At 72.6% G+C, this 57671-nt stretch carries 51 protein-coding genes (1 of these 51 running past the window's edge); 27 read left to right on the forward strand and 24 right to left on the reverse strand.

Annotated elements, in window-relative coordinates; translation table 11 throughout:
• Together GA0070558_RS14655 and GA0070558_RS14660 are read right to left on the reverse strand one after the other, a co-directional pair.
• The coding region (locus GA0070558_RS14655) for a glycoside hydrolase family 43 protein (RefSeq protein WP_176734216.1) at nt 1-1059 on the reverse strand (1059 nt) is incomplete at its 3' end.
• A 40-nt stretch (nt 1060-1099) separates the two neighbouring features.
• On the reverse strand, nt 1100-2530 hold the full coding sequence (locus GA0070558_RS14660) for a glycoside hydrolase family 43 protein (RefSeq protein ID WP_218106998.1): 1431 nt from the start codon (nt 2528-2530) through the stop codon (nt 1100-1102).
• Nucleotides 2531-3285: 755 nt separating this feature from the next.
• Here GA0070558_RS14660 and GA0070558_RS14665 point away from each other — a divergent pair.
• The 9 genes from GA0070558_RS14665 to GA0070558_RS14705 all read left to right on the forward strand — a co-directional run bounded on the left by GA0070558_RS14665 (nt 3286) and on the right by GA0070558_RS14705 (nt 13715).
• Nucleotides 3286-5541: an alpha-L-fucosidase gene (locus tag GA0070558_RS14665; protein WP_091279827.1), complete on the forward strand. Its 2256-nt coding sequence runs from the start codon at nt 3286-3288 to the stop codon at nt 5539-5541.
• Nucleotides 5542-5641: 100 nt separating this feature from the next.
• Entirely contained in the window at nt 5642-6712 is a 1071-nt protein-coding gene (locus tag GA0070558_RS14670) for a sugar ABC transporter substrate-binding protein (protein ID WP_077937290.1), read from the forward strand.
• Nucleotides 6709-8250, forward strand: a complete 1542-nt coding sequence (locus GA0070558_RS14675) for a sugar ABC transporter ATP-binding protein (protein WP_091279830.1) — start codon at nt 6709-6711, stop codon at nt 8248-8250. The genes GA0070558_RS14670 and GA0070558_RS14675 overlap by 4 nt, the downstream gene beginning before the upstream one ends.
• Complete coding sequence (locus tag GA0070558_RS14680; protein WP_091279833.1) at nt 8243-9283, forward strand: ABC transporter permease; 1041 nt, start codon at nt 8243-8245, stop codon at nt 9281-9283. The genes GA0070558_RS14675 and GA0070558_RS14680 overlap by 8 nt, the downstream gene beginning before the upstream one ends.
• A gap of 87 nt (nt 9284-9370) precedes the next feature.
• Entirely contained in the window at nt 9371-10696 is a 1326-nt protein-coding gene (locus GA0070558_RS14685; protein WP_091279836.1) for an enolase C-terminal domain-like protein, read from the forward strand.
• Nucleotides 10693-11598 (forward strand): amidohydrolase family protein, encoded by a 906-nt coding sequence (locus GA0070558_RS14690; RefSeq protein WP_091280327.1) that lies wholly within the window; start codon nt 10693-10695, stop codon nt 11596-11598. The genes GA0070558_RS14685 and GA0070558_RS14690 overlap by 4 nt, the downstream gene beginning before the upstream one ends.
• A gap of 19 nt (nt 11599-11617) precedes the next feature.
• A complete protein-coding gene (locus tag GA0070558_RS14695) occupies nt 11618-11935 on the forward strand; it encodes an L-rhamnose mutarotase (RefSeq protein ID WP_256091941.1) in 318 nt (105 codons plus the stop codon).
• Nucleotides 11932-12957, forward strand: coding sequence for a zinc-dependent alcohol dehydrogenase (locus tag GA0070558_RS14700; RefSeq protein ID WP_091279843.1), 1026 nt, complete (start codon nt 11932-11934; stop codon nt 12955-12957). The genes GA0070558_RS14695 and GA0070558_RS14700 overlap by 4 nt, the downstream gene beginning before the upstream one ends.
• The gene (locus tag GA0070558_RS14705) at nt 12954-13715 is read left to right on the forward strand and encodes an SDR family oxidoreductase (protein WP_091279846.1); all 762 of its coding nucleotides are present in this window, start codon (nt 12954-12956) and stop codon (nt 13713-13715) included. The genes GA0070558_RS14700 and GA0070558_RS14705 overlap by 4 nt, the downstream gene beginning before the upstream one ends.
• Before the next feature lie 62 nt (nt 13716-13777).
• Here GA0070558_RS14705 and GA0070558_RS14710 read toward each other — a convergent pair whose 3' ends face one another.
• Both GA0070558_RS14710 and GA0070558_RS14715 read right to left on the reverse strand, forming a co-directional pair.
• On the reverse strand, nt 13778-15859 hold the full coding sequence (locus GA0070558_RS14710; protein ID WP_091279849.1) for a family 43 glycosylhydrolase: 2082 nt from the start codon (nt 15857-15859) through the stop codon (nt 13778-13780).
• Between the two features lie 256 nt (nt 15860-16115).
• Complete coding sequence (locus tag GA0070558_RS14715; RefSeq protein WP_091279852.1) at nt 16116-17519, reverse strand: RICIN domain-containing protein; 1404 nt, start codon at nt 17517-17519, stop codon at nt 16116-16118.
• Between the two features lie 457 nt (nt 17520-17976).
• Between GA0070558_RS14715 and GA0070558_RS14720 the strand changes: the two genes are divergently transcribed.
• The 8 genes from GA0070558_RS14720 to GA0070558_RS14750 all read left to right on the forward strand — a co-directional run bounded on the left by GA0070558_RS14720 (nt 17977) and on the right by GA0070558_RS14750 (nt 25352).
• Nucleotides 17977-19368, forward strand: a complete 1392-nt coding sequence (locus GA0070558_RS14720; protein WP_043962953.1) for a glycoside hydrolase family 43 protein — start codon at nt 17977-17979, stop codon at nt 19366-19368.
• A 167-nt stretch (nt 19369-19535) separates the two neighbouring features.
• Nucleotides 19536-19916: a YunG family protein gene (locus tag GA0070558_RS35200; RefSeq protein WP_439709602.1), complete on the forward strand. Its 381-nt coding sequence runs from the start codon at nt 19536-19538 to the stop codon at nt 19914-19916.
• Nucleotides 19917-20216: 300 nt separating this feature from the next.
• Nucleotides 20217-21383 (forward strand): glycosyltransferase, encoded by a 1167-nt coding sequence (locus GA0070558_RS14725; RefSeq protein ID WP_091279855.1) that lies wholly within the window; start codon nt 20217-20219, stop codon nt 21381-21383.
• Complete coding sequence (locus GA0070558_RS14730) at nt 21380-22702, forward strand: aromatic ring-hydroxylating oxygenase subunit alpha (protein WP_256091942.1); 1323 nt, start codon at nt 21380-21382, stop codon at nt 22700-22702. The genes GA0070558_RS14725 and GA0070558_RS14730 overlap by 4 nt, the downstream gene beginning before the upstream one ends.
• On the forward strand, nt 22699-23211 hold the full coding sequence (locus tag GA0070558_RS14735) for an aromatic-ring-hydroxylating dioxygenase subunit beta (RefSeq protein ID WP_077937280.1): 513 nt from the start codon (nt 22699-22701) through the stop codon (nt 23209-23211). Before GA0070558_RS14730 ends, GA0070558_RS14735 begins: the two co-directional genes overlap by 4 nt.
• A gap of 7 nt (nt 23212-23218) precedes the next feature.
• Nucleotides 23219-24427 (forward strand): MFS transporter, encoded by a 1209-nt coding sequence (locus GA0070558_RS14740; RefSeq protein ID WP_091279875.1) that lies wholly within the window; start codon nt 23219-23221, stop codon nt 24425-24427.
• A gap of 3 nt (nt 24428-24430) precedes the next feature.
• Complete coding sequence (locus GA0070558_RS14745) at nt 24431-24823, forward strand: carboxymuconolactone decarboxylase family protein (protein ID WP_077937278.1); 393 nt, start codon at nt 24431-24433, stop codon at nt 24821-24823.
• Nucleotides 24813-25352: a hypothetical protein gene (locus tag GA0070558_RS14750; RefSeq protein WP_091279879.1), complete on the forward strand. Its 540-nt coding sequence runs from the start codon at nt 24813-24815 to the stop codon at nt 25350-25352. Before GA0070558_RS14745 ends, GA0070558_RS14750 begins: the two co-directional genes overlap by 11 nt.
• On the opposite strand, the gene GA0070558_RS14755 is transcribed toward GA0070558_RS14750, so the two are convergent.
• On the reverse strand, nt 25295-25951 hold the full coding sequence (locus GA0070558_RS14755; RefSeq protein WP_077937276.1) for a flavodoxin family protein: 657 nt from the start codon (nt 25949-25951) through the stop codon (nt 25295-25297). The genes GA0070558_RS14750 and GA0070558_RS14755 overlap by 58 nt on opposite strands.
• Before the next feature lie 170 nt (nt 25952-26121).
• Nucleotides 26122-26805 (reverse strand): enolase C-terminal domain-like protein, encoded by a 684-nt coding sequence (locus tag GA0070558_RS14760; RefSeq protein ID WP_218106999.1) that lies wholly within the window; start codon nt 26803-26805, stop codon nt 26122-26124.
• A gap of 120 nt (nt 26806-26925) precedes the next feature.
• On the opposite strand from GA0070558_RS14760, the gene GA0070558_RS14765 reads away from it, so the two are divergent.
• Nucleotides 26926-27651 carry an alpha/beta fold hydrolase gene (locus GA0070558_RS14765; protein ID WP_091279882.1) on the forward strand — a complete coding sequence of 242 codons (726 nt, stop codon included), beginning with the start codon at nt 26926-26928 and terminating at the stop codon, nt 27649-27651.
• Nucleotides 27652-27663: 12 nt separating this feature from the next.
• On the opposite strand, the gene GA0070558_RS14770 is transcribed toward GA0070558_RS14765, so the two are convergent.
• The 4 genes from GA0070558_RS14770 to GA0070558_RS14780 form a co-directional block, all read right to left on the reverse strand.
• A complete protein-coding gene (locus tag GA0070558_RS14770; protein WP_256091943.1) occupies nt 27664-28035 on the reverse strand; it encodes a UBP-type zinc finger domain-containing protein in 372 nt (123 codons plus the stop codon).
• Nucleotides 28036-28189: 154 nt separating this feature from the next.
• Nucleotides 28190-28447 (reverse strand): NAD(P)-binding domain-containing protein, encoded by a 258-nt coding sequence (locus GA0070558_RS34345; RefSeq protein WP_256091944.1) that lies wholly within the window; start codon nt 28445-28447, stop codon nt 28190-28192.
• Complete coding sequence (locus GA0070558_RS14775; RefSeq protein ID WP_256091945.1) at nt 28444-29058, reverse strand: NAD(P)-dependent oxidoreductase; 615 nt, start codon at nt 29056-29058, stop codon at nt 28444-28446. Before GA0070558_RS14775 ends, GA0070558_RS34345 begins: the two co-directional genes overlap by 4 nt.
• 80 nt (nt 29059-29138) lie before the next feature.
• A complete protein-coding gene (locus tag GA0070558_RS14780) occupies nt 29139-32270 on the reverse strand; it encodes an AfsR/SARP family transcriptional regulator (RefSeq protein ID WP_091279886.1) in 3132 nt (1043 codons plus the stop codon).
• A 145-nt stretch (nt 32271-32415) separates the two neighbouring features.
• On the opposite strand from GA0070558_RS14780, the gene GA0070558_RS14785 reads away from it, so the two are divergent.
• The gene (locus GA0070558_RS14785) at nt 32416-33372 is read left to right on the forward strand and encodes a hypothetical protein (RefSeq protein WP_141722215.1); all 957 of its coding nucleotides are present in this window, start codon (nt 32416-32418) and stop codon (nt 33370-33372) included.
• 66 nt (nt 33373-33438) lie between these two features.
• Here GA0070558_RS14785 and GA0070558_RS14790 read toward each other — a convergent pair whose 3' ends face one another.
• On the reverse strand, nt 33439-35595 hold the full coding sequence (locus GA0070558_RS14790; RefSeq protein ID WP_369523380.1) for a nucleotide disphospho-sugar-binding domain-containing protein: 2157 nt from the start codon (nt 35593-35595) through the stop codon (nt 33439-33441).
• A 107-nt stretch (nt 35596-35702) separates the two neighbouring features.
• Here GA0070558_RS14790 and GA0070558_RS14795 point away from each other — a divergent pair, with 107 nt between their 5' ends.
• Nucleotides 35703-36887, forward strand: coding sequence for a cytochrome P450 (locus tag GA0070558_RS14795; protein ID WP_091279897.1), 1185 nt, complete (start codon nt 35703-35705; stop codon nt 36885-36887).
• A 134-nt stretch (nt 36888-37021) separates the two neighbouring features.
• Here the strand turns inward: GA0070558_RS14795 and GA0070558_RS34870 are convergent, their stop codons facing one another.
• Nucleotides 37022-37909, reverse strand: coding sequence for a hypothetical protein (locus GA0070558_RS34870; protein ID WP_141722216.1), 888 nt, complete (start codon nt 37907-37909; stop codon nt 37022-37024).
• A 292-nt stretch (nt 37910-38201) separates the two neighbouring features.
• Here GA0070558_RS34870 and GA0070558_RS14805 point away from each other — a divergent pair, with 292 nt between their 5' ends.
• Together GA0070558_RS14805 and GA0070558_RS14810 are read left to right on the forward strand one after the other, a co-directional pair.
• Nucleotides 38202-38543: a PadR family transcriptional regulator gene (locus GA0070558_RS14805; RefSeq protein ID WP_074475975.1), complete on the forward strand. Its 342-nt coding sequence runs from the start codon at nt 38202-38204 to the stop codon at nt 38541-38543.
• Nucleotides 38540-39493, forward strand: coding sequence for a permease prefix domain 1-containing protein (locus GA0070558_RS14810; protein WP_091279900.1), 954 nt, complete (start codon nt 38540-38542; stop codon nt 39491-39493). The genes GA0070558_RS14805 and GA0070558_RS14810 overlap by 4 nt, the downstream gene beginning before the upstream one ends.
• A gap of 79 nt (nt 39494-39572) precedes the next feature.
• Here the strand turns inward: GA0070558_RS14810 and GA0070558_RS14815 are convergent, their stop codons facing one another.
• The 8 genes from GA0070558_RS14815 to pgsA form a co-directional block, all read right to left on the reverse strand.
• Nucleotides 39573-40196, reverse strand: a complete 624-nt coding sequence (locus tag GA0070558_RS14815; RefSeq protein ID WP_256091946.1) for a ribonuclease FAU-1 family protein — start codon at nt 40194-40196, stop codon at nt 39573-39575.
• Nucleotides 40197-40199: 3 nt separating this feature from the next.
• Entirely contained in the window at nt 40200-40949 is a 750-nt protein-coding gene (locus GA0070558_RS14820) for a YebC/PmpR family DNA-binding transcriptional regulator (RefSeq protein WP_043962919.1), read from the reverse strand.
• 241 nt (nt 40950-41190) lie between these two features.
• Nucleotides 41191-41796: a pyridoxal 5'-phosphate synthase glutaminase subunit PdxT gene (pdxT, locus tag GA0070558_RS14825; RefSeq protein WP_091279904.1), complete on the reverse strand. Its 606-nt coding sequence runs from the start codon at nt 41794-41796 to the stop codon at nt 41191-41193.
• Between the two features lie 81 nt (nt 41797-41877).
• Entirely contained in the window at nt 41878-42795 is a 918-nt protein-coding gene (gene pdxS / locus GA0070558_RS14830; RefSeq protein ID WP_091279907.1) for a pyridoxal 5'-phosphate synthase lyase subunit PdxS, read from the reverse strand.
• A gap of 131 nt (nt 42796-42926) precedes the next feature.
• The gene (locus tag GA0070558_RS14835) at nt 42927-43418 is read right to left on the reverse strand and encodes a hypothetical protein (protein WP_043962915.1); all 492 of its coding nucleotides are present in this window, start codon (nt 43416-43418) and stop codon (nt 42927-42929) included.
• 97 nt (nt 43419-43515) lie between these two features.
• Nucleotides 43516-44676 (reverse strand): glycosyltransferase family 4 protein, encoded by a 1161-nt coding sequence (locus GA0070558_RS14840; protein ID WP_091279910.1) that lies wholly within the window; start codon nt 44674-44676, stop codon nt 43516-43518.
• A gap of 17 nt (nt 44677-44693) precedes the next feature.
• Nucleotides 44694-45644, reverse strand: coding sequence for a phosphatidylinositol mannoside acyltransferase (locus GA0070558_RS14845; RefSeq protein WP_077937243.1), 951 nt, complete (start codon nt 45642-45644; stop codon nt 44694-44696).
• Nucleotides 45641-46273 carry a phosphatidylinositol phosphate synthase gene (gene pgsA / locus GA0070558_RS14850; protein WP_077937242.1) on the reverse strand — a complete coding sequence of 211 codons (633 nt, stop codon included), beginning with the start codon at nt 46271-46273 and terminating at the stop codon, nt 45641-45643. Before pgsA ends, GA0070558_RS14845 begins: the two co-directional genes overlap by 4 nt.
• 250 nt (nt 46274-46523) lie before the next feature.
• On the opposite strand from pgsA, the gene GA0070558_RS14855 reads away from it, so the two are divergent.
• Nucleotides 46524-48647 carry an elongation factor G-like protein EF-G2 gene (locus GA0070558_RS14855; protein ID WP_091279914.1) on the forward strand — a complete coding sequence of 708 codons (2124 nt, stop codon included), beginning with the start codon at nt 46524-46526 and terminating at the stop codon, nt 48645-48647.
• Nucleotides 48648-48654: 7 nt separating this feature from the next.
• Here GA0070558_RS14855 and GA0070558_RS14860 read toward each other — a convergent pair whose 3' ends face one another.
• Nucleotides 48655-49713: an aldo/keto reductase gene (locus tag GA0070558_RS14860; RefSeq protein WP_091279917.1), complete on the reverse strand. Its 1059-nt coding sequence runs from the start codon at nt 49711-49713 to the stop codon at nt 48655-48657.
• A gap of 74 nt (nt 49714-49787) precedes the next feature.
• The gene (locus GA0070558_RS14865) at nt 49788-50300 is read right to left on the reverse strand and encodes an HIT family protein (RefSeq protein ID WP_091279922.1); all 513 of its coding nucleotides are present in this window, start codon (nt 50298-50300) and stop codon (nt 49788-49790) included.
• Nucleotides 50301-50449: 149 nt separating this feature from the next.
• On the opposite strand from GA0070558_RS14865, the gene GA0070558_RS14870 reads away from it, so the two are divergent.
• Nucleotides 50450-51190 (forward strand): D-Ala-D-Ala carboxypeptidase family metallohydrolase, encoded by a 741-nt coding sequence (locus tag GA0070558_RS14870; RefSeq protein WP_256091947.1) that lies wholly within the window; start codon nt 50450-50452, stop codon nt 51188-51190.
• A gap of 113 nt (nt 51191-51303) precedes the next feature.
• On the opposite strand, the gene thrS is transcribed toward GA0070558_RS14870, so the two are convergent.
• Nucleotides 51304-53307 (reverse strand): threonine--tRNA ligase, encoded by a 2004-nt coding sequence (gene thrS, locus GA0070558_RS14875; RefSeq protein ID WP_091279928.1) that lies wholly within the window; start codon nt 53305-53307, stop codon nt 51304-51306.
• A gap of 293 nt (nt 53308-53600) precedes the next feature.
• On the opposite strand from thrS, the gene GA0070558_RS14880 reads away from it, so the two are divergent.
• A complete protein-coding gene (locus GA0070558_RS14880; RefSeq protein WP_091279931.1) occupies nt 53601-54572 on the forward strand; it encodes a YcnI family protein in 972 nt (323 codons plus the stop codon).
• Between the two features lie 52 nt (nt 54573-54624).
• Here GA0070558_RS14880 and GA0070558_RS14885 read toward each other — a convergent pair whose 3' ends face one another.
• Complete coding sequence (locus tag GA0070558_RS14885; protein ID WP_091279934.1) at nt 54625-55542, reverse strand: ADP-ribosylglycohydrolase family protein; 918 nt, start codon at nt 55540-55542, stop codon at nt 54625-54627.
• 72 nt (nt 55543-55614) lie between these two features.
• Between GA0070558_RS14885 and GA0070558_RS14890 the strand changes: the two genes are divergently transcribed.
• Together GA0070558_RS14890 and GA0070558_RS14895 are read left to right on the forward strand one after the other, a co-directional pair.
• Nucleotides 55615-56304, forward strand: a complete 690-nt coding sequence (locus tag GA0070558_RS14890) for a response regulator transcription factor (RefSeq protein WP_043962905.1) — start codon at nt 55615-55617, stop codon at nt 56302-56304.
• 29 nt (nt 56305-56333) lie between these two features.
• Nucleotides 56334-57671, forward strand: partial view of a HAMP domain-containing sensor histidine kinase gene (locus tag GA0070558_RS14895; RefSeq protein ID WP_176734217.1) — the 5' portion only. Its footprint extends 66 nt past the window's final position; 1338 of the gene's 1404 nt are visible here — the first part of the coding sequence; it begins with the start codon at nt 56334-56336; its stop codon lies off the right edge, out of view.

The raw sequence follows: 57671 nt of genomic DNA on the forward strand, positions 1-57671 counted from the left end.
CGTCTCGACGCCGACGGACCAGGCGATGGTCTCGGCCTCCTGCCGCACGTACGGGTTCAGCGTGCCCACCTGCGGGGCCCCCGTCGTGGTCATGTTCATGCTCGGGATCGTGCCGTCACCGTTGTAGGAGAACTTCTCCACCGCCACCGACCTGGTGAAACCACCACCACCCGGCAACGCACCATTGTGATAGAAGAAATACGACCCACCGTTGAAGTCCACGATCCCCGGATGATTGGTGAAACTACTGCCCTGCCGCGGCATCACCGTCCCCCGGTACGTCCACGGCCCCGTCGGACCCGGCGCCGTCGAATACGCGATGAACTCACCACAACACTCCGCCGCGAAGATGTTGTAGTAGACACCGTTGCGCTTGTACACCCACGGCGCCTCCTCATACAACGTCGGACGACTCGCGTTGCCGTTACGCGTGCCGAACCCGGCCGTGGTCAACGGGATCTTCGTCGGGCTCCCCGAGTAGGAGATCATGTCCTGGTTCAACTTCACGTACCACAGGTTCGGGTTACCCCAGTACAGGTACGCCTGCCCGTCGTCGTCGATCATCACGTTCGGATCGATCTCACCATTACCCAGCAACGGACGACCGATCGCGTCACGGAACGGCCCCGTCGGACTGTCGGCCACCCCGACACCGATCACCATCCCGCCACCACGCTGCTTCACCGGCACATACCAGTAGAACTTCCCGTTACGCGCCGCCACATGACCCGCCCACGCATCCGACTCCGCCCACGCGAACGTCGCCAGACTCATCGGCGAACCATGATCAGTCCAGTTCACCATGTCAGCCGACGAGAACACCCGCCAGTCCTTCATCGTGAAGTACGTCGACCCGTCCTCGTCATGCCCGGTGTACAGATACACCCGACCGTTGTGCACCAACGGCGCAGGATCCGCCGTATAGATCGTCTGCACGATCGGGTTGTCCGCGTGGGCCGGGCTCCCCGGCAGCAGCGTCGCGATCAGGAACAGGCTCACGAGCCAGGCGCCGGCGCGTCTGATCCGGGCCCTGGTCGCGGGCGGGCTTGCGACTGTCATCGTCATCTCCTGGTGGTGGTGTGCGGGGCCGGCGACGCGGTCAGTAGCCGACCCGGAAGGTCGCGTTCTCCCGCTCCGTGGCGGTGGTGATCTCATGGATGTAGAGCTGGTTGCTCTGCTGCCGCAGGTACCTGGTGGGGAAGTTGTAGGAGCGGAACGACGACCAGCCCGAGTTGGCCAGGCCGGCGACCCGGTAGAAGGTCGCGTCGGCGCGGAAGATCGCGCTGTTGTCGTTGGCCGCGAGCACCATGCTGTAGTTGGAGTGCCGCAGGTACCGTCCGGGCTGGTTCACCGACTCGAACGACACCCCGGCCGGGTCCGCGAGCCCCGGCACGAGCCGCCACTGCGAATCCTGGTACGGGTCGAACGGCATCGCGTCGACGCGGCCGACGCCGTTGGCGTGGCGGACGTACGACCCGGGGTTGGTCCAGGACTTGATGCGGTTCCACTGGGTGGTGCCGCCGTAACGGTTGAGCAGGTTCGTGCGGTCGGTGGCGCTGATCGGGTGGATCGAGTTGTGCTTGGCGTTGAGCGGGGGCGTGTAGTTGCGCTGGTTGACCGCCGTCCAGGTGCCCGCGACGATGTCGCCCTGCCAGGCGAGGAACACGCTGTTCGGGCAGAACGTGTCGCCCCACAGCCACCACGTCGACGAGGTCAGCGACTTGACCACCGTGGGCGCCTCGATGCAGCCGCCGCCGGTGCCGTTGGTGTAGCGGACGAAGCTGCCCGGGTTGAGCGACGTCGACCGGGCGCCGTACAGGGTGGAGGGCGAGTTGCTCTTGTAGTAGAGGTAGTTCATGCCGTTGACGCCGGTGACGACGTGCGAGTCGATGACACCGCTCGGGCCGCCGTCGAAGAGGACGACGGGCGAGGTGACGTTGGTGAAGTTGCTCGTGTACACGACCATGATCACCGAGTAGGTATAGCCGGCCGGGACGGTCGAGTAGGTGATCGCGTACTGGTTGCGGGACGCGTCCCAGTAGATCGACGGGGCCCAGGTGAACGAGCCCGGGTTCGGCCAGTTGATGTTGAGCAGGCGGTCCGCCGACCAGTTCACCAGGTCGGGCGAGGTCCAGATGTGGATGTTCGGGTTCGGGGCCCAGAAGTTGCCGCCGACCGGGATGTCGGTGGCCGCCAGCACCCAGGTGCCGTCGTTGAGCCGGAACAGGAACGGGTCGCGGATCCCCCGGGTGCCGGCCGTCGGCGTCAGGATCGCCTCGTTGTTGTTGAGCGGCGTCCACTCCAACGCGTCGGAGCTGACCGCCAGGTGCACGCTGTTGACGTTGCCGGCACCGCTGACGGACTCCTTGAAGTACGCCATCACGTAGGCGGAGTCGGCGGCCATCGCGGGCGCGGGGGCGAGGACCACCGCGGCGAGGGCGGCCAGCAGCGTGGTCACCACCGTCAGCACCGCGGCGCGTAGTGACCTCGATCGTCTTCTCGATCGTCGCGCGACAGCCTTGTCGGGCATCAGGCATCTCCTCTCGGGACGGGTTTCCGCGGCTCGACGGGCCAGCGGATTCGACGGGGGCGGCGGGATGGGTGCGACCGGACGGGGGCAACGTGCGGGCCTGTCGGCGTGGTGCCCCCGCGCCGACCCACCGCACCAGCGCCGGAGGGCAGCCCGGCGCACGGAATGTGAACGTTCTCAGCAGGGTTTCGACCCCTCCGGACAGCTCCCTGCAGCGACCGGAGGGGTCGCGCGCCGGCCGGCGTTTCACAACTGTGAGCGATAACATAGCCGCTCGTCAAGATTTAACGGCGCAGATGCCAGGCGGAAACCCCGCCGTCCCCACGGCGCGCCTGCCTGCGCCCCGAGGTCAGGGCCCGGCGGGCAAGCCTCGCCCCCGACGCCGCGATGTTATCGCTAACACACGGCGCGGCAGGCAGCTCGCTTCCCGGGACGCCCGCGCGAGGGGGCTGCGCCACCCCTCGCGAAGTCGGGACGATCGGGGTGAAGATGAGAGCCCTCGATGTTAACGTTCATACGATGTCTCGCAGAGCGAGACCGACGCCCCGCCGCCTCGACACAGGCGCTGCGGGCATTGATCTGATGTCTGCCTGACGCCCGGCCCGCTGCCCATCCAGGCACGCACGGCAAGAGCAGCCCACGCAGCCGTCGATGAGCATTGACGTTACGCATCGGAAACCTTTAACGTCTGACGTCTCGGCCGTGAGACAGGCCGCCACACCACCACCGCCCACTCCGCCTCTGGAGGGAGCTCCATGTCCCGTCCCTCGATCTCCCGACGTTCGCTGCTGGCCGCACTGGGTGTTACCGGCGCCGCCGCCGCCACCGGCGGCCTGATCCGTCCCTTCCCCGCCTCCGCCGCCATCCCCGGCCCCACCAGCTACTCCGAGTCGTGGGCCTCGGTCGGCCAGCACCCGGCCGCGGCCGAGTGGTTCCAGGACGCCAAGTTCGGCATCTACTACCACTGGGGCGTCTTCAGCGTCCCCGCGTTCGCCAACGAGTGGTACCCGCGCAACATGTACAACAACGGCTCCGGCGAGAACAACCACCACAAGAGCGTCTACGGCGACCCGTCGGTGTGGCCGTACCACAACTTCATCAACGGAGCCAACGACAGGTCCGGCCGGTTCGTCCAGTTCGCCCCCAAGCTGAGGTCCGCGGGCGGCAACTTCGACCCGAACGAGTGGGCCCAGCTGTTCGTCGACGCCGGGGCGAAGTTCGCCGGCCCCGTCGCCGAGCACCACGACGGCTTCTCCATGTGGAACAGCCAGGTCAACGAGTGGAACTCCGTCGCCAAGGGACCCCGCCTCAACCTGCTGAAGCTGCACACCGACGCGATCCGGGCCCGCGGCCTCAAGGTCCTCGTCGCCATGCACCACGCGTTCAACTTCACCGGCTTCTACCAGTGGGCGCCGCAGCAGTCCGACGCGAGCCTGCGCAAGCTCTACGGCCAGCTGGGCACGGCCGCCGAGGAGCAGCTCTGGTACGACAAGCTCCGCGAAATCATCGACCAGTCCCAGCCGGACATCATCTGGCAGGACTTCGACCTGGCCCGCATCAGCGAGGCGCAGCGGCTGAAGTTCCTGGCGTACTACTACAACCGGGCCGTCGCGTGGGACAAGGAGGTCATCGCCACCTACAAGGACGGCCTGGAGCGTGGCGGCGCGGTCTTCGACTACGAGCGCGGCGGACCGGCCGCCCTGCGTGACCCCTACTGGCTGACCGACGACAGCATCAGCAGCTCGAGCTGGTGCTACACCACGGGGATCGGCTACTACACGCTCAACCAGATGCTGCACTCGCTGATCGACCGGGTCAGCAAGAACGGCAACATGGTGCTCAACATCGCGCCGATGGCCGACGGCACGATCCCGTCCGGGCAGCAGACGATCCTGCGCGGCATCGGCGACTACCTGCGCCGCTTCGGCGAGTCCGTCTACTCCACCCGGGCCTGGACGACGTACGGCGAGGGCCCCACCCAGATGGGCGGCGGTTCCTTCACCGAGCCGCGCGCGGGCACCCCCCAGGACATCCGGTTCACCCGCAGCAAGGACAACCGCGTGCTGTACGCGACGATCCTCGGCTGGCCGGGCAGCTCCGTCAACATCACCACGCTCTCGTCCAGCCGGATCAACCTCAGCTCGCTGGCCGGCGTGCAGCTGCTCGACACCACCGCCGGCAGCTACGTCAACCTGCCCACCCGCACCCAGGACGCCAACGGGCTGCGGATCACCCTGCCGTCGGCGAGCGCGCCGTTCAGCGCGCCCGCGTACGTGGTGAAGCTGACCTTCAACGGGACGATCCCGACCCCCGGTGGTGGGCCCACCACCTCCGCGCCGGTCGGCGTCTACGCCAACGTCAACTACGACAGCGGCGTCAACCTGTCGGTCGGCAGCTACACGGCCGCGCAGCTGCAGTCCGCCGGCATCGGGCTGCGGGCCATCTCGTCGGTCCGGGTCACCGCCGGCCACCAGCTCGTCGGGTACGCCAACGACAATTTCTCCGGCACCAGCTGGACGTTCACCGCCGACAACGCCGACCTGCGCAACACCGGCAACAACGACGCCATCGCCTCGCTGCGGGTCACCTTCAACCCGGCGACGTACCAGCGGATCGTCAACGTGACCAACGGCCTGGCGCTGGACAGCGGCGGCAACGTCGCCTCCGGCTCGCCGCTGAAGCAGTGGACCTGGGACAGCAACGCCAACCTGCAGTGGCAGATCGTCGACCTGGGCACCGGCTACTACCGGATCGTCAACCGCACCAACGGCATGGTCGTCGACGGCTTCGGCCTCACCAGCAACGGGGCCGCGGCGCAGCAGGCGGCGTGGAACGGCGGCAACAGCCAGCAGTGGCAGATCACCGACCAGGGCAACCGGCGGTACCGGATCGCCAACCGGGCGACCGGGCTGGTGCTCGACGGCGGCGGCCAGGTCGCCTCCGGCTCGCAGGTCAAGCAGTGGACCTGGGACGGCAACACCAACCTGCTCTGGACCATCACCACCGCCTGATCCCCGCAGCGCACCACCCGGCGCGTGTGTCGTCGCGATCCCCACGGGTCGCGGCGGCGCACGCGCCGGACCCACTCCCCCCAGAGATGGAGAAACCATAATGAACCGGAAAAGCGTGTTGGGCACCGGGCTGACGTTGCTGCTCGGCGCGACGGCCGCCCTCACCGCCGGCTGCGGCGACCAGGCGGGCGACGGGGCCGCCTCGGGCGGCGGCAAACCGCTCGTCGGGGTCGACTACCCACGCTCGGACACCGACTTCTGGAACTCGTACATCAAGTACGTGCCGAAGTCCGCCGAGGAGCTGGGCGTCGAAGTGAAGACCACCAACTCGCAGAACGACGTCGCGAACCTCATCTCGAACGCACAGACCTTCATGAGCCAGGGCGTCAAGGGGGTGGTGATGGCCCCGCAGGACACCGCCGCCATCGCGCCGACCCTGGCCCAGCTGGAGAGCCGCAAGATCCCGGTGGTCACCATCGACACCCGGCCCGACACCGGCAAGGTGTTCATGGTGGTGCGCGCCGACAACCGCGCCTACGGCACCAAGGCGTGCCAGTTCCTCGGCACCAAGCTCGGCGGCAAGGGCAAGGTCGTCATGCTCCAGGGCGGCCTGGACTCGATCAACGGCCGGGACCGCACCGAGGCGTTCAACGAGTGCATGGGCAAGGAGTTCCCCGGCATCAAGGTGTTCGGCGAGGCCACCGACTGGAAGGCCGACGTGGCGGCGTCGAAGCTGCAGACCCGCTTCGCGTCGGACCCGGACATCAAGGGCATCTACATGCAGTCCTCGTTCGCGCTGTCGGGCACGCTGCAGATCCTCAAGCAGCGGGGCCTGCAGGTGCCGCCGACCGACCCCAAGCACGTCTTCGTGGTCTCCAACGACGGCATCCCCGAGGAGCTGAAGAACATCGGCGACGGCCTGATCGACGCCACCGTCAGCCAGCCCGCCGACCTGTACGCCAAGTACGGGCTGGAGTACGCCAAGGCGGCGATCGAGGGCAAGACGTTCCAGCCGGGCCCCACCGAGCACGGCAGCACCATCATCCAGGTGCGCGACGGCCTGCTGGAGGACCAGCTCCCCGCGCCGCTGGTGACGCTGGACGGCGCGCCGGTCGCGGGCCAGCCCACCCTGAAGTTCGACGACGCGTCGCTGTGGGGCCGTAACGCATGAGTGCCGCCCCGCACCGCCCCGGCGACGGGCTGGCCGACGACGGCCAGCCCGTCGTCGAGGCCGTGAACATCACCAAGCGCTTCGGGTCCACGCTCGCCCTGTCGGAGGCAGGCATCCTGGTCCGCCGGGGTGAGACGCACGCCCTGGTGGGACGCAACGGCGCCGGCAAGTCGACGCTGGTGAGCATCCTCACCGGGTTGCAGGCCGCCGACGCCGGCGCGGTGGCCTTCGACGGGCGTCCGGCGCCGCCCCTGGGCGACCGCGACGCCTGGCGGCAGCGGGTCGCATGCGTCTACCAGAAGTCGACGATCATCCCCACCCTCACCGTGGCGGAGAACCTGTTCCTCAACCGGCACGCGCGGGGGCGCAGCGGACTGATCCGCTGGTCGAGCCTGCGGCGGGAGGCGGAGCAGCTGCTGGCGACGTGGTCGGTCGACGTCGACGTACGCCAGCCGGCCTCGACGCTCTCGGTCGAGCAGCGGCAGTTCGTGGAGATCGCCCGCGCCCTGTCCTTCGGTGCCCGGTTCATCATCCTCGACGAGCCGACCGCCCAGCTCGACGCCGCGGGCATCAACCGGTTGTTCACCCGGATCCGGGACCTGCGGGCGCACGGGGTGACGTTCCTGTTCATCAGCCACCACCTCCAGGAGATCTACGAACTCTGCGACCGGGTGACGGTCTTCCGCGACGCCCGGCACGTCGTCACCGCGGACGTGGCCGAGTTGAGCAAGCAGGCGCTGGTCGCCGCGATGACCGGCGAGGACGTGACGATGCCGGAGGCGGACCATCGTCCCCTGCCGTCCGACGCGCCGGTGCTGCTGTCGGTGCGCGACCTGGTCACCTCGTCCGGCGCCGAGTTCTCGCTGGAGGCCAGGGCGGGCGAGGTCGTCGGCATCGCCGGTGGCGGCGGCAGCGGCAAGGTCGAGGTCGCCGAGGCGATAGTCGGTCTGGCCCGCCCGGCGGGCGGGACGGTAGCCGTCGGCGGCCGGGCGCTGCGTCCCGGCAGTGTGCCCGACGCGATCGACGCGGGCGTGGGGCTGGTGCCGCAGGACCGGCACCGGGAGGGACTCGTGGCGTCGATGTCCATCGCGGAGAACGTCACGATGACCGTGCCGCACCGCGTCGGGCGCTACGGACTCATCTCGTCGGCCCGGCGCGACGCCCTGGCCCGGGACACGATCGCCGACCTGGCGATCAAGGCGTCCGGGCCGCACGTGCCGGCCTCCGACCTGTCCGGCGGCAACCAGCAGAAGGTCGTCATGGGCCGGGCCCTGGCCAGCGATCCGCGGGTGCTGGTCCTCATCACGCCGACCGCCGGGGTCGACGTGCGGTCCAAGCAGACCCTCCTCGGCGTCGTCGAGGACGTGCGCAGCCGGGGCACCACCGTGCTAGTGGTCTCCGACGAGCTCGACGACCTGCGGATCTGCGACCGCGTGCTGGTGATGTTCCAGGGCCGGGTCGTCGGCGAGATGGCCCACGGCTGGAGCGACAACGATCTGGTAGCCGCCATGGAAGGGGTGGACCTCCACCATGTCTGACACGCTGTCCACCACCAAGAAGCCGTCCCCGGCGCCCCCACCGTCGGCCGCGCCGTCGTCGCGGAGCCTGGCCATCGCCCGGCTGCGTGACCTGGCCCTGGTGCCGGCGATCATCGCGGTCGCGATCGTCGGGTCGATCGTCAATCCGGTCTTCCTCAGCTCCGACAACATCATCAACGTGCTGCAGAGCATGTCGGAGATCGCCATCCTGGTCCTCGCGCAGACCATCGTGCTGATCACCGGCAAGATGGACCTGTCGCTGGAGTCCACGTTCGGCCTGGCGCCCGGCATCGCCGCCTGGCTGATCGTGGACCCCGCGCTCACCCGGGGCCTCGGGCTCGGCGTGCTGCCGGACGGCTGGGCGATCCCGGTGGTCCTGCTCGTCGGCGCCCTCGTCGGCGCGTTCAACGGGCTGCTCATCGTCCGGTTCGGCCTCAACGGCTTCATCGTGACGCTGGGCATGCTGATCATCCTGCGTGGGCTGCTCACCGGCATCTCCGGCGGGCAGACCTTCTTCGCGCTACCCGAGTCGATGACGTACCTGGGCTCCGCGAGCTGGTTCGGGGTGCCGGCCTCGATCTGGGTGTCGCTGCTGCTGTTCGCGGCCGGGGTCGTCGTCCTGGGTCACACCCGTGCCGGCCGGGCGCTCTACGCGATCGGCGGCAACGAGGACGCGGCCCGCGCGGCGGGCATCCGCACCGACCGGGTGCTGTGGATCGCACTCATCGTGGCCAGCGTGCTCGCGGCGCTCGCCGGCCTGCTGATCAGCGGGCGGCTCGCGGCGGTGCCGTCGGCCCAGGGCAGCGGCGCGATCTTCCAGGTCTTCGCGGCGGCGGTGATCGGCGGCGTCAGCCTCAACGGCGGCAGGGGCAGCGTGTTCGGCGCCTTCACCGGCGTCCTGCTGCTGTTTATGATCATCAATGTGTTGACCCTCGCCGGAGTGCCCGCGCAGTGGACCAACTTCCTCAACGGCGCCGTGATCCTGGTGGCCCTGGTGGTCTCCCGCATCACCGGGGGGAAGGCGCAGACGTGAGACGACGGGCCCGCCGGGCGGGCCCGTCGCGAGGCAGACCCACGAGCCGGGCACCCCGGCCGACGTTCTATCCCTTCAGGAGTTCCGGTGACTGAGCGCATCACGTCCGTAGCAACCATCGACGTACGATTCCCCACCTCCCGGCACCGCGACGGGTCGGACGCGATGAACCCGTTCCCGGACTACTCCGCGGCGTACGTGATCCTGCGGACCTCGTCGGGCGCCACGGGCTACGGCCTCGTCTTCACGGTGGGCCGCGGCACCGAGATCCAGGTCGCGGCCGTGCAGTCGCTCGCCCCGATGGTGGTCGGCCAGTCGGTCGACGAGCTGACCGCCGACCCGGGCGCGCTGGCCCGCCGGCTCGTCGGCGACAGCCAGATCCGCTGGCTGGGCCCGGAGAAGGGCGTCGTGCACATGGCCGCCGGCGGCCTGGTCAACGCCGTGTGGGACCTCGCCGCCCGGCGGGCGGGCAAGCCGCTGTGGAAGCTGCTCGCCGACCTCACCCCGGAGCAGCTCGTCGCGCAGGTCGACTTCCGCTACCTGCGCGACGCCCTCACCGAGGACGAGGCGCTCACGCTGCTGCGCGAGGCCGCCGACGGCCGGGCCGAACGCGAGGGCCGGCTGCTCGCCGAGGGCTACCCGGCGTACACCACGACCCCCGGCTGGCTCGGCTACGACGACGAGAAGCTGGCCCGGCTCTGCGCCGAGGCGGTGCGCGACGGGTACGGGCTGATCAAGCTCAAGGTCGGCGGGAACCTGGCCGACGACGTCCGCCGGATGGGCATCGCCCGGGCGGCCGTCGGGCCGGACGTGCGCATCGCGGTCGACGCCAACCAGATCTGGGGCGTGCCGGACGCGATCCGGTGGATGCGCGAGCTGGCCGCGTTCGACCCGTACTGGATCGAGGAGCCGACGTCGCCGGACGACGTGCTCGGGCACGCCGCCGTGCGCAAGGCCCTGGCCCCGGTGAAGGTGGCCACCGGCGAGCACGTGCACAACGCGGTGATGTTCAAGCAGCTCCTGCAGGCCGACGCCGTCGACGTGGTGCAGATCGACGCGTGCCGGGTAGCCGGGGTCAACGAGAACCTGGCGATCCTGCTGCTCGCCGCGAAGTTCGGGGTGCCGGTCTGCCCGCACGCGGGCGGGGTGGGGCTCTGCGAGCTGGTGCAGCACCTGGCCATGTTCGACTTCGTCGCGCTCAGCGGCAGCACCGAAAACCGGTCCATCGAGTACGTCGACCACCTGCACGAGCACTTCGTGGATCCGGTACGCATCAGCGGCGGGCGGTACCTGGCGCCCACCGCACCGGGGATGAGCGCGGAGATCGTCGCGGCGTCCGTGACCGACTTCCGCTACCCGGACGGGCCGCAGTGGACGCGCCGGCCGGCGGCGGCGGGAGCACCGACGTCATGATCATCGACGCGCACCACCACCTGTGGCGGCCGGAGCGCGGCTACACCTGGCTCGACGAGCCCGAACTTGCGGCCATCCGCCGGCCGTTCACCCCGGCGGACCTGACCGCCGAGCTCACCGCGGCCGGCGTGAGCGGCACCGTGCTGGTGGAGGGCGGCCGCTGCCACCCCGACGAGGCCGCCGAGTTCCTCGGCTACGCCGCCGACACCCCGGCGATCCTCGCGGTGGTGGCCTGGCTCGACGTCGCGGCCGGCGACGTGGCCACCACCGTCGAGCGCTACCGCGGGCTGCGGGGCGGTGAATACCTGGCCGGGGTGCGCTCGCAGGTGCAGGGCGAGGCGGACCCCGACTACCTCGACCGGCCCGACGTGCGGCGCGGGCTCGCCGAGATCGCCGCCGCCGGGCTCGTGTTCGACCTGGTGATCCGCGCCGACCAGCTGCCGGCGGCGGCCCGGGCCGCCCGGGCGGTGCCGCAGCTGCGGTTCGTGCTCGACCACCTCGGCAAGCCCCGGATCCACGAGGGCGAGGCGGGCCTGCGCAGCTGGCGTGGGCCGCTGGCCGACCTGGCCGCCTGCCCCAACGTCACCGCCAAGCTGTCCGGCCTGGTCACCGAGGCCGGGCCGGACTGGACGCCGGACGACCTGCGCCCGTTCGTCGAGGTGGCGGTCGAGGAGTTCGGGCCGCAGCGGCTGATGTTCGGCTCCGACTGGCCGGTCTGCCTGCTCCGGTCGGACTACGCCGGCGTGGCCCGGGCGTTGGCGGCGGCGCTGCCCCCGCTGTCGGCCCCGCAACGGCACGAGATCCTCGCCGGCACCGCCGTGCGCGCCTACGACCTGGCGCGGCGGGTCGCGCAGCTCCCCCCGGCGCCGGCCGGGGAGCCACACCCCACCGGAAAGGCATGACGTGCGACGCTACGGCTGGGTGATCCGGCTGCGACCGGACCACCGCGACACCTACCTGCGGCTGCACGCCGCCGTCTGGCCCGGCGTCGAACAGACGCTGCGCGAGGCGAACATCCGCAACTACAGCATCTTCCTCCACCAGGACCTGCTGTTCGGCTACTACGAGTACGTCGGCGAGGACCACGACGCCGACCAGCGCCGCATCGCCGATGACCCGCAGACGCGGGAGTGGTGGAAACTGACCGACCCGTGCCAGGAGTCGCTCGCCGAGCCCGGCTCAGGGCACTGGTGGGCCCCGATGCACGAGGTCTGGCACCTGACCGAGGAGGCGTCGTGAACCGCAGCGCGCAGTACGTCGGCGACAACACCTTCGTCGTCGCCGAGGCCGACCCCGTGCCGCCCGGCCCCGGCCAGGTGCGCATCGACGTCGCGTACACCGGGATCTGCGGCACGGACCTGCACGTCGCGCACGGCGCGATGGACCGGCGGGTCCGGGTGCCCGCGGTGATCGGCCACGAGATGGCCGGCCGCATCGCCGAGGTCGGCGCAGGCGTCGAGGGGTATCGGGTGGGTGAACCGGTGACCGTCATGCCGCTGGACTGGTGCGGCGAGTGTCCCGCCTGCCGCGCGGGCCACACCCACATCTGTCACCGCCTCAACTTCGTCGGCATCGACTCGCCCGGCTCGATGCAGCGCTCCTGGACGGTGCCCGCGCGGCTGCTGGTGCCGCTGCCCGCGGACCTGCCGCTGACCCACGCCGCGCTGGTCGAGCCGACCGCGGTCGCCGTGCACGACGTGCGGCGCTCCCGGCTCACCGCCGGCGAACACGCGGTGGTCATCGGCGCCGGCCCGGTCGGGCTGCTCATCGGCACGGTCGCCAGGGCGATCGGGGCCGAGGTGACGGTGCTCGAACTCGACCCGCACCGCCGCGAGCTCGCCGCCGAGCTCGGGCTGCGCACCCTGGACCCGGCGGCGGTCGACGTCGTGCGGCACGTCCACGAGGCGACCGGCGGGGCCGGCGCCGCCGTGGTGTTCGAGGTGTCCGGCTCCGCCGCCGGGGTCCGCACGGCGACCGACCTGCTCGCCGTGCGCGGCCGGCTGGTGGTCGTGGCGATCCACCCCACCCCGCCGGCGGTGGACCTGCACCGCGTCTTCTGGCGCGAGCTGGAGCTGATCGGCGTGCGGGTGTACGAGCGCGACGACTACGCCGAGGCCGTCCGGCTGGTGCACGGCGGGCAGGTGCCCGCCGAGCGGCTCATCACCCGGATCGTGCCGTTGACCGAGGTGGCCGAGGCGTTCCGGGCGCTCGCCGCCGGTGGCGAGGTGAAGGTCCTCGTGGACTGTGGAGGTGCGGCGTGAACCCGTTCGACCTGAGCGGCCGGCTGGCCGTGGTGACCGGCTGCCGGCGCGGGATCGGCCTGGCGATGGCGGAGGCCCTGGCCGCGGCCGGCGCCGACATCGTCGGCGTCAGCGCGGCGCTGGAGGAGTCCGGCAGCGAGGTCGGCCGGCGGGTGACGGCCCACGGCCGGTCGTTCGAGGCGTACCGGACGGACCTGTCCGACCGCGTGGCCGTCCGCGCGCTCGCCGAGCGGCTCGGGCAGCTGCCCAGACCGGTCGACATCCTGGTCAACAACGCCGGCACGATCCGCCGCGCCCCCGCCGCCGAGCACTCCGAGCAGGACTGGGACCACGTGCTGGAGGTCAACCTGTCCGCCCCGTTCCTGCTCGCCCGGGAGATCGGCCGGGAGATGGTCCGGCGCGGCAGCGGGAAGATCATCTTCACGGCGTCGATGCTGAGTTTCCAGGGCGGCGTGACGGTGCCGGGCTACGCGGCGGCGAAGTCGGCGATCGCCGGCCTGACCCGGGCGCTGGCCAACGAGTGGGCCCCGCACGGGGTCAACGTCAACGCGATCGCGCCGGGCTACATCGGCACCGACAACACCCGGGCGCTGCGCGAGCAGCCGGAGCGCAACCGGGCGATCCTGGAGCGGATCCCGGCCGGTCGGTGGGGTCGGCCCGACGACATCGCCGGGGCCACCGTCTTCCTCGCCTCCGACGCGGCGGCGTACGTCAACGGGGCCGTCATCCCGGTCGACGGGGGCTGGCTCGCGCGCTGAGCCGCCGAGGGCCGCAAGGCCGTGGTGCCGGGCCGGGGGCGTCGCCCCCGGCCCGGCGTCTGTCACGGGGTGGTCAGGTCGAACCGGCGGACGGTGACCGCGCCGCCGAGCGCCTGGGTGGCGTAGTTGAAGATCGCGAACCGGTAGCCCATGAAGAACTGCCAGGCGTTGTTCAACGTCAGCGCGTTGCCCAGCGGGACGAAGTTCACCCCGTCGGTGCTGTAGGAGAAGGACGCCTGCCGCCCGCTGCCGGGCCTGATGTCGGCCTTGGCCCGCAACCAGATCCGGCCGCCGCTGACCGCCGCGCTGGCGATCTCGGTGCCGGTGCTGGTGGTCCGCCAACTGCTGTCCATGGTGAGGCCGTTGGTCATCACCACCCGGGTGGCCCCGTTGTCCCGGCGTACGCCGATCCAGGCCGAGGAGTCGCGGAGCATGGCCAGCCCGGAGCGGTCGCCGTCGCGCATGGTCGAGTAGTCCAGCTCGATGGTGGCCGTGGAGGTGGGCCCCTGGATGCGCCGGGTCGCGGTGTTACGGGCGCTGTAGAGGTCGTTGGTGACCGTGGCCGTCTGCAGGCGCAGGCCGCTGCCGGCCGACCACTTCGTGTTGTCCGGGTTGTGGTTCCACTCCCAGTGCGGGCTCAGCGTCGTGCTGGTGAAGGTGTCCGCGCCGGTCATCGGCGCGACCGGGCGGGCCGGCAGCGGCGACGGGTAGCTGCTGCCCCAGGCGCCGTTGACGGTCTGGATCTGCGGCCAGCCGTCGGCCGTCCAGGTGATCGGCGCGAGCGCCGGCACCCGGCCACCCGGGTACGCGTCGACGAACGCCATGTAGTACCACTGGCCGTTCTGGGTCTGCACCAGGCCGCCCTGGTGCGGCACGCCGCCGCCGGAGATCGGGCCGGGCATGTTCAGCAGCACCTGGCGCGTCTCGTACGGGCCCCAGGGGCTGGTCGAGCGCAGGATGTACTGCCCGTTGGCCGGCTTGGTGACGAAGATGTAGTAGTAGCCGTTGCGCTTGTAGAACCGCGAGCCCTCCAGCGTGCCGATGTTCGACGGCGTGGTGTACACCTGCTGCGTGCGCACCTGGCTCAGGCCGTCCGCCGACAGCTGCGCCACGTGCAGGGTGCTGTTGCCGTACGCGACGTACATCGTGTCGTTGTCGTCGACGAGCAGGCCCGCGTCGTAGTAGCAGTTGTTGATCTCGGAGCGCTTCTGCCAGGTGCCGCTGACCGAGGTCGACGTGTACACGTACGACTTGTTGAAGTCGATGCAGCCGATCCAGTAGAACGTGCCGTTGCTGGCGCGGTAGTTGAGCGTCGACGCCCAGATGCCGTTGACGTAGGCCCGGGAGGTGGAGCTGGGCAGGTCGTACTTGGTGCCGAAGTCCAGCCGGGGCACCGAGTGGCCGGCGAACTCCCAGTTGACCAGGTCGTACGAGCGCAGCACGGGCGCGCCCGGGGAGTAGTGCATGGTGGACGAGGAGAGGTAGTAGGCGTCACCGACGCGGATGATGTCGACGTCGGCGAAGTCCTGCCACAGGACCGGGTTGGTGTAGCTGGAGCCGCCCGGGTTGCCGCCGTCGCCGACGCGGACGAGCTGCCACTGCTGGTTGTTGCCGCCCCAGTCGGCGTACTGCACCACGTTGCCGCCGTCGGCGGTCGAGGCGTTCTGGATCTCCACGGCCTTGTTGGAGTGCCGGGCGATCAACCGCACGTACCCGTCCGCGGAGTCCGCCAGCCGGAACTGCTGGTTGGTGCCGTTGGCGTCCGACCACTGCACCACCGCCGCGCCGTCGGCCGTCGACGCGCCGGAGACGTCCAGCACCTTGCCCGAGTGCCGCGACTTCAGCCGGTAGTAGCCGCCACCGGAGTCCACGAACTGCCACTGCTGCCAGGCGCCGTCGTTGCGCGTCCACTGGGTGATCCGCGCCCCGTCGTTGGTCGCCTGGTTGTACAGGTCCAACGCCTTGCCGCTGTTGCGGTTCACCAACACGTACGACGCGGTGGTGTCCACCGTCGCGGCCACGGCCGCCGACGGCACCACCGCGACGATCCCGGCGCCGAGCAGCATCGCCAGCATGGCGGCGGCGACCCGGGGCAACCGGCCACGCCGTCGCGCGCCCGGCACGACCTGTTCGATGAGTGCCATGTCCCTCCTTCGTGGACGGTCGACGGACGGCCAAGGCCGTCGACACCAACTCCTGTTAGCGCTCACATCGAGCACATTGACTGTGGGCGATAACACTCCGGACGTCAAGCCGTAACATTCGCCGGGCCCTCGGTCGACGGGGCGTGGGAACGCGCACACCGCGAGCCCACCGGCGACGGCCACGGCCGGGGGCCGCCCGGCGGTCGGCATGACCCGCCGGGCGGCCCGTCACGGCCCGTTCACTGCAACGGCCCGGTCACTGGAACTGCGTGATGAAGCTCCACGCCGTCGCGGGGACCCAGGTCCGGGCTCCGCTGTCGCCTCCCGCGCCGTCCTGGGGCGCGGCGATGTGGCCACCGTCGAAGGCGGCCCAGACCACCGGGTACCCCGAGCGGCAGCCGGAGTAGGTGGTGACGACGTGGGTCAGGCTGCCCGCCGACGGCTCGCGGGGCGACTGCGGGGTGCAGCCGTTGTTGGCGACGAACCGGTCGCGCAGGGCACGCCCGCTGGCGGGGTTGTCACCGATGCCGTGCACGCCCAGGTACGCGACGGGCTGGGTGCCGCCGCTGCAGCCGCTGAGCGTGCCCGGGGAGGACTGCACCACGACCGCGCGGAAGATGTTCGGGCGGGAGCAGGCCAGGGAGAAGCTCATCGCGCCGCCGTAGCTGAACCCGATGGAGAAGCGCTGGCGCGGGTTGACGCAGAGCGCCCCCTCGATCCGGCTGAGCATGTTGTCGACGAAGGTGACGTCCTCGCCGCCGGCGTTGGCCCAGCCGTTGTCGATGCCCTGCGGGGCGACGAAGATCGTGGAGTTGTTCGCCAGCCGCTGGAGCCCGTAGTAGGACCAGGTGTTGCGGTCCACGGTCTGACCGGTGTCCACGTCGACCGCCGTGCCGCCCCACCAGTGGAACCCGAAGACCAGGCGGTACGGGGTGTTCTGGTTGTAGTTGGCCGGGATCCGCAGGATGAAGGTGCGGTTCTTGCCGCCGCTGGAGATGGTGTGCGTGCCGCTGGCGATGCCCGGCGCCTTGCCGCAGCCGGCGGTGCCGTTGCCCGGCGGCGGCGTGGTCGGCGTGGTGCCGCCGTCGACGCGGACGAGCTGCCACTGCTGGTTAGACCCGTTCCAGTCGGCGTACTGGACGACGTTCGCGCCGTCGGCGGTCGAGGCGTTCTGGATCTCCACGGCCTTGTTGGAGTGCCGGGCGATCAACCGCACGTAGCCGTCCGCGGAGTCCGCCAGCCGGAACTGCTGGTTGGTGCCGTTGACGTCCGACCACTGCACCACCGCCGCGCCGTCGGCCGTCGACGCGCCGGAGACGTCCAGCACCTTGCCCGAGTGCCGCGACTTCAGCCGGTAGTAGCCGCCACCGGAGTCCACGAACTGCCACTGCTGCTGGTTGCCGTTGTTACGCGTCCACTGGGTGATCCGCGCCCCGTCGTTCGTGGCGAGGTTGTACAGGTCCAGAGCCTTGTTGCTGTTGCGGTTGAGCAGCACGTACCAGGCGCCGGTGTCCACGGTCGCCGCGGCGGCCGGTGTCGAGTTCACCGCGACCACCGCGCCGCCCACCAGCACTGTCGCCGCGGCCGCGGCCGTGACCCGGGCCAGCCACCCGCGTCGTCGGAACGACGCGGGTGACAGGAGCCCTGCGAGAGCAACCATGTTTCCTCCAATGACGACGGTCGGACCGAACGGCCCCGAGCGAGGCGTGCCGCGACGAAACGCAGCAGCCGGGACCATCTGGTTGAGGGCGCTCACCAGGGCGCACGTGCGCCCGCTGGAGCGACATCCTGAGTCGAGACGCAGCGGTTGGCCCGCCCTCAGGCCACGTCCCGGCGCCTCGCCCTATCGACTGTGAGCGATAACATCTTGTTCGTCAAGTCGTAACCAACGACGCTGTTGCGTCCGCCATGCGGGGCTGCTCGCAGGGGCGATGCCCGGCCGCGCTGTTCGGTCTTGCGGCGACGTTACAGGCACGTTATGTTATCGATAACATCCAGACTGATGCATGGGTGCGCGACGATACGGCCGCCCTACGGGCCCGGCACGAGCCCCCCGGGCCACCCCTTTCCTCCTGAGTCCATCCCCGCGACGCTGCGACCAGAAAGGCCGACACACCATGGCGTTGACCCGACGGCAGTTCACCCTGGGGGCGCTCGCCTCCACCGCGCTCACCACGACCGGGCTGTCGCTCGGCGCGCGGCCAGCCCTGGCGGCCACCTACACGGCCTACGCCATGACCTACTTCACCGAGTCGCCGAGCTTCACCGGGGCCAACTACGGCCTGCACGTCGCCGTGAGCCGGGACGGCCTCAACTGGACCCCGCTCAACCAGAACAACCCCGTGGTCACCCCGACCGCCGGCGACCTCGGCCTGCGCGACCCGTACATCCACCGCAAGCAGGACGGCACGTTCGTGGTGGTCGCCACCGACCTCTACGGCACCAACTTCGGGCGCAACAGCCAGTACCTGCACGTGTACGACTCGACGGACCTGACGAGCTTCACCGGCTACCGGCGGATCCAGATGCACACCTACAGCAACGTGCACACCTGGGCCCCGACGGTGTTCTGGGACGCCGGGCGCGGCCAGTACGCCATCGTCTACTCCGCCAACACCAGCACGGACCTGTTCCTGGTGAACTACACCTCGGACTTCCGCACCGTGAGCGCGCCGCAGACCTACTTCAGCCCGGGCTTCCCCATCCTCGACGCGGACATCCGGGTCAGCGGCGGGGTCACGTACCTGTTCTACAAGAACCTCTCGAACGGCAACCTGTACGGCGCCCGTTCCAGCACCGGCGCCCCCAACAGCTTCACCACCTACACCAGCGGCCTGCGGCAGGGCAACGCCATCGAGGGGGCGCACCTGGTCCCGCGCAACGACGGCGGCGCCTGGTGGCTGTGGGGGGACTCGTTCTCCCCGGTCAACAACGACATGTACATGTGGTCCACCAGCAACGTCGGTGGCAACTCGTGGTCGGTCATGAACCAGCGCGACTACACGCCGCCGCTGAACTGCAAGCACGGCTCGATCACCGGCATCACCGACGCCGAGTACAACGCCGCCGTCAGCCGCTGGGGCGCCCCGAACTGGGTCCGGCTGAAGTCCTCCAACCTGCCCGACTACTTCGTCCGGCACTCCAACGGTGCGGTCCGCATCGACCCGTACCCCTTCGACCCGTACCAGGACCAGATGTGGCGGATGGTGCCCGGCCTCGCCGACTCCTCCGCGGTGTCGTTCGAGTCGGTGAACCGCCCGGGCAACTACCTGCGGCACAGCGGCTACGTGGCGCGGCTCGCCGCCAACGACAACACCTCGACCTTCCGGGCCGACGCGACCTTCTACCGCACCGCCGGGCTGGCCGACAGCTCCTGGTCGTCGTTCCGCTCCTACAACTTCCCCGACCGCTACCTGCGGCACAGCAACTACGTGCTGCGCATCGACCCCCTCAGCGCGGGCTCGTCGGAGGCGGACCGCCAGAGCGCCACCTTCCGGGTGACGTCCTAGCGACGCCGGGTCCCCCGCCGTCGCGCCGACCCCGTCCCGGCGCGACGGCGGGTGGACCGCGCACGGGCGGGGTCGTCCGGGCGGCGACCGCGGGCCACGGTCGCCGCCCGGCCCGTTGCGGGCCCCAGGTGCCAGAACGCACGTGGTATGCGGCGGCGGAACAGTCGGTGCAGGGCCAGCACGGCGGGGAGCTCATCCTCGGCGGGGTCTTCGCCAACGGCACCAGGACCGGTCACCGCCACTGGAACCGGCTGCCCGACGGCAGGCACATCGACCTCACGGCCGACCAGTTCCGCCCGGACGAGGCCGTCGTCGGCGGTCAGGTGCAGCAACGGCCGCCGGGCACCCCGACGATGCCGCGCCGAGCACGAGGCGCTGAGGCAGCGGGTGCTCGTCGAACTGTCGTCCCGGCCTTCCCCCCGCCGGGCGGCCACCGGAGAGGCCCGGTCGAGGGCTGCCGGCGGGCGGAGCCGCGGTCGCGACACACCGCGACACCCGCGACACGCAGAGGCATTGACATCGATTGCACATCCCGGCAGGCTTTGTGAAACCGTCTGCGGGCAGGCGGCGAACCGGGTTGTTCGAGTTGTGCCGAGTAACGTCAATCGATGTTCCCCTCAGCGATGAGGGAAATGCGTAACACCTCGTAGTAGTACCTGGACGTCGACGGTCCCTTTCGCCTGCCGGGCGTTTTCCCGCCTGTCCGGGGGCAGAGTCCTGCCGTTCGTGCGTCGCCGTCCCGACTCGTTGCCGAAGCCAGGGGGTGTCGCGGTCGTGGCTGCTGTGATTCGTCCGGAGCCAGATCCCGGGTCGGCCTGGTCGTCTTCTCTCGATGGATCGGAGATCTGATGCGCGTCGCCCTGCTCACCACGACTCAGCACGGCCATCTGAACCCGTATGTTCCGGTGGTCAACGCGCTCCAGAGTGCTGGCAGTGAGGTCGCGCTGTTGCTGTTGTCCGCCGACGGCGGCGCGCTCGACGAGCAGCGCCGCCAGGCACTGGGCAAGGCAGAGGTCCACGGGGTCGGGCAGGTCGAGATGGCGCCGTGGAGCGGCGACCCGGCGAAGATCGGCCCGATGCTCCGGTCGTCGCCGGTGGCGGACCAGACCGCCGACGCGATCCGGGCGGTCGAACCGGACTTCGTGCTCATCGACTCGCTGCCGGTCACGGCGGCGGCCATGGTCGGCGCCCACGCGTCCGGCGTGCCGTACGGGATGATCTGGGCCAACCTCGGCGGAGTGTGCCCGGCCGAGCACCGGCGGGGCCGCTGGCCCTACGACGAGCAGGTCGGCGCCTATCTGACCGGGCACGGGGTGGGGTGGTCGACCCGGACCCACTCCGCGCGGTCGCCGATCCTCAACCTGATGCCGACGATTCCCGCCCTCGTCGGTGCCGACGCGGTGACCGACGACGGTGTGCAGCTCGTCGGGCTGCCGGGCGCGGCGGGCGCACGCGGGGACGAGGTCGCCTTCGCGGGCCTGGACCGGCTCGACCCCGACCGCCCGGTGGTGTACGTGTCCTTCGGCACGATCTTCTACCGGCGGCCGGAGCTGCTGCGCACGGTGATCCTCGGGGCGGCCGCGACCGGCGCCCAGGTGATCGCCGCGGTGGGCGACCTCGCCGCGGAGCTGGCGCTGCCCGACGACGTGCTCACCGCCCCCTACCTGCCGCAACGTGAGGTGCTCGAACGCGCCGACGTGTTCGTCACCCACGGCGGCTACAACTCGGTGGCGGAGTCGGTCCGGGCGGCGACGCCGATGCTGGTGATCCCGCTGGCGGTGGACCAGCCCATCCAGGCGCACTTCGTCGGCAGCGCGGGCTTCGGCACGGCCTTGCCGCCGGCCGACGTCACCGGGCAGGCGGTCGCCGCCGCGGTCGCCGACCTGCTCGATCCCGCCCGGGACTACCGGGCCCGGCTGCGCGCCGCGCAGCCGGAGTGCGGCGACTCCGCCACACGCACGGCCGAGCTGGTCGTCGGCGCGGTCGAGACGCTGCAGCGGCAGGGGGCGCGGTGACCATCGAACTGCAGCGGCCGGTCGGCGACCCGATCGTGCTCGACGATCCCGGGCGTCACTCGTTCCGGGTGGACCGCCGCGCCTACACCGACGAGGACGTGGCCGCCCGGGAGCTGACCCGCATCTTCGACCGGTGCTGGTTGTACGTCGGGCACGAGTCGGAGGTGCCCGGGCCGGGCTCGTACGTGGCCCGCGACGTCGGCGGGCGTCCGGTGGTCATGGCGCGCGGGTCCGACGGGGTGATCCGGGTGTTCGCCAACAGTTGCACCCACCGTGGGGCCCTGATCTGCTCGCAGCCGGCCGGGCAGGTCAGATCGTTCCGGTGCCCGTACCACGACTGGACGTTCTCCAATCAGGGCGACCTGGTCGGGGTCCCGATCCCGGACGGATACGGGCCGGGTTTCCGGAAGGCGGACTTCGGCCTCGCGCGGCACCGCAGTGACACCTACCGCGGTTTCGTGTTCGTCACTTTCGATCCGCAGCAGCCGCTCACCCTGACCGAATACCTGGCGGGTGCGACGGAATACCTCGACCTCGTCGACGACCAGTCCGAGGCGGGGATGGAGGTGATCCGCGGCGCGCAACTGCACGGGGCCCAGGCCAACTGGAAGCTCATGATGGAGAACAGCGTCGACATCTACCATTTCCGGGCCCTGCACAAGCGGTACGTCACCTACATGGAGTCGCTCGGGTCGGTGCCACCCCGGCGGCGGGGCGGCTTCGGCCGTGCCCTCGGCCTGGGTCACGGCGCCAACGAGCTGCCGCCGGCGGCGGCCCGGCCGCTCGCCTACTGGACGCCGATGTTCGGCGCGGAGGTCCGGCCCCGGATCGAGGCGACGGCCGCCCGCTTCGTCGACCGGTTCGGCCCCGAACGCGCCCAGCGGATCACCGGCACCAACCGCGCGCTGCTGGTCTTCCCCAACCTGATGATCATCGACGCGATCGCGATCACGATCCGCAAGATCGACCCGGTCGGTGCCGGCCGGATGGCCATCACCTCGGTCGCCCTGGCCCCCAGGGACGAGGATCCGGATATCCGGGAGCTCCGCAAGAGCCACTACCTGACGTTCCTCGGTCCCGCCGGCTTCGCCACCCCCGACGACATCGAGATCATCGAGTCGTGCCAGCGGGGCTACCTCAACCGCACGGTCCGCTACTCCGACCTGTCCCGGGGCATGAACAAGGAGGTCCCGGAGACGACCGACGAGCTTCCCGCCCGCGAGTTCTGGCGGCAGTGGGACCGGCTGATGCACGGCGACGACGGCCACCACGTCGAGGCCGCCCACCCCGGCGGCGCGCACGGGACGGGCCCACGATGACCATCGAGCTGAGCGTCGACGAGGCGGCCCAGGTCCGGCTGTGGCACCGGGTGAGCCAGTTCCTGTTCCGCGAGGCGCGCCTGCTCGACGAGTGGCGCCTGCGCGAGTGGTACGACGAGATGCTGACCGACGACGTCCGCTACGCGGTGCCGGCCACCGACGTCCGCGACGGGACGACCGACGCGCTCGGGCTCGTCGACGACGACGCCGCCCGGCTGCGCCAGCGCATCGAACAGCTCCTCAACGACGAGGTGTGGTGCGAGAACCCCCGGTCGCGGACGAACCGGATGATCGGCAACGTGGAGATCCTGGCCGACCGGGGCACCCACCTCGACGTGGCGGCGAACGTCGTCGTGCACCGGTTCGGGCACGGGCGCTCCGACGCCTACGTCGGGAAGTACCGGTTCGAGCTGGTCGTGGCGGGCGAGTCGTTCCGGGTCCGGCGACGGGTCGTGGTGCTCGACCACGAGACGTTGTACGAGCACGGCAAGCTCAGCATCATCCTGTGACCGGGCAGTGACGGCGGCCGGCACCGGCAAGGCCCCACCCGTTGCCACCGCCCAGCCGGGTCTCCCCCGCGAGGTCTACGTCCTCAGTGTCGTCGGTGGCTGCGTCATGCTCGGCCTGGGGCTGGTGCTGCCGGTGCTGCCGGTGTACGCGGCGACGTTCGGGGCGGGGCCCACCCGGATCGGCGTGCTCGTCGCCCTGTTCGCGTTGCTGCGGCTGGCCGCCAGCCCGTTCTGCGGCCGGCTCGGCGCCCGGTTCGGGGAACGGCGGGTCCTCGTCGCCGGCCTGCTGCTGTGCGCGGTCTCCTCGGCCCTCACCGCGTTCGCCTCGTCCTACGGGCAGCTGCTCGTGTTCCGGGGCCTCGGCGGCGTCGGTTCGGTGCTGTTCTCGGTGTCCGCCCTGGCGACGCTCCTGGCGGTCGCGCCGGCCGACCGGCGGGGCCGGGCCAGCGCCGTGTTCGAGGCGGGCTTCCTGCTCGGCGGGGTCTGCGGACCGGCGCTGGGCGGGCTCCTCGCCCTCGTCGACCTGTCCACGCCGTTCCTGGCGTACGCCGTGCTGTTGCTGGCCGCCGCGGCGCTGACCCTGGCGGTGCTCCGCACCGGCCGCACCGCCGGCGCGGAGCCCGGCCGGGACGCGGTCGGGCTGCCGGTCCTGCTGCGGGACCGCCGCTACGTGGCGGCGTGCCTCGCGGCGCTGGCGCAGGGCTGGGTCCTGTTCGGGCTGCGCGGCGCGCTGGTGCCCACGGTGGTGGTGGCCTGGCGGCACGACGTGACGTGGGTCGGCTGGGCGTTCACGACGTCCGCCGTCGTCCAGGCGCTGCTGATCGTGCCGGCGGGTCGGGTCGTGGACCGGGCCGGCCGCCGGCCCGCCATGGTCGCCGGCACCGGGGTGGCCGCGGCGGCGATCGCCGCCCTGGCGTTCGTGGACAGCTACGCCTGGCTCGTCGTGCTGCTCTGTGTGTACGCGGCGGGTTCGGCGCTGCTCAACGCCGCGCCGGCCGCGCTGATCGGAGACGTCGTCGCGGGCCGCGCCGGCAGTGGCGTCGCCGTCTTCTCGATGTGCACCGACGTCGGCGCCGTGGTCGGGCCGGTCGTGGTCGGCCTCGTCGCCGAGCGGGTGGGCGTGCCGGCCGCCTTCGGCAGCGGCGCGGCGCTCCTGGTCGCCGCCTTCGTGGCGGCGTGGACGTTGCCAACTGTTCGGCCAATGCGAAGGAGTTGATCGATGAGCCAGCCGGATGTCCGCCACGAGCAGGGCGTGGCCATGTTCCAGCAGGTCTTCGGCCGCGAACCGCGCCCGGGCTCCTACCCGGAGTTCCTGCGGATCACCGTCGACCACCTGTTCGGCGAGATCTGGACCCGCCCGCACCTCAGCGTCGAGGAGCGGGAACTGGTGGCGCTGACCGCGGTGGCGCTGGCCCGGACCGACTGGGAGCTGCGCGGCCACATCGGTGCCGCCCTGCACCTCGGGATGTCGCGGGAGAAGATCGTCGAGGTCATCATCCAGCTCGCCTACTACGGTGGCTGGCCGGTGGCCAACAACGGGCTGCGCGTCGCCCAGGAGGTCTTCGCCGAGTTGGACGCCGCCGCGGACAAGGACGCGGACCGTGACCGGTGAGTCGTCTCCCCTCGACCCGGCCGAGAAGGTCGACCTGTGGCGTCAGCGGTTCTTCGAGGCCCAGGCCGCCGCGGAGGAGTTCGTCCTGGGCGAGCACGGCGAAGCGGGCCTGGCCGCGTGGATCCAGGCGAACTCCCGGATCACCGCGGAGCTGCTGCGGGCGCAACGGCCCGCCGGGGTGTCCGCCACCGACCACTTCATGACGCGGCTGCGCAACCAGCTGTTGCTGTACGACTCGGCGGTGACGAGTGAGCCCGGCCCCTCGGGCACCGTCCTGCGCAACGCCGACTGCGGGATCCTGCGGTACCGCAAGCGGGCCGCCCGCGCCGGCGTCGTGCTGACGTTCTCGTCGCCGTGCGCGTACTGCCAGGAACTCAACACCGCCATCGCCGCCCGCTACGTGGAGCCGGACGTCACGGTGACCTGTGACCAGGCGGGCGAGGGGTGCACCTGGCGCGCGGAGTCCCCTCCTCACGCACCGGCGGGGGACGCGGCCGGCTCGCCGCAGCGGGGACGGGCCGGCGCCTGAACCACCGGCAGGGCCGTGCGGTCGGGGGCCGGCGACCGGCTGGCGTCGAGCGTCATGCCGAGTTGCCGGCCCACGGCCACGCACAGGTCGACCGCCGCGGTGCGGGTCAGGTCCTGGTGCTCGTTCTGGGTGACGCACGCCGACGCCACGTTCCTGTTCCGCAGGCGCAGATACCACGGGAACAGCGCGCCCAGCGCGGGCTCGGTCAGCATCGTGCGCGAGTGGACGATCGTGCCCACCAGCAGGTTGCCGAACGGGCGGTGCGGGGCGTTCATGAAGCTCTTCAGGCGTTCCTGGAAGATCTTCAGCACGGCCGGCACGTTCCCCGCGTACACCGGCATGGCGAGCAGCATCGCCTGCGCGCCCTCGGCCAGGTCGACGACGTGCGCGAAGTCGTCGTCGAGGGTGCACCGGCCCACCTCGGGATCGAGGCAGGTGTCCTCGCCCTCGCACATCGCGATGCGGTGGTCGATCAGCCGGATCCGTTGGATCTGCGCGTCGCCGACCTCCCGGACGACGCCGGTGATCGCCGCTTCGAGCAGCGCGTCGGTCACCGACGGCAGACGTTTCTGCGTGCAGGACAACGCGACGATCTTCATTCGAGGGGCCTCCCCTGTCCGCTCGGCGCCAACCCGGGGCCGGCCACCTGACGAAGCCTCGTGGCCGTCACGCGGAGGCAGCACCAACCTACCGACAGTGGGGCATCGCCGGAAGCGCTCGCACCGCTTGCGCTGCCGGCCCGGGACACCACGGCGGGACCGGTCGCGGGTCAGAGGCTGCTGCGGTAGGGCGGCATGAACCGCAGCCGGGGCATCTGGTCGGCGATGGCGGCGAGCTTGCGCACCTCGGTGAAGCCGCCGGCCATGGAGAGGTCGGGCTGGATGATGTCGACGGCGTCGGTGGCGAACAGCCGGGCGTACTCGTAGCGGTTGTGGAAGTGCTCGCCGCCGGAGATCGGCATGGTGGCCCGGGCGCGCAGCTCGGCGTACCGCTCGATGTGGGTCCACGGCAGCGGCTCCTCGAACCAGCCGAGGTCGAACGGCTCCAGCTCCCGCACCAGCCGGGCGGCGGTGTGCATGGCGAAGCGGGCGTGGCCCTCGACGTACAGCTCGGTCTCGGGCCCGACGGCGGCGCGGACGGCGGCGACGATGTCGATCGAGCGGCGCAGCTCGGCCCGGGACAGCTCGGCGAACGCGGCGGGCTCCCGGTCGCCGGTGTACCAGCCGTTGGCGTAGACCCGGACGCGGTCGCGGCAGGCACCGCCGGTGAGCCGGTACGCAGGCACCCCGAGGGCCTTGCCCATCAGGTCGTAGAGGACCTGGTCGAAGCGGCCGGCGGCAGCCACGGCCGCGGCCCCACCGACGGGCTGGACGGTGCGGGCGGAACCCGGGGTGAAGTGGGCGGAGCTGGCCCCGGTGCACACGGCGTTCAACGCCGACCGGCCGCTGAGCACCGTGCGCGCCGCCGCCCGACGGTCTCTGCCGGGTGAGCCGGCCGGTGGACGTACGACGCGGTGCGCCGGTGGCCCGAGGATGGGGTTGACGTTCGAGCCACTATTCGGAGGTACCCGGCGATGTCCATCACCACCGCACAGCCCGGCAGGCCGACGGTCGTCCTCGTCCACGGCGCCTTCGCCGAATCGGCGAGCTGGGACGGCGTGATCGCCGAACTGCTCGACGGCGGCTACCCGGCGGTGGCCGTGGCCAATCCGCTGCGCGGCGTCCGGCACGACGCCGACCATCTGCGCGCCCTGCTCACCGGAATCGACGGGCCCGTCGTCCTCGTCGGGCACTCGTACGGCGGGATGGTGATCTCCAACGTGCCGGCGGGGGCCGCGGACGTCACCGCCCTGGTCTACGTCGGGGCGTTCGCCCCCACGTCCGGTGAGAGCGCCGCCGACCTGGCCGGGCGGTTCCCCGGCAGTTCCCTGGGCGAGACGCTGGCCGCCGTCCCGCTTCCCGACGGCGGCACGGACCTCTACATCCGGCAGGACCGCTATCACCACCAGTTCGCCGCCGACTCGCCGGCGCAGCGGGCCGCCGTGATGGCGGTGACCCAGCGGCCGATCACCGAGGCCGCCCTCAACGAGCCCTCCGGCGAGCCCGCCTGGCAGTCGCTGCCGTCCTGGTTCCTGTTCGGCAGCGAGGACCTCAACATCCCGGTCGCGGCCCACCGGTTCATGGCCGAGCGGGCGGGCTCCCGGCAGACGGTGGAGTTGCCCGGCGGCTCGCACACCGTGGCCATCCCGGAGGCAGCCGCCCTCGTCGACCTCATCCGCGCCGCCGCCGCGTCGACGTGATCGGCGGCGGGGTCAGTGCAGGTGGCGCTGCCAGTCCTGCGGCACCCGGCCGGCGGGGCCGGGGGCGGGCTGGTCGAGTGGACGCGACTGCGGCCCGGCCAGCTCCGGCCCCTCGGCATGGAACTGGTCCTCGGAGTAGTCCCAGAACCACGCCTCGCCCGGTTCGAAGCTCCGCACGACCGGGTGCCCCGTCGCGGCCGCGTGCGCGGTCGCGTGCTGGCTCGGCGAGGAGTCGCAGCAGCCGACGTGACCGCAGGCCGCGCAGCGGCGCAGGTGGAACCACCACCCGCCGGAGGACACACACTCGACGCAACCCGGGCCGCTCGGCGGCACCGCCGGATCGATCGCCGCAACCATGGCTGGCGGCTCGGGCTGCTCGTCCACGACACGCTCCTTCTCGACTCGCGGCCGCGCCGGCCGGACCGGCCCACCAGCGCCCCGCCACGTGATCCCGGCCCGCAGTCTGGCACCCGCGACCGTCACCCGCACCCACCGGGCCCACGCCCCGCCCGCGCCGCCGCGCGGGGCGGTTCCCGGGTCAGGGGGTGAAGCTGGCGTAGTAGGACGCCCCCATGTCCTGCCCGCCGTGTCCCTGCGCCGCCGCGCGCCGGAACCGCTCCGCGCCGGCGGCCACGACGTCGAGGCGTACGCCGTGGTCCGCGCCCGCCGCGACGATCAGCCGCGCGTCCTTCTCCGCGGTCTCCACCGCGAAGCTCGCCGGCGACAGCCGGCCCTGCCGCACGAGGTCGGCCTTGGCGTGCAGGTAACCCATGTCGAGCGGGCCGCCCCCGATCACCTGAAGAAGCGGTCCGGGTCGACGCCGAGCGCCCCGGCCAACGCGAGCAGCTCCGCCGCGCCGTGCGTCACCGTGAGCACCCAACTGTTCGCCACCAGCTTCAACCGGGTGCCGTCGCCCCGCGCGCCGTCGTCGCCCAGCCAGACCACCCGGGCCGCGATCGCGTCGAGCACCGGGGCGAGCCGCTCCCGACCGGCGGCCGGCCCGGCGGCGAGCACGGTCAGCTGACCGGCCTCGGCCGGCTGCCGGGTGCCGAGCACCGGCGCGTCGTAGAAGGCCACCGAGTGCTCGGCGGCCGTCGCGGCGAGCCCGGCCACGTCGCCCAGGCTCGCGGTGGTCGTCTGCAGCCAGAGCGCGCCCGCCTTCAGCCCCGGCGCGGCCTGCCCGACCACGTCGCGCACCGTGCCGCCGTCGTACAGCATCGTGATGATCACGTCGGCGTCGCGGACGGCGTCGGCCGGCGACTCCGCCACGGTCGCGCCGGTCCCCGCCGCCTTCTGCGGGGACCGGTTCCACACGCGTACGGCGTGCCCCGCCCCGACGAGATTGCGGGCCATGGCGGCGCCCATGATGCCCGTGCCCAGCACGCTGACGGTCAGCTCTTCGGTCATGGACCCATCCTTGCGTACGGCCGGACGCCGTCGGTCGCGCCGGCGCGACCCGCAGGATGGGTCCGGCCCTCCTGGTACGGCTAGCCGGACGAGGGGACCGGGGAGAGAACGGCGAGCAGCTTCCCGATCCGATCGGCGCCCGGCTGGTGTCCGGTCGCGGCGTGGGACTGCGCGGCGAGCCGCGCGCTGTGCCAGGCGGTGGCCCGGTCGCCGGCCCGGTACGCGGCTGCGGCGCGGGCGGCGAGCGCCCGGCCTTCGAGGAGCCGGTAACCGCACTGCCGCGCGATGGAGAGCGCCGCACGGCACCAGGACGGCGCCGCGGGCTCGTCGACCTCGGCGAGGCTGACGATGATGTCGGCCTCGATGTAGCGGTCCGCGGACGCGCGGGCGTGCGTCAACGCCTCCAACAGGAGGCCGACCTTCCCGTCGACGAGGCCCAGGACGTGGAGTGCGACCGCTTCGAGCCGGGGCTCGGCCGGCTCGCGCGCCATGTCGAGCGCCTGACGGGCGAGCGCCGCCGCGTGCGCGTCGTCGCCGCGGTCGTGGTGCACCCGCGCCAGCGCGCACAGTGCGGTGGCCCGGCCCCGGCTGCCCGTCTGCTCGTGCAGCTCCACCGCGGTGGTCAACGTCCGCGCCGCCTCGTCGAGGCGGCCGAGAAGGTGGTAGACCGCGCCCAGGTTGTTCAGGATGAGCGCGCGGCTGCACACCGACCTGTTCTGGTCGGCCAGGGTGAGCGCCGCGTGGTGGTGGTTCGCCGCTTCGCTGAGCCGCCCGAGGTCGGCGCAGACCAGTCCGAGGTTGTTGTGGTTGACGGCGACGCCGGCCGTGCGGCGGGTGCGGCGGTTCAGCTCCAGCGCCTGTTCCATGACCCGCAGGGCTTCACGCGGCTGGCCGGTCATCCGGAAGACCGGGCCCAGGTTGCCCAGCGCCGCCGCCTGCCCGTCGTGCCATCCCGACCGGTTCGCCGAGCGCAGCGCCAGCCGGTAGTCGTCGGTCGCCTCCGGGAACCGTTCGAGACGCCAGTTCAGGGCCGCGAGGCTCAGGCGGGCCGCCGCCTCGGCCTGCTCGTGACGCGCGGCCTGGGCCGCGGTGAGGCCGAGCCGGGCGACCTCGGACCATTCCGCGGTGTGCATGCCCAGCCACAGGTATCCCCGCAGCGCGTCCGCCAGCGCCCAGGCGTACGCGTGCAGTCCCCGGCGGGTCGCGTGCCGGGTCGCGGCGACGAGGTTGTGGCGTTCCGCGTCGAGCCAGGCGAGAGCGTCGACGTGGCTGGCGAACCGCAGGGGACGGGCGGGGACGGGCAGCTGCAGGGGCACGCGGAGCACCTGCGGGCACAACCGGTCGGCCGCGGAGTGCACGCTGAACAGGTACCAGGAGAGCAGGTCGGCCAACGTCCGCCGGTTGTCGTCGAGTGCCGCGAGCCCGACGACGTAACGGCCGAGCAGGTCGTGGGTGCCGAAGCGACCCGGCGTCCGCTCGTGCACCAGGTGCGCGTCGGCGAGGCTGGCGAGCATCCCGGCCGCCTCCGCGGTCGTACAGCCCATCCTCGCGGCGGCCGACTCGGCTGTCACGTCGGCGCCGGGCACGAGGCCGAACAGCCGGAAGAGCCGCTGCAGTCGCGGCGGCAGGGTCCGATAGGAGGCGGCGAACGCCGACCGCACCGCGATCTGCTCGTCCTCGCGTACGGCCAGCATGGTCAGCGGGTCGCCGGCGCGGAGCCGGGTCAGGTAGTCGCTGATCGTCTCGTGCGGACGGGTCTGCAGGTCCGCCGCGGCGATGCGCAGCGCCAGCGGAAGGCCGGCGCAGTCCCGGGCCAGCTCCGCGAGCGCGGCCTCCTGCCCGGTGATCCGGTCCGCGCCGATGACGCGGGCCAGCAGCTCCGTGGCCTCCCCGGGCGCGAGCACGTCCAGCGACAACCGCTGCGCGTCGTGCCGGGTGGCCAGCCCGCCGAGGCGGCCCCGGCTGGTCACGATCACCAGGCAGCCGGCGCCGCCGGGTAGCAGCGGCCGGACGTGCGCCGTGTCCCGGGCGTTGTCGAGGACGAACAGCATCCGCCGGTCCGCGACCACGCTCCGGTAGAGGTTCGCGGCCTCGTCGACGTCGTCGGGGACCTGCGCGGGCGGCACGCCGAGCGCGCGGAGGCAGCGCGACACCGCGTCCAGCGGCGTGAGCGGCTCCCCGGGCGAGTAGCCGCGCAGGTCGAGGAAGAGCTGCCCGCCGTCGAACACGGGCCGCACGCGGTGCGCCCACCGGACCGCCAGTGCCGTCTTGCCGACCCCGGCGGTGCCGATGATCGCGACGACCGCCAGGGCGGCGCTCCGCCGGGCCCGGTCCAGCATCGCGTCCAGTTCGGCGAGCGCATCGACGCGGCCGGTGAAGGTCGACAGGCCGGCGGGCAGTTGCGCCGGGCGCAGGCCCGGTCCGGTGTCCCGGGCGGCGGGCGCGGTCGGGGCGGGCGCGGGCCCGGTCGGCGGGACCTGCTGCCGCAGCAGCCGCAGGTGGGTCTCCGCGAGCCGCCCGCCCGGCTCGACGCCCAGCTCGTCGGCGAGCCGGCGGCGGGCCCGCTCGAACACCCGCAGCGCCTCGGCCTGGTGCCCCGCCCCCGCCAGGGCCGTCATCAGCCGTACGACGAGGCCCTCGTGCCACGGGTCGGCGGCCACCAGCCTGCGCAGCGGCGCCACCGCCTCGGCGTGCCGGCCGAGCGCGAACTCGGCGTCGAACAGGTCCTCGGACGCGGCGAGCCGCCTGTCGTGCAGGCTGGCAGCGGCCCCCGGCACGAAGACCGCTGACGCGCCCGCGAGCGCCGGGCCGCGCCACAACGCCAGCGCCTGGCGCAACAGGCCGGCGGCCGGCTCGTGCTCGCCGGCATCGGCGTGCCGGCGGGCAGCCGCGACGAGGCCGGAGAAGACCCGCGTGTCCAGGTCGTCGCCGTCGAGATCGAGACGGTACCCGCCGGATTCCGAGAAGATCATTTCCGGCAGGTCGGCCGCGCGGGTCAGTTGCCGCAGGCGGGAGACGCACACCTGGACCTGCGCGCGCGCCCGTGCCGGCGGCGCCCCGCCCCACAGCGCCTCGGCCACCTGTTCCGCCGACACCAGCACATTCGCATTCAGCAGCAGATAGGCCAGCACGGCGCGCTGTTGGGGCCGGCCCAACGGCATCCGCTCGCCCCGCACCACGGCCTCGACCGGACCGAGTAGGCGCCATCTCATGCAATCCCCACCTCAACAGATCGATCACATTTTATTCGCCGAAGCCGGGGTGGCTATCGGACGGCTAGCCGATGGCAAGGCGGCCCGCGCAACCTCGATGGAAAGGCCGGGCGGATGACCCGGATCAATCGGTAAAGGAGTTTCAATGGGAGGAAGAATCCGCGCCGTCGTGGTCGCCGCGGCGGCACTCGGCCTGGTCATCGCGGCAGCCGGCGTCGCACAGGCCGACTCGTCGTCGCAGCCGTCGATGCGGGACGCACGGGCCGCCGCGACGGCCTCGGGTGAGCTCGGCGCCGCTGCGAAGGGCGGGTTCGGCACCGCCGCGACGTGGTTCACCGGGACGGTCGCGGCGGGCGGCACGCAGGGCTGGACCTGGACCAACGCCCCGGCCGACGCCGCCTACGTGGTCGGGTACAACCCGGTCGGCGCCACCACCTCGTCCATGTGCCAGTTCGAGACGATCAGCACCCGGTACGTCCAGCTCTGGGGCGGCCAGCGGCAGTTCCAGTTCACCCTGAAGAACGTCGGCTCGATCGCCTGCGGCGCGACGGTCCAGCTCGCGGCGGTGAGCAGCTCGGTCGCGACCTCCACCGGCGGGGTCAGCCCGGGTGGCACCCAGACGCACCTGTGGAACATCCCCTGGCACACCAACTGGGTGGTGGGACTCAACCCGAGTGGCGCCACCAGCTCGGCGGCCTGCCAGTTCCAGGTGACCCGCACCTGGTTCGTGCAGCCGGCCGCAGCGGGCGCGGTCCGCCAGCTCTACGTGGAAGTCAAGAACGTGGGGACCATCGCCTGCCAGACCGACATCCGGCTCGGCTCCACCGCCGTCTCCTACAACTTCACCATCGCCACCATCGCCTCCGGCACCACCTGGTCCACGGTCTGGTTCAACGCGAACCCCGTCACCTCGGTCTACCTGGTCGGCGCGTCACCGCAGGGCAGCGCGCCCATCACCTGCCAGTTCGAGGTCACCCGCATGATCTATCGGCAGAGCATCAACAGCGACGGATCGTCCCAGCGCCAGATCCTGATCTCGTTCAAGAACCTCGGCGGCACCACCTGCGGCGGGCTCGCCGAGCTACAGACCATCGCCGCCTGATCCACCCGCCCTCGCGGCCATCGCGCGGCGACCACCGTCGTCGCGCGATGGCCGTTGCGGGCCCGGCTATCCGTGGGACGGGGTCGCGTGGACGCCCGTGCCGTACTCGTGTCGCAGGCCGCCGTCTGCGATCAACCGCCCGGCGTGCGGCAACACGGGGTGCGAGCCGATCCTGCTCACGGCCATCCGGCGGATCACCCGGTTCAGTCTGCCGGAGGCGCTGGTGACCGCCGCCCAGTCCCACGCGGCGGGATCGCCCAGGCGCGGTACGGTCGCCGCCCACGTCGCGGCGCGCTTGGCCGAATTGTGGTTGGTGTGGCTCCAGCGCAGCTCCCGCGTCCCGAATGGTCCGCCGTAGTAGAGCTGGACGAGCCCCCAGCCTTCGCAGCAGTATCGAAACGTCGGATCTCCCGGCGAATCTGCGGACAGGTCGATCCGACTGACCGTCGGCTCCGGCCCGGAGCCGACGACGAACAACTCCAGGTGTCGTCCCTGCGGCGCCGCCGCAATGTCGGCGGCAGCCCGGAACTCACGCAGCTCGCGGCCCGGCTCCGAGTCGGACTCGAAGACCCGGAACAGGCCCAGCTCGAAGACGGACTCGACGACCGCGGCCCAATCCTCGTCGGCCGCGTAGAAGTTCAGATTCGGCACCAGCCGATTATCCCGATCGACCGGCATCGCCGGCCGCCGCGTCCACGCGACCGTGCGCGTCAGGCCAGCTCGATGACGGGTCGGGTCAGGACCGCGGCGGCGGCCCACCGGCGATCCAGGGACGAAGCTGAGGTCGCCCGGCCGCGTGTGCCGGAGCGGCCCGAGGTTCAGTCCCCGTTTAAAAGCACCGCACCCGTCCCGTCCCGGGCACGGGCCTCGCCCGAGCTGCCCCAGGACCTGCACCACGTCCGCCGGGGACGGGGTGGCCGCGATCTCCTCCCGCAGCCGCTCGGCGGCATCCCGGATCTTGCCGTCCGTGAGCGCCGCGTCGACCGCCGACGCGATGGTGGCGGTGTCGGCCGTCGCGGCATCCAGCATGGTGCCGGCCCCCGAGGCACTGAAGTTGAACGCCACGGCGGGCGTGTCCGAGGCCTGCGGCAGCATCACCTGCGGCACGCCGTAGCACGCCGCGGTGAGCACCGAGCCGGCGCCGCCCGCATTGACGACGGCGCCACACGATTCCAGGTACAGGTTGATCGGCACGTTGTCGGCCACGCGTACGTTGTCCGGCAGCGGGCCGAGGCGCTCCCGGTCCGCTCGCACCACCGCGAGGACGACCTGCGCGTCGCCAGCCGCCAGCGCGCCGACGACGCGGGCCAGGACGGTGTCGTCCGCGCCGAGCATCGTGGTCGTCGTGCCCCAGGTGACACACACCCGCGGGCGGGAGGGCGGCTCCAGGAGCCAGTCGGGGGCGGCGGCCGCGCCGTTGTGGGGGACGAAACGGGTGGGGATCCGGCCGACGACGTCGGGCAGCTGCAGGCTGCCCGGCCACGGGTCGACCGTCCGCACCGGATGGTCGTCGCGGACCTCGACGCCGTACCGGTCGTACAGCTCGACCAGGCCGGGCGGCCACTGCTCCCGTTCGGCTCCGGTGGTCGGCTGCCCCTGCACGGGACACAGGCGGCGCAGCAGGTCGGGCCCCGTGAGGTGACGCACCAGCGGAACGCCCAGGGTCTGCGACAGCAGCGGGACGGCCAGCATCAGTGGATCGGTGACCACGAGGTCCGGCTCCCAACGCCGCGCGAAGCGCAGAAGGTCCGGCGCCATCACGGTGACCGTCTCGACGAGTGGCCGCAGCGACTCCTGCTGGATCCGGCGACGCTCGTCGACCGGCACGGCGGAGTCGAGGCTCTCCTTGTAACTCTGGGCCTGCTGTCTGTCGCTCAGCTGCTTCAGCATGTTGTAGCCGTGGCCGACCTCGACGGCGGGCAGCCCCAGGCCGACCGTCGCCTCGGTGAGCTCGGGCTGCGCGGCCACCCGCACCTCGTGACCGGCCGTGCGGCAGGCCCAGATCAGGGGGGCGAGTTGGTACAGGTGGGAGCGAACGCCATCGAGGTGAACAGAATACGCACGGATTAACCTCGCATGGTTGTCGAGAGGACGCGGATCGACCGCTGCCGTGGGCCAACCCAGTACAGGGACGCTCCCTAAAACCTCGCTGAAAAGAACGGCCCGCGCGCCTCGCCCGCCGACGCCGCGTACGGGCCCGGGAGGACGCAGAACCCTCCACAAGCCACAAAAGATACAGATGATGCAAATGCTTCAGAAGCTTATATCGAAGGATCAGTAGGTATCTACAGTAGCCTCCTCGCTACGATCCGTGACGGAAGGGGGCCGTGATGAGCGAGGCGCTGGAGGTGCCGCTGTACATGCGACGCTACGGGTTGGACCCGGGTAAGGAGCTGGACGAGATCCTCGAAACCGAGGGCGTCGTCCAGGTGACCCTGCCCGACGGTACGCCCGCCTACCTTGTCTGCCGCTACGAGGACGCCCGGCAGGTGCTGTCCGATCCCCAGCGGTTCACCAGCGTCCTGCCGCGCTCGATCGGAGCGCATCTGGACGACGAGGAACGCCGGCGACTGCAGGCCGGGACGATGCTGCTGTTCGATCCGCCCGAGCACACCCGCCTGCGGCGCACGATGACACCGCAGTTCACGGCGCGCCGGCTCGAACGCCTGGAGCCGACGATCGCCGCCATCGTGGAGTCCACGCTGGACGACCTGGAGCGCGCCGGCAGGCCGGCCGACCTCGTGCGCCACTTCGCCCTGCCGGTCCCGCTGCTGGTGATCTGCGAGCTGGTGGGGGTCGAGGGAGACGACCACGCCGAGATGACCGACTGGTTCACCCGCCTGATGGATCTGTCGCTGACGCCGCAACAGCACACGGCGGTGCACGCCGAAAACCGGCGCTTCCTGGCGGAGCTGGTCACCCGGGCCCGGGCGGCGCCCGGCGAGAACCTGCTGGGAATGCTCGTGCGTGAGCACGATGCCCAGCTCAGCACGGAAGAGGTGGTCGGCATCGTGGCCTCGTTGCTGATCGGCGGCCACGAGACGACCTCGGGCATGCTCAGCCTCGGCACGCTGGCACTCCTGCAACACCCGGACCAGCTCGCCATGGTGCGTGACGACCCCGCGAAGGCCCAGCAGGCCGTGGAGGAGCTGTTGCGCTTCCTGTCGGTCGTGTCGGTCACCGGGCGCACGACGACCACCGACGTGCACCTCGCCGGCCGCACCATCCCCGCCGGCTCGTCGGTGCTGATCTCGCTGCCCCGGGCCAACCGGGACCGGGCCTTCCTCCGGGACGCCGACCGGCTCGACATCGACCGGGCCGCCCCGGGCCACGTGGCCTTCGGCCATGGCGTGCATCGCTGCCTGGGCGCACTGGCACGCCTGCAGATGCGCGTCGCCTTCCCGGCGCTGCTGCGACGCTTTCCCGGGCTCGCCCTGGCCCAACCGGACGCGGAGCCGGCCTTCCGGCCCTTCGGCGCGGTCTACGGAGTGGACACCCTCCCGGTCACCTGGTGACCGTCGCTCCCGGCCATCGATCGCCGGTGTCGGCGCGCCCAGGGCGACGTCAATGAACCGCTGAGCCGAGTTGCGGGTGGGGCCCGGCCGTCGCCGGACCCCACCCGCGCCGACTCAGCGGCGGCTGCCGGTCATCACGCCCCGGTCATCCGACGCGAACGACGGACGGCGAGTACGGCACCCGTGCCGAGGGTGACCATGCCGGTGCCCAGACCCAGCGTCCACCACAGGCTTGATCCGCTGTCGCCGGTCACCGGCAGGTGCGGGTGGCGCGTCGGGTACGGCGACGCGGTCGGCGACTGCGTCGGCTGGGTGGGCGACGGGGACTCCGTGGGCGTCACGGTGGGCGAGGCCGACGGCTGGGTCGGTGACGCCGTCGGCGTCTCGGTGGGCGAGGCCGACGGCTGCGTCGGGGTGGCCGTCGGCGATGTCGGGGCCAACGGCCGCTCACAGTTGGCCTCGGCGAGGATGACGGTGCCGACCGGGATGTCGATGACCTGGCCGCCGGCGACCGAACCCGTCAACTGGACGGTGGCCAGCACCGCGACCGCGGCGGCGGTGTCGGCTGTGGTCTCCTCCACCGCGGTGAGGGTGACGGTGAGGCTGGCCTCGGTCAGGCCGGGCACCACGACGGCCGCGCTGGCGGTCACCCCGGGGGTGTTCGGCACCAGCACGGCGGGCGCGCCGAACAGGGTCAACCCGACGACGTTGGTATCGGCGGTGAGCGCGCCACTCTGCGGGCAGTTCACCTCGGCGGTGATCAGGTCGGCGGCGACGACCGGAATGCCCAGGATCCCGAGCGCCAGTTCGGCGATGTCGGAGTTCGCCGACGACGCGGTCGGCCCACGGGTGGCGCTCACCTCCAGCACGGTGCCGCTGGCGGTGACGCCCACCGCACCGGGGATGGTCACGGCGAGTCCGGTGGTGGTGTCGGTCCCGCCGCCGGGCGGCGCGGTCGCGCTGCCGATGGTGGCGTTGGCGGTGATGACCGGCACCCCGAGGACGCTGGCGGAGAGATCCACCACCACACCACGGGCACTGGCGTCACCAGGTGCCGCGACGGCGGGGCCACCGGTCGTCAGGGCGACGAGCCCTGCGAACCCCGCTCCGGCGACGGCAACGGTCGCCACTGATGCCATTCGTCTTACCAGTTTCACGCTCTGCCTCTTGTCCATCTGCCCTCCCGCCCTCGGAAGGAATACGCCACATGAGGTTAAACAGGCAGATGGCTCAATAGTGCTCTAAACGGACAAAAGGTCAGCAGGTAGCCCCGGCGGCTAGCAATATTGTGTGCCACACACTATAGTGTGAGTCGTGGTAAGCGACGACATCCTGCGGACCCATCTCCAGGAGCTACGCCGGGGCACGGTGGTGGTGGCGAGCCTGGTCGCGCTGCGCCGGCCCGACTACGGCTACGCCCTGCTCCAGCGGCTCACCGACCACGGCTTCCCCGTGGACGCCAACACGCTCTACCCCCTGCTGCGCCGACTGGAGGAGCAGGGCCTGCTGACCAGCGAGTGGAACACCGAGGAGAGCCGGCCCCGGAAGTTCTACCGGACCAGCGACGAGGGGGAGTCGGTGCTGCGCCTGCTGCTCGCCGACTTCTCCGCCGTGCAGAGATCCCTCACCGGCCTGATCGAAGGAGTGGCCCGATGAGTTCCCTGACCGACCGCTACCTCGCCGCCACGCTGCGGGCGGTGCCGGCCCCGCGCCGGGCGGAGATCGCCGACGAGCTGCGGGCCTCCATCGCCGACATGATCGACGGCCGCACCGACGCCGGCCAGGACCGCGAGACCGCCGAGCGCGAGGTGCTCACCGAGCTGGGCAACCCCGAGCGGCTGGCCGCCCGGTACGCCGACCACCGCCTCCAGCTCATCGGCCCCGCCTACTACCTGGCCTGGCGGCGGCTGCTGCGGCTGCTGCTCGCCACCGTGCCCATCGCCATCGGCGCCCTGGTGGCCGTGCTCGACGCCGTCGACGGCGGCAGCGTGGGCTCGGCCATCGGCGTCGGCGTCACCACCGGCATCGAGGTGGTGGTCCAGGTCGCCTTCTGGGTCACGCTCACCTTCGCGGTCGTCGAGCGGTTGAGCCTGCCGCTCCACCTGCCCCGGTGGACCGTCGACCAGCTGCCCGAGGACCGACCGGCCGGGCGCGGCGTCCCGCTCGCCGACACGGCCGTGTCGATCGCGGCCCTGGTGCTGCTGATCGCGTTCCTGCCCTGGCAGCACTTCCGGTCCTGGGTGCGCGACGACGGGGGCGACCACATCCCGGTGCTCGACCCCGCGCTGTGGCGGTTCTGGCTGCCGGCGCTCATCGCCCTGCTGGTCGCCGAGATCGTCCTGCAGGTGGCCCGGCACCGCGCCGGCCGCTGGACCTGGCCGCTGGTCGGCGCGAAGGTCACCCTCGACCTGGCGTTCGCCGTGCCGGTGGCGTGGCTCGTCCTCACCGACCGGCTGCTCAACCCCGAGTTCGTGCAGCGCGTCGACTGGCTGCGCGACGGTGCCAACCTGGACGTCGTCTACACGATCGCCCTGGTCGCGGTGGTGGCGTCGCTGGTGCGCAACACCGTGGCCATCGCCGCGCAGGCCCGCCGCCGGACGGCCTGAGCGCCCCGCGACGCCCGTCCCCGGGCCGGCCCGCCCACGGCGGCCGGCCCGGGCGCGTCGGCGGGGTGCCCGGCCGGGGTCACCAGGGCACGGCCTCCCAGCCGGCCGGCAGCGCCGGCACCGGCCAGGCGGGGTCGGGCCGCCAGTGCGCCCAGGCCGGATCCCACCAGCGCTCCCCCGCGTCGAGCAGCGCGGCGATCCGGTCGCCCTCCGCGCGGATGGCCTCCGCCATCCCCGGATACCGTCCCTCGGCCAGGCGCTGGGCGAACACCTCCACGTCCTTGAAGACGTACCGGCCGGCGTCCGCCGCCCACCACAGGTCCAGCTCGTGGTCGAGGGTGTCCACCCCGATCGGGGTACGCCGCACCGGGTCCTGGAGGTTGAAGTACCAGCCCGCGAACTCCCGCCCCGGACCGGCCCAGAACACGTCGACGGAGTGCGCCTCGCCGGGACGGTGCAGCATCAGCTTGCCGTGCCCGCGCCAGGCCCGCTGCCCGGCCACCTGCCACGGGTGCCGCCCGCACGGGAAGCTCCCCCGCTCGGGGAAGCCGAACTCCGCACCGCCGGGCAGGTAGAGGGCGAGCAGCTCCGCGGAGTCCACGACGCAGATCGTCGGGACCCCGAACCAGACCTCACCGCGCAGGATCTCCCGCCGGACGACCACGTCGCCCGGCGCGAACCGCCGCCCGCCCCCGGCCGCCACGGCTCAGCCGACCGCCGCCATGACCTCATCGGAAACGTCGAAGTTCGCGAATACGTTCTGCACGTCGTCGCAGTCCTCGAGGACGTCGATCAGCTTGAAGACCTTGCGGGCGCCGTCCTCGTCCAGCTGCACGTTGACGCTGGGGATGAGGGACGACTCGGCCGACTCGTACTCGATGCCGGCGTCCTGCAGGGCGGTGCGGACCGCGATCAGGTCGCTCGGCTCGGAGACCACCTCGTACGCCTCGCCGAGGTCGTTGACCTCCTCCGCGCCGGCGTCGAGGACGGCCATCATCACGTCGTCCTCGCTGGTGCCCGCCTTGGGGACGATCACCACGCCCTTGCGGGAGAACATGTACGACACCGAGCCGGCGTCGGCGAGCGAGCCGCCGTTGCGGGTCAGCGCCGTGCGCACCTCGGTCGCCGCCCGGTTGCGGTTGTCGGTGAGGCACTCGATCAGCATCGCGACGCCGTTCGGGCCGTACCCCTCATACATGATCGTCTGCCAGTCGGCGCCGCCGGCCTCCAGGCCGGAGCCGCGCTTGACCGCCCGGTCGATGTTGTCGTTCGGTACGGAGTTCTTCTTGGCCTTCTGGATGGCGTCGTAGAGCGTCGGGTTGCCGGCCGGGTCGCCGCCGCCGGTGCGGGCCGCGACCTCGACGTTCTTGATCAGCTTGGCGAACATCTTGCCGCGCTTGGCGTCGATCACGGCCTTCTTGTGCTTGGTGGTCGCCCACTTTGAGTGGCCGGACATCTGCTACCTCCGTCTGTTGATCACGCCTGCGTCGACTGCCCGCGCCAACTCCACTTCTCCACCGGCGTACGACGGGCCGGTCGGCTCTGCGTGGATGGCCGCGGCGGGCGCGGAGCCCTGCCGAACCGCGGCAATCCTACCGAGGTGGGGTGCGCCGGTGTCACACCCGGCACCGGCACGCCCGACGGCGCACGTGCCGAGGGGCCCGCCCGGTCGTCCGGGCGGGCCCCTCGGCCACGGCTCAGGCGGCGCGCACCAGGTCCACGAAGTAGCGGTGCAGCCGCAGGTCGCCGGTCAGCTCGGGGTGGAAGGAGGTGGCCAGCAGGTTGCCCTGCCGGACCGCGACGATCCGCCCGGCGGCCGGCCCTTCGGTCACCTCGCCGAGCACGTCGACGCCGGCGCCGACCCGCTCGACCCAGGGCGCCCGAATGAACACCGCGTGGAACGGCTCCCCCTCGACCCCGGCGATCGTCACCGGGGCCTCGAACGAGTCGACCTGCCGGCCGAACGCGTTGCGCCGGACGGTCATCTCGATGCCGGCGAAGCCCCGCTGGTCGGGGCGGCCGTCGAGCACCTCGGCGGCCAGCATGATCATGCCGGCGCAGGAGCCGTAGACCGGCATGCCGGCGGCGATCCGCTTGTCGATGGGCTCACGCATGTCGAAGATGTCGGCGAGTTTGCTGATCGTGGTGGACTCGCCGCCCGGGATGACCAGGCCGTCGACCGCGTCCAGCTCCTGCGGCCGGCGTACGGGGCGGGCGTGCGCGCCCGCGCCGGTCAGGGCCGCCACGTGTTCCCGGACGTCGCCCTGGAGCGCGAGCACACCGATGGCGGGTGCTGCCGTCACGTTCGCTCCTCTCCTCGGCTGGTTGTTAGGAAGGGGCCCTTCCTATGCGGAATGCGTTAACAAGGGGCCCCTCCTTGCGCGTCACCAGCCGCGTTCGGCCAGGCGGTGCGGCTGCGGGATCTCGTCGACGTTGATGCCGACCATCGCCTCACCGAGGCCCCGGGAGACCTTGGCCAGCACGTCCGGGTCGTCGTGGAAGGTGGTGGCCTTCACGATCGCCGCGGCGCGCTGCGCAGGGTTGCCGGACTTGAAGATGCCGGAGCCGACGAAGACGCCCTCCGCGCCGAGCTGCATCATCATCGCCGCGTCGGCCGGGGTGGCGATGCCGCCGGCGGTGAACAGCACCACCGGGAGCTTGCCGGTCTCGGCGACCTCCCGGACCAGCTCGTACGGCGCCTGGAGCTCCTTGGCCGCGACGAACAGCTCGTCGGCCGGCAGGGAGCGCAGCCGGGCGATCTCCTGGCGGATCTTGCGCATGTGCATGGTGGCGTTGGAGACGTCGCCGGTGCCGGCCTCGCCCTTGGAGCGGATCATGGCCGCGCCCTCGGTGATCCGGCGCAGCGCCTCGCCCAGGTTGGTCGCCCCGCACACGAAGGGGACGGTGAACGCCCACTTGTCGATGTGGTTGGCGTAGTCGGCGGGGGTCAGCACCTCGGACTCGTCGACGTAGTCCACGCCGAGGGCCTGCAGGACCTGGGCCTCGACGAAGTGGCCGATGCGGGCCTTGGCCATGACCGGGATCGACACGGCGTCGATGATGCCGTCGATCATGTCGGGGTCGCTCATCCGGGACACCCCGCCCTGGGCGCGGATGTCGGCGGGGACCCGCTCCAGGGCCATCACCGCGACGGCGCCGGCGTCCTCAGCGATCTTGGCCTGCTCGGGGGTGACCACGTCCATGATCACGCCGCCCTTGAGCATCTCGGCCATGCCGCGCTTGACGCGGGCGGTCCCGACGACGGGGGTGGCGCTGGCGTTCGGGGAGGTGGTTTCGGGCACGGGTCATCGCTCCTCGGCGTGCTCGGGGGGTGGCGGCTAGCTGAATGCTACGACGGGCGTAACGCCGCTCCGACAGCCAATCAGACCCACGGTGGCCTGCCCTGTGGCCGTCGTCACCCGGCCGGCGCGGCTCAGGCGGGCACGTCGGCCGGGAGCTCCAGGGTCGGGTCGTCGATGTCGAAGTAGCGCGGCCAGGGGTGCCGTCGCCCCATCCGCAACAGCCGCACCAGGGGTCGGCCCCGGGCGGACCGGGCGTCGCGGACCAGGTCGGTGTGCACCTGGCGGGCCAGCGCGAGCCGCCGGCTCGCGGCGATCACCGCCTCGCAGTCCGGTTCGGTCGGGTCCAGCCGCACCGCCCGCAACTGCCGGGTGAGGTCGTTCTCGGCGGCCTCCCGCTCCTGCGGCTCGGCGTCGAGGGCGATCCGGGCCGCCGCGTACAGCTCCACGCCGTAGCGCCGCTCGGCCAGCACGGCCGCCGCCGCGGCGCGGCGCAGCAGGTGCGCGTCGAGGGCCCGGGCGGCGGACTCCGCGCGGACGCGCAGCCGCTCGACCCGGCCGGCGGTCCAGATCAGGTACGCCGCGACGAGCCCGACGACCAGGCTCGCGCCCACCACCCACCACATGCCCGGCATCGTAGTGCTGCTCCGTTCGCCTCGTCCGGGGTGCGGCCGACGCGGCCGGCGGTCACTCCCGTCACGGAAGCCACCCCGGTCACACCACTCAGCCGAGCCCCGCCCACTCCTGGTCGATGACCCGCCCGTCGGTCGCCTCGATCGCCGCCGCGTAGACCTCCAGGACCCGGCGGGCGACCACGGGCCAGTCGAAGTGCGCCACCACCTGGTCGCCGCAGGCGGTCAGCTCGGCCCGCCGCGCCGGATCGTCGAGCAGCGCCGCGAGGGCCGCCCGCAGCGCCGCGGCGTCGCCGGTGGGGAAGAGCTGCCCGGCCCGGCCACCGTCGAGCACCCGGCGGAACGCGTCGAGGTCGCTGGCCACCACGGTCGTGCCGGCGGCCAGGGCCTCGGTGAGGATCATGCCGAACGACTCGCCGCCGGTGTTCGGGGCCACGTAGAGGTGGACGCTGCGCAGCATCCGCGCCTTGTCGGCCTCGGAGACCAGGCCGAGGAACGTGACCCGGTCGCGCAGCGGGGCGGGAAACCGGTCGAACAGGTCGTCCGGGTCGCCCGGCCCGGCGACCAGCAGCCGCAGCCCGGGCCGGGTGCCGGCCAGCTCGACGAACGCGTCGCGCAGGATCGGGAAGCCCTTGCGGGCCTCGGTGAACCGGCCGAGGAAGCCCAGCGTGCCGCCCTCGCCGGGCCCGCACTCCCCGGGCCAGCCGGGCAGCGGTGCCGCGTGGCTGAACTTGGCGACGGTGACGCCGTTGGGGATCTCCACGGCACCGCCGTCCATGTGCTCGACCTGGACCTTGCGGGCCAGCGCGCTGACCGCGATGCGGGCGGTGATCCGCTCCAGCACGATCTGGAGCACGCCCTGGGCGGCGGCGAGCACCCGGGACCGGGTCATCGCGGTGTGGAAGGTCGCCACCACCGGCCCCTTGGCCGACAGCACGGCGAGCATCGACAGGCTGAGGGTCAGCGGCTCGTGCACGTGCAGCACGTCGAACTCGCCCCGGGCGATCCAGCGCCGGACGCGGGCGGAGGAGACCGGGCCGAACGCGATCCGGGCCACCGACCCGTTGTACGGCAGCGGCACGGCCCGGCCCGCCGGCACCACGTACGGCGGCAGCGGGGAGTCCTCGTCGGCGGGGGCGAGGACGCTCACCTCGTGCCCGAGCCCGAGCAGCGCCTCCGCCAGGTCCATCACGTGGTTCTGCACCCCGCCAGGCACGTCGAAGGAGTATGGGCACACGATGCCGATCCGCATTCCCGCGCCCCTTCGCCTCAGGCCGTCCCGGTGGCGGCCGGCGGGCCGGCGGCGGGCCGGGACCCGTCGTCGCCGGTGCCGCGCTGGTCCAGCCACATCCGCTGCAACATGTGCCAGTCTTCCGGATGCCGGGCGATGCCCGCCGACAGACCGTCGGCAATGTGCTGGGTCAGCACCCGGACCCGCTGGTCCAGCGGCCCGCTGTCGGCGTCGGGCAGGGGCAGCGGGCCGGCGATCGAGGCGCACGCGGCGTCCGTTTCGTACCACATCGAGGCGACGTAGAGCGGCGCGCCGGTGCGGATGGCCAGCAGCGCCGGGCCGGCGGGCATCCGGGTCCGCGCGCCGAAGAAGTCGACCTCGATCCCCCGGGCCGAGAGGTCCCGGTCGGCCAGCAGCGGCACCACCGCGCCGCTGCGCAGCCGGTCGACCAGCACGTCGAAGGCGGGGCGGTCCCCGCCGTGGGTGGGCAGGATCTCCATGCCCAGGCCCCGGCGGAAGGCGAGGAAGCGCTGGTAGACGGCCTCGGGCTTGAGCCGCTCGGCGACCGTGGTGATCGGCCAGCCGGTGGCGGCCACCCAGGCGCCGGCGGCGTCCCAGTTGCCGGCGTGCGGCAGCGCCACCACCGCGCCCCGGCCGGCGGCCACGTCGGCGGCGAGCCGGTCGACGCCGTCGGGGGCGAGCCGGAACCCGGTGAGGATCTGCTCGCGGCTCAGCGACGGCAGCCGGAACGCCTCCATCCAGTAGCGGGCGTAGGAGCGCAGGCCCCGGCGGACCAGGTCGTCCAGCTCCGCCTCGGGCAGCTCGGGGCCGACGACCCGGCGCAGGTTGGCGCGCAGTCGGGCCGTACCCCCGCCGCCGGCGCGGTGGGCGCGGTCGGCGCCCGCCCGGAAGGCCGCGGCCACGACGGGCCGGGGCAGCGCGCGGGCCAGGCGCCAGCCGGCGACGTAGCCCAGCTCGGTGAGGTTCACCCCCGGGACCCGCTCGGCGTGTTCGCCTGGGCCTGCCGGTAGACGTGGGCCATCCGCTGCCCCACGGTGAAGATCGAGACGGCGGCCAGCAGCCAGAGCGCGACCTGGAGGGCGTACGGGACGCCGACGCCGGTGAGCAGGCCGCCGACGCCGACGATGAGCAGCCGCTCGGTGCGCTCGGCGATGCCGACGTTGCAGGTCATCCCGAGCCCCTCGGCGCGGGCCTTGACGTAGGAGACGAGGCCCCCGGCGGCCAGGCAGAGCAGCGCGGCGGCGACGCCGGCGTGGTCGCCCTGGGTGGCCAGCCAGTAGGCGACCGCGCCGAAGACGGCGCTGTCGGCGACCCGGTCCATGCTCGAGTCGAGGAATGCGCCGAACCGCGTCGAGCCGCCGCTCATCCGGGCCATCGTGCCGTCGAGCAGGTCGGTGAGCGCGAAGAACGTCACGACCAGCGCGCCGGCGACGAGGTGGCCGCGGGCGCCGAGGCCGAGCGCGCCGACGAGCACCCCGAGGGTGCCGGTCACGGTGACGGCGTTCGGGGTCACGCCTGCGCGGAGCAGGCGGCGCGCGATCGGCTCGACGACGCGGGTCATCCCCGCGCGGGCCGACACTTGGAAGATCTTCGCCATGGCGGTCCCACGATAACGGCCGGCACCCCACGGCGGTACGCCCCGGTCGCCGACCCGCCCGGGGAAGTCTTGTGCCGGCTCCGCAAGAGGTGTGAGATCGGGTGTGTGGGTGAGTTTGCTCACCCGCCGGACCGTCCCGTATCAGTCGTGCAGCCGATCACCGGAGGATGTCGCCGCGGCAGCAGCATCGGGCCGCTTCCCGTCGCGCGCGGCGGTCGTCACCCACCACCGGCCAAGGGAGGTGCGCCCCATGGCGCAGAAGAGTCAGGACAAGGGGGCCGCCGGCGGCGCGCCGACGGTCACCGAGCCCGGCGGGGTACGCAACGTGGTGCTCGTCGGGCACTCCGGGGCGGGCAAGACGACCCTGGTCGAGGCGCTGCTCGCCGCCACCGGCACGATCGGCCGGGCCGGCTCGGTCACCGACGGCACCACGGTCTGCGACCACGACCCGGCGGCGGTGCGCCAGCAGCGCTCGGTGAGCCTGGCCTGCGCCCCGCTGGTGCACCAGGGCGTCAAGATCAACCTGCTGGACACCCCCGGCTACGCCGACTTCGTCGGCGAGCTGCGCGCCGGCCTGCGGGCCGCCGACGCCGCCCTGTTCGTGGTCTCCGCCGTCGACGGGATGGACGCCACCACCGCCGCGCTGTGGGAGGAGTGCGCCGCCGTCGGCATGCCCCGGGCGGTCGCGGTGACCCGGCTGGACCACCCGCGCGCCGATTTCGACGAGGCCGTGGCGCTGTGCCAGCGGGTCTTCGGCGACAACGTGCTCCCGCTGCACCTGACCATGCTCGGCGACGACGGCGAGTCGGTGGCGGGGCTGCTCGGCCTCGTCACCCGCCGGGTCTTCGACTACACCGCCGGCCTGCCGGCGCAGGTGCGCGAGCCGGACCCGGAGCACCTGCCGGCGATCGCCGAGTCCCGCAACGAGCTGATCGAGGGCATCATCGCCGAGAGCGAGGACGAGTCCCTCATGGACCGCTACCTCGCCGGCGAGGAGATCGACACCGCCGTGCTGGTCGCCGACCTGGAGAAGGCCGTCGCCCGGGGGCACTTCCACCCGGTGCTGCCGGTCTGCGCGGCCACCGGGGTCGGGCTGGACGTGCTGCTCGACGGCCTGGTGTCGGCGTTCCCCTCGCCGCTGGAGCACGAGCTGCCCGCCGTCACCGGGGTCGACGGCTCGCCCCGGCCGCCGCTGACCTGCGACCCGTCCGGGCCGCTCGTGGCCGAGGTGGTCCGCACGACCGTGGATCGGCACGTCGGCCGGGTGTCGCTGGTCCGGGTCTTCTCCGGCACCCTGCGCCCCGAGCTGACCGTGCACGTCGCCGGCCACGGCATGGCCGAGCGGGGGCACCCCGACCACGACGCCGACGAGCGGGTGGGGCACATCTACACCCCGCTGGGCGCGAGCCTGCGCGAGGTGGGCGCGTGCGTGGCCGGCGACATCTGCGCGGTCACCAAGTCGGGCAGCGCGGAGACCGGCGACACCATCTCCGCCAAGGAGGACCCGCTGCTGGTCGCCCCCTGGGAGATGCCCGAGCCGCTGCTGCCGGTGGCCGTCGTCGCGCGCAGCCGCGCCGACGAGGACGCGCTGGCCCGCAACCTGGCCCGGCTCGTCGCCGGCGACCCGACCCTGCGGCTGGAACGCAACCCGGAGACCCACCAGCTCGTGCTGTGGTGCATGGGCGAGGCACACGCCGACGTGGTGCTCGACCGGTTGCGCGGCGGCGGCGTCGAGCTGGACACCGAGCCGGTGCGGGTGCCGCTGCGGGAGACCCTCGCCGCGCCCGCGAAGGGGCACGGCCGGCACGTCAAGCAGTCCGGCGGCCACGGCCAGTACGCCGTCTGCGACATCGAGGTCGAGCCGCTGCCCCGGGGCGCGGGGTTCGAGTTCGTCGACCGGGTCGTCGGCGGCGCGGTGCCGCACCAGTACGTCCCGTCGGTGGAGAAGGGCGTCCGGGCGCAGCTGGAGCGGGGCCTGGTCGCCGGGCACCCGGTGGTGGACCTGCGGGTGACCCTGGTCGACGGCAAGGCGCACAGCGTCGACTCCTCCGACGCGGCGTTCCAGACCGCCGGGGCGCTCGCGCTGCGCGACGCCGCCGAGAAGGGCCAGCCCGTCCTGCTGGAGCCGATCGACGAGGTGGTCGTGCGGGTGCCGGGGCACGCCGTCGGCGCGGTGCTGGGCGACCTGGCCGGCCGGCGCGGCCGGGTGCTCGGCACCGAGCCCGACCCGGACGCCGAGGGGCAGACGCTGGTGCGCGCCGAGGTGCCGGCCGTCGAGCTGCTGCGCTACGCCGTCGAGCTGCGCTCGCTCACCTCCGGAACGGGCACCTTCCGCCGCCGGTTCGCCCGCTACGAGCCCGCCCCCACCCACTGACCCGCGGTCAGGGGCGGGTGGGCGGGGTCGGCGGCATGGGCCAGTAGGGGCGGTCGGCGGAGCGCAGGGCCGCCGACCGCAGCGCCGCCAGTTGGCGTTCCACCTCGGCGAAGTGGTCCGGGGCCAGCGGGCCGAGGGCCATGGCGGCGGCGTTCTCCTCCACCTGGGCGACCGTGCGGCAGCCGGGGATCGGGATCGCGCGGTCGCTGCGGGCCCAGAGCCAGCCCAGCGCCCCCTGGGCGAGGGTGCGGCCGTCGGCGGTCAGCGCCGCCCGGACCGCGCCGACCCGGCGCAGCCACTCCGGGGCGGGCCGGCCGCTGCGGAACCACTCCAGCCAGGTCGCCGTCGCCCCCCGCACGTCGTCGCGGGGCAGGGTGGAGCCGGCGGCGTACTTGCCGGTGAGCAGGCCCATGCCCAGCGGGGCGCGGTTGATGCTGGCCAGGTCGTACTTGTCGCAGACGGCGAGCATGTCGGGGGTGTCGCGCAGCACGGACAGGTCGTGCTGCACGGCGGTGCCGAGGCGGGCGCCCTGGCCGAGGGCGTCGGCCCGGTCCACCCGGTCGGTGCTCCACCCGTACGCCCGGATCAGCCCCTCGGCGACGAGGTCGTCGCAGGCCGCGAAGAGCGCCTGCGCGCGCGGCACCGGCAGGTCGCCCAGGTGCAGCTGGTAGAGGTCGATGCGGTCGGTGCCGAGGCGACGCAGCGAGTCGACCACGGCCCGGCGCAGGTGCGCCGGCGAGGCGTCCTGCCCGGTGGCCTGGCGGGTCGGGGGGTCGAACGTGTAGCCCCACTTGGTGGCGATCACGGCCTCGTCGCGGCGGCCGGCGAGGGCCCGGCCGAGGACCTGCTCGCCGTGCCCGGCGCCGTACGTGTCGGCGGTGTCGAAGAGGGTCACGCCGAGATCGAGCGCCCGGCAGACCGCGCGGATCGACTCGGCGTCGTCGACCGCGCCCCAGCCCAGCGGCTGGGTGCCCTCGGCCCAGGGGCCGCCGATGGCCCAGCAGCCCATGCCGAGGGCGCTGACCCCGATGCCGCTGCGGCCCAATGTCCGTGTCGTCACTGCCACCGCCAGATCGTGCCACTCGGAGCGCCGCCGCGGGCGGCCGTTTCACCGGAACGAGACGACCCGGCCACGCAGGGTCAGCTCGGCCAGGCGTGGCGGAACAGGTCGCGGGTGTCGGTGAGCAGCTGGGGCAGCACCTTCGTCCGCCCGATCACCGGCATGAAGTTGGCGTCGCCGCCCCACCGGGGCACCACGTGCTGGTGCAGGTGCTCGGCGATGCCGGCCCCGGCGACGCCGCCCTGGTTCATCCCCAGGTTGAACCCGTGGGCGTTGCTGACCCGCCGCACCACCCGCATCGCGGTCTGGGTGAAGGCCGCCAGCTCCGCGGTCTCGGCGAGGTCGAGGTCGGTGTAGTCGGGCACGTGCCGGTAGGGGCAGATCAGCAGGTGCCCCGGGTTGTAGGGGTAGAGGTTGAGCACCGCGAAGACCCGCTCGCCCCGGGCCACCACCAGGCTCTCCTCAGCCGGCAGGCCGGGGGCCAGGCAGAACGGACAGCCGCCGGGCTTGTCGTAGCCGCCCTCCGGGCGGTCGGAACCGGAGACGTACGTCATCCGGTGCGGAGTCCAGAGCCGTTCCAGCCCGTCGGTCATGCCGTTGCCCGTGTGCCGTTCCTCCCCTGTCACGCCGTCGATCCTACGGTCCCGGCGGCGGATAGGGGGTGAAGAATCTTGACGAAGAGACGTTGATCAATGAAGCTTCCAGTCAGGAGGAAGCTCGACAATCGTCGATGGGAGATCACGTGAAGACCGCACTCCGCCGGCTCGGCAGGGCCCTGGCCGCCTGCGCTCTCGCCGCCGCCACCACCCTGGTGGGGCTGACCGTGACGACCGGCGCCGCGCACGCCGACGGGTGCTACACCTGGGGCCGGGCGCTGACCTCCGGCGCCACCGGCGAGGACGTCCGGCAGCTCCAGATCCGCCTCGCCGGCTACCCCGGCTACGGCGCGGTCCTCGGCCTCGACGGCTCGTTCGGCCCGGCCACCCGCTCGGCGCTGATCCGCTTCCAGCAGGCGTACGGCCTCTCCGCCGACGGCTCCGCCGGCCCGCAGACCTTCAACCTGCTGTACGCGCTCCAGGACGACGACTGCACGCCGGTCAACTTCAGCTACGCCGAGCTGAACAACTGCAACAGCGACTGGTCCGGTGGAGCCGTGTCGGCGAGCACGGCGCGGTTCAACGCGCTCGTGTCGATGTGGAAGCTCCAGGCCCTGCGGCACGCCCTCGGCGACCAGTCGATCCGGATCACCAGCGGCTTCCGCAGCTACGCCTGCAACAGCGCGGTCGGCGGCGCGTCCAACAGCCGGCACCTCTACGGCGACGGCGTCGACATGGGCTCCGGCCCGCACTCGCTGTGCCGGCTGGCCCAGCAGGCCCGCAACCACGGATTCGCGCAGATCCTCGGCCCCGGCTACCCCGACCACAACGACCACGTCCACGTCGGAGCGGCGGGCGGCTGGTCGGCCCCGAGCTGCGGCATCTGACCCGCCCTGGGCAGGAAGGGTCCCCCTCGCCCGGCAGCCGCCGAGCGGCTCACCGGCGACCGCCGTGAGAGGGGGACCCTTCTCTACCGAATGCGTTAAGAGGGGGCCCTTCCTTACACCTGGGCCGACGGGCCGGCGTTGGTGCGGGAGTTGACCACGTCGAGCACGTGGGCCACCGCCTCGTCGACCGGCACGCCGTTGCGCTGCGAGCCGTCCCGGTAGCGGAACGACACCGTGCCGGCGGCCACGTCGTCGTCCCCGGCGATCACCATGAACGGGATCTTCTGCTGCTGGGCGTTGCGGATCTTCTTCTGCATCCGGTCGTCGCCCGCGTCCACCTGGGCCCGGATGCCCTCGGCGCGCAGCGCCGCCACGAACCCGTGCAGGTAGTCGGTGTGGTCCTCGCGGATCGGGATGCCCACCACCTGCACCGGGGCCAGCCAGGCCGGGAACGCCCCCGCGTAGTGCTCGGTGAGCACGCCGAAGAACCGCTCGATCGACCCGAACAGCGCGCGGTGGATCATCACGGGCCGCTGCCGGGTGCCGTCGGCCGCCTGGTACTCCAGGCCGAAGCGCTCCGGCAGGTTGAAGTCGACCTGGATGGTGGACATCTGCCAGGTCCGGCCGATGGCGTCCTTGGCCTGCACGGAGATCTTCGGTCCGTAGAAGGCCGCGCCGCCCGGGTCGGGCACCAGGTTGAGGCCGGACTCCTGCGCCGCCGAGCGCAGCGCCTCGGTCGCCCGCTCCCAGTTCTCGTCGGTGCCGACCGACTTCTCCGGGTTGCGGGTCGACAACTCCAGGTAGAAGTCGTCCAGGCCGTAGTCGCGCAGCAGTTCGAGCACGAAGGCGAGCAGGGACTTCAGCTCCCCGGCCATCTGCTCCTCGGTGCAGAAGATGTGCGCGTCGTCCTGGGTCATGCCCCGCACCCGGGTCAGGCCGTGCACCACACCGGACTTCTCGTACCGGTAGACCGTGCCGAACTCGAACATCCGCAGCGGCAGCTCGCGGTAGGAGCGGCCCCGGGACCGGAAGATCAGGTCGTGCATCGGGCAGTTCATCGGCTTGAGGTAGTAGTTCGCGCCCTCGACCTCCATGGGCGGGAACATGCCGTCGGCGTACCAGTCGAGGTGCCCGGAGACCTCGTACAGGTGCCCCTTGGTGATGTGCGGGGTGTTGACGAAGGAGTAGCCGGCCTGCTCGTGCTTGATCCGCGAGTAGTTCTCCATCTCCCGGCGGATGATCCCACCCTTGGGGTGGAAGACCGCCAGGCCGGAGCCCAGCTCGTCGGGGAAGCTGAACAGGTCCAGGTCGACGCCGAGCTTGCGGTGGTCGCGGCGGGCGGCCTCCTCCAGGAGCTTCAGGTACGCCTTCAGCTCGTCGCGGGTCGGCCAGGCGGTGCCGTACACCCGCTGCAGCTGCGGGTTCTTCTCGCTGCCCCGCCAGTACGCGGCGGCCGACCGCATCAGCTTGAACGCGCCGATCAGCCGGGTGTTCGGCAGGTGCGGGCCCCGGCACAGGTCCGACCAGCAGACCTTGTCCTCCTTGGCGGCGAGGTTGTCGTAGATGGTCAGCTCGCCGCCGCCCACCTCCATCACCTCGGAGGAGTCCAGCCCCTCGCCCTTGACCTCGATCAGCTCCAGCTTGAACGGCTCGGCGGCCAGCTCGGCCTTCGCCTCGTCGAGGCTGGCGAACCGCCGCCGCCGGAACCGCTGCCCGGACTTGACGATCTCCTGCATCCGCTTCTCGAGCTTCGCCAGGTCGTCGGGCTGGAACGGCTTGTCGACGGCGAAGTCGTAGTAGAAGCCGTTCTCGATCGGCGGGCCGATGCCGAGCTTCGCGTCGGGGAACACGTCCTGCACCGCCTGGGCGAGCACGTGCGCGGTCGAGTGGCGCAGCACGTTGAGCCCGTCCGGGGTGTCGAGGGCGACCGGCTCGACGACGGTCTCCTCGGCGGGCGCCCAGTCCAGGTCGCGCAGGTTGCCCTGCGGGTCGCGGACCACGACGACCGCCTTCGGGCCGGCGGACGGCAGCCCGGCCGCGGCCACCGCGTCGGCCGCCGTCGTCCCGGCGGCGACGACGACGGGGTCGGCCACGACGGGGGTACGGGGTGCGGACACGGTGACTCCTCCAGAGGACGACAAACAGCGGCCGACCGGCCGCCCCCGCTGATGCTAGCGGGCAAGGAAGGGCCCCTTCTTATCGCATTCGGTAGTGGAAGGGCCCCTTATTAACGCCGAGGGCCGGGCGACGCGGCGCACGGCGGCGGCGGGCACGGGCGGGCCGGCGGGCGGGCACGAGCGGGCACGAGCGGGTGTCGGATTGAACCTTTCGGCCGCGCCAGCCGAACTACCGGGTGGGGCCGGTGTCGGAAGCGGCCGGAGGAAGACGAAGGGCAGGGTCGAGGGTGGCGATGATCCGTAGGCACAAGCGAGGGCTCCGGATGTCGGCGTCGGCCGTCCTGGCCGTCGTCGCGGCGACGCTGGGCTGGGCCGGCACGGCGCTGGCGGCGGACGTGACGAGCACCCCCGAGCAGGCCCGCCAGGGCGACCCGGTACGGCTGGAGATCGTCGTGCCCGAGGAGCGCCCGGGCACCCGGACCGATCGGGTCGAGCTGCGGCTGCCGGCGGCGGCGCCCGTGGGCGAGGCGTACCCGATGTCGGTGCCCGGTTGGGCGCCCCGGATCACCACGCGGAAGCTGCCCGAGCCGATCCCCGGCATCCACGGCACGACGATGGACACGGCCACCGCCTCGGTGGTCTGGACCCGGGCCGAGGGCGCGCCCGCCGGCCCCGCCCGGCTCGCCGTCTCGATGGGGCCGCTGCCCCAGGCCGACCGGATGGTGTTCGAGGTGGTGCAGACGTACTCCGACGGCACGGTCGTGCGCTGGGCGGACCCGGCCGGCGGTGCGCGGCCCGCACCGGTGTTGACCCTGCTGCCGGCGGCGAGCGGCCACGGCGGGGACGGGGCCACCGGCGCGCACGGCGGGGGCCCGTCCGACACGACGGCGGCCGGCGAGGCTCCCACGCCGGCCGTCGCCCTGTCGGACGGTGACGCCGCGGGCGACCGTGGGTTCACCGATGCCCTGCTGGCGGCGGGGCTGGTCGCGGGGCTCGGCGGGGGCGCGGCGCTCGGTTGGCTGGCGACCCGATGGCGGCGACGGACCGACCCGGTGGGGGTGACCGCGCCCGAGGGCGACGAGCTGCGCCGGATCCTCGACGGCGACCCGACGCCGCCCGGCGGGGACGAGGTCACCGACGCCGCCGAGGCCACGCGCGGAACCGACAAGCCCACGCCCGAAACCGACAAGCCCACGCCCGAAACCGCCGGGGCCACGCCCGCAACCGTCGGAGCGCTGGAGGAGCCGCAGCCGGTGGGGCGGTAGACCGGCCAGGCAGCGGGTGGCCAGGCGGCGGGGTGGGGGCGGCGACGGGCGGTCAGGCGAGCCAGTCGGGCAGGGGCTCGCGGGCGGCGAGCCAGTCGGCGGGTACGCCGCCCGGCGTGCCGACGCCGGTGTGGGCGGCCACGACCGCCCCGACGATGGCGGCCGTGGTGTCGACGTCCCCGCCCGCCTCGACGCAGGCCCGGATCGCGGCCGGGTAGTCGTCGAGGTGCGTCGCCGCCGCCCAGAGCGTGAACGGCACCGTGTCCTGCGCGGTCACCCGGGAGCCGTTGCCGAGCGCGTCCACGGCGACGGCGAGGGGGCGGCCGAACAGGCCGGCCGCGCGGCGTACCCCCTGGTGCACCTCGCCGGGGTCGAGGGCCGCGGCCACCGCGGCGAGCAGCCGCGACGGCGGCGGGCGGTCCCCGTCGAGGCGGGCCCGGGTGGCCAGGGCGGCGGCCACCGCGACCGCGACGGCGCCGGCGATGCCCTCCGGGTGGGCGTGGGTGACCTCGGCGGAGGCCCGGGCCTGGGCCGCCGCCTGCCGGGTCGAGTCGGCGAACCACGCACCGAGCGGGCCGACCCGCATCGCCGCGCCGTTGCCGCACGAGCCCTGCCCGTCGAACGCGGAGGCCGCGGCGACGGGCCACGGCGTGCCGGTGCGGATCAGGCGCAGGATGGTCACCGCGCCGGGCCCGTAGCCGCGGTACGGCTCGCAGCGGTGCGCGAAGGCCAGCGCCAGCCGGTCCCGGTCGATCTCACCGACCTCGGTCAGCTCGGCCACCACGGAGCAGGCCATCTCGGTGTCGTCGGTCCACTGCCACGGCGGCGGCGGGAACCGGCCGGCGGCGAGGTCGCCGGGCCGCCGGCCCGGCACGAAGAACTGCGAGCCGAGGGCGTCGCCGACGGAGAGGCCGTGCAGGCTGTCCCGGGCGAGCGCCGCACGGGTGTCCGCGAAGAGCGTGAATGGCATGGCCGTACCAGCTTGCCCGGTCGCCGGGTGCGCCGCAACGCGCCCGCTTGCCATCGCGAGTACGGTGCTGACGTGGCCACGGTGCTCCTGGTCGAAGACGACCACGTCGTACGCGGCGCGATGCTGCGGTCCCTCGCCGACCGTGGGCACGCCGTGCACGCCGTGGGCACCGCGCTGGACGCGCTGCGCCGGGTCGCGGCCCAGACCCCCGACCTGGTGGTGCTGGACCTGGGCCTGCCCGACCTCGACGGCTCGGACGCCCTGCGGATGCTGCGCGGGATCACCGACGTGCCGATCATCATCGCCACCGCCCGCGACGACGAGCAGTCGGTGGTGCGGCTGCTGCGGGCGGGCGCGGACGACTACATGGTCAAGCCGTTCACCGGCGCGCACCTGGACGCCCGCATCACCACCGTGCTGCGCCGGGCGGGCCGGGCCAGCCGGACGGTGCAGCCGGCCGTGCACACCGTCGGCGGCCTGCGGGTGGACGTCGGGGAGCGCAGCGCCCTGCTCGACGGGGTGCCCCTCGCGCTGACCCGCAAGGAATTCGACCTGTTGGCGTATCTCGCCGCCCGGCCCGGGCGGGTAGTGTCCCGCCGGGAACTCTTGGAGGAGGTATGGCGGCAGCCGTCGGTCGGCGAGGACCAGACCATCGACGTTCATCTGTATTGGCTGCGTCGCAAAATGGGCGAGTCCGCGGCGAAGCCGCGCTACCTGCGCACCGTGCGGGGGGTGGGCTTCCGGTTGGTGGCCCCGGACTGAGGGGCGCGCTGGCCTGGCTCACGGCCGGCATGTGCACCCTCGTCGCGCTCGCGTTCCTCATCCCCCTCGGCATCAGCCTGGGCGAGCGGACCCGCGAGGAGGCCATCGCGGACGCCGCCCGGCGCAGCGCGCTGGTCACCGGGGCCCTCGCGGTCAGCACCGAACCGCCCGTCGTCCAACGCGCCGTCGAGGCCAGCGGCGACGACCCGGCGACCCGGCCCGTGGTGCACGGGCTGGGCGGTGACGACGCGGCCGGCCGGGCCGACGGGGCCGCGCTGGCCCGGGCCGCCGCCGACCGGCGTTCCGTGGTCACCGACGTGCCGGGCGGGGTGCTGCGGCTCGACCCGGTGGTGCTGGGCGACTCGGTGGCCGTGGTCGAGGTGTTCGTCCCGGACGCCACCCTCGACGAGGGCGCCACGGGCCGGTGGCTGCTGCTCGCGGCCGTGGCGCTGGCGCTGGTGGGCGCCGCCGTGCTGGTGGTCGACCGGGTCGCGGCCCGCACGGTCGACTCGACCCGGGGGCTCGTGCAGGCGGCCCTCGCCGTCGGCGACGGCGACCTGGGGGTACGCGTCGAGCCGACCGGCCCGCGCGAGCTGGCCGAGGCCGGGTACGCGTTCAACCGGATGGCCGACCGGCTGGTGGCGGCCCGCACCGACGAGCGGGAACTGGTGGCCGACCTGTCGCACCGGCTGCGTACCCCGCTGACGGTGCTGCGGCTCGACGCCGACGGGCTGGACTCCGACGACACCAGCGTCGGCTCGTTCACCGAGGCGGAGTTGGACCGCCGGCGCGCGATCCGGCGGATCCGGCAGGCGATCGTCACCCTGGAAGGCGAGATCGACGTGCTGATCAACACGACCCGTAAGGCGGTCGCGCACGAGGCCGGGCCGGCGATGTGCGACGTCAGCGAGGTCGTCCGGGACCGGATGGTGTTCTGGTCGGCCCTCGCCGGTGACCAGAACCGGCCGCACCGGGTCAGCGGCGCGCAGCTGCGCATCCCGGCGCCGGTGCCGCGCGCCGAGCTGGCCGCCGCGCTCGACGCGGTGATCGGCAACGTGTTCCGCTACACCCCGCAGGGCACCGCGTTCGAGGTGGCGGTCTCCCGCCGGGACGGGTATGTCGCGATCCGCATCGACGACGCCGGCCCCGGCATCGCCAACCCGGACCGGGCGCTCGCCCGGGGCGCCAGCGACCAGGGCTCCACCGGCCTGGGCCTGGACATCGCCAAGCGGGTGGCGTTGCAGGCCAACGGGTCGGTGAGCATCGACCGGGCCCGGCTCGGCGGGGCCAGCGTGGTGATGCTGCTGGCCGACCCGGAGGCCGTCCCGCGGCAGGTCAACCGGTTCGGCCTGGTCGGGCGGATGGCC

The sequence above is a fragment of the Micromonospora haikouensis genome, from assembly GCF_900091595.1.
Classification (GTDB): Bacteria; Actinomycetota; Actinomycetes; order Mycobacteriales; family Micromonosporaceae; genus Micromonospora; species Micromonospora haikouensis.

Bases quoted from the DNA above. Each gene is read 5' to 3' on its own strand.
- GA0070558_RS14660 (WP_218106998.1), bottom strand. From the start codon at position 2,530: ATGCCCGACAAGGCTGTCGCGCGACGATCGAGAAGACGATCGAGGTCA.
- GA0070558_RS14665 (WP_091279827.1), top strand. From the start codon at position 3,286: ATGTCCCGTCCCTCGATCTCCCGACGTTCGCTGCTGGCCGCACTGGGT.
- GA0070558_RS14670 (WP_077937290.1), top strand. From the start codon at position 5,642: ATGAACCGGAAAAGCGTGTTGGGCACCGGGCTGACGTTGCTGCTCGGC.
- GA0070558_RS14675 (WP_091279830.1), top strand. From the start codon at position 6,709: ATGAGTGCCGCCCCGCACCGCCCCGGCGACGGGCTGGCCGACGACGGC.
- GA0070558_RS14680 (WP_091279833.1), top strand. From the start codon at position 8,243: ATGTCTGACACGCTGTCCACCACCAAGAAGCCGTCCCCGGCGCCCCCA.
- GA0070558_RS14690 (WP_091280327.1), top strand. From the start codon at position 10,693: ATGATCATCGACGCGCACCACCACCTGTGGCGGCCGGAGCGCGGCTAC.
- GA0070558_RS14710 (WP_091279849.1), bottom strand. From the start codon at position 15,859: ATGGCACTCATCGAACAGGTCGTGCCGGGCGCGCGACGGCGTGGCCGG.
- GA0070558_RS14715 (WP_091279852.1), bottom strand. From the start codon at position 17,519: ATGGTTGCTCTCGCAGGGCTCCTGTCACCCGCGTCGTTCCGACGACGC.
- GA0070558_RS14720 (WP_043962953.1), top strand. From the start codon at position 17,977: ATGGCGTTGACCCGACGGCAGTTCACCCTGGGGGCGCTCGCCTCCACC.
- GA0070558_RS14725 (WP_091279855.1), top strand. From the start codon at position 20,217: ATGCGCGTCGCCCTGCTCACCACGACTCAGCACGGCCATCTGAACCCG.
- GA0070558_RS14735 (WP_077937280.1), top strand. From the start codon at position 22,699: ATGACCATCGAGCTGAGCGTCGACGAGGCGGCCCAGGTCCGGCTGTGG.
- GA0070558_RS14745 (WP_077937278.1), top strand. From the start codon at position 24,431: ATGAGCCAGCCGGATGTCCGCCACGAGCAGGGCGTGGCCATGTTCCAG.
- GA0070558_RS14755 (WP_077937276.1), bottom strand. From the start codon at position 25,951: ATGAAGATCGTCGCGTTGTCCTGCACGCAGAAACGTCTGCCGTCGGTG.
- GA0070558_RS14765 (WP_091279882.1), top strand. From the start codon at position 26,926: ATGTCCATCACCACCGCACAGCCCGGCAGGCCGACGGTCGTCCTCGTC.
- GA0070558_RS14775 (WP_256091945.1), bottom strand. From the start codon at position 29,058: ATGACCGAAGAGCTGACCGTCAGCGTGCTGGGCACGGGCATCATGGGC.
- GA0070558_RS14780 (WP_091279886.1), bottom strand. From the start codon at position 32,270: ATGAGATGGCGCCTACTCGGTCCGGTCGAGGCCGTGGTGCGGGGCGAG.
- GA0070558_RS14785 (WP_141722215.1), top strand. From the start codon at position 32,416: ATGGGAGGAAGAATCCGCGCCGTCGTGGTCGCCGCGGCGGCACTCGGC.
- GA0070558_RS14795 (WP_091279897.1), top strand. From the start codon at position 35,703: ATGAGCGAGGCGCTGGAGGTGCCGCTGTACATGCGACGCTACGGGTTG.
- GA0070558_RS14810 (WP_091279900.1), top strand. From the start codon at position 38,540: ATGAGTTCCCTGACCGACCGCTACCTCGCCGCCACGCTGCGGGCGGTG.
- GA0070558_RS14820 (WP_043962919.1), bottom strand. From the start codon at position 40,949: ATGTCCGGCCACTCAAAGTGGGCGACCACCAAGCACAAGAAGGCCGTG.
- GA0070558_RS14835 (WP_043962915.1), bottom strand. From the start codon at position 43,418: ATGTGGTGGGTGGTGGGCGCGAGCCTGGTCGTCGGGCTCGTCGCGGCG.
- GA0070558_RS14840 (WP_091279910.1), bottom strand. From the start codon at position 44,676: ATGCGGATCGGCATCGTGTGCCCATACTCCTTCGACGTGCCTGGCGGG.
- pgsA (WP_077937242.1), bottom strand. From the start codon at position 46,273: ATGGCGAAGATCTTCCAAGTGTCGGCCCGCGCGGGGATGACCCGCGTC.
- GA0070558_RS14855 (WP_091279914.1), top strand. From the start codon at position 46,524: ATGGCGCAGAAGAGTCAGGACAAGGGGGCCGCCGGCGGCGCGCCGACG.
- GA0070558_RS14865 (WP_091279922.1), bottom strand. From the start codon at position 50,300: ATGACCGACGGGCTGGAACGGCTCTGGACTCCGCACCGGATGACGTAC.
- GA0070558_RS14880 (WP_091279931.1), top strand. From the start codon at position 53,601: ATGATCCGTAGGCACAAGCGAGGGCTCCGGATGTCGGCGTCGGCCGTC.
- GA0070558_RS14885 (WP_091279934.1), bottom strand. From the start codon at position 55,542: ATGCCATTCACGCTCTTCGCGGACACCCGTGCGGCGCTCGCCCGGGAC.